The sequence below is a fragment of the Ornithinibacillus halotolerans genome (genome assembly GCF_014637405.1).
Classification (GTDB): Bacteria; Bacillota; Bacilli; order Bacillales; family Amphibacillaceae; genus Ornithinibacillus; species Ornithinibacillus halotolerans.
This window is the reverse complement of sequence record NZ_BMEY01000014.1, coordinates 57,672-99,339: the sequence shown is the minus strand read 5'-3', so window position 1 is coordinate 99,339 and position 41,668 is coordinate 57,672. Positions and strand designations below refer to the sequence as shown.

Below are 41,668 nucleotides of genomic sequence, written 5' to 3'. Positions count from 1 at the left end.
GGATAAGTGCTGAAAGCATCTAAGCATGAAGCCCCCCTCAAGATGAGACTTCCCATCACTTCGAGTGAGTAAGATCCCTTAGAGACTATGAGGTTGATAGGTCCGAGGTGGAAGCGTGGTGACACGTCGAGCTGACGGATACTAATAGATCGAGGACTTAACTAACTTATTTGATTGTCGATTGTTTACTCTTATTTAGTTTTTAGGGTATAAACTCTAAAAGCGTTCAAGGATGTTCTATTAAAAGCGTCCACGTCCTGTGGACAACACAGAACTACATACATCCTGTATGCATGTCTGGTGATGAAGGCGAGAAGGTCACACCTGTTTCCATACCGAACACAGAAGTTAAGCTTCTCAGCGCCGATGGTAGTTAGGGCATTGCCCTTGTGAGAGTAGGACGTTGCCAGGCAATAAAATAAAGCCAAGAGACGATAAAATCGTTTCTTGGCTTTATTTTTTTGGTACAATACATTTAATTCTTTTGAAAGATATAAATTGTATTGAAGTTGATAAGGAATTTACACTTTTATCTTCCTGTAAAATTTAACTTCATTAAAAAAGGTGCATCCTGAGAAGGATGCACCTTTTTTTATGCCATTCCAAATGGTCCTAATTTTCCAGAGTTTGCTCCAGTATTTTTCATCCCGGTAACAAAAGGTACCATTTTGGCAATTGTTTGGCTAAGACTTTGGTTGTTCTTTCTCATCGTATAGTAGGTAGCAGCACCTACCCCAACGGATGCAAGAATTGGCAGCCATTTGCCTCTAGTTTGCATTAAAAACCAACCCTTCCCTTAAAGCCTTTTTAATTGTCCAGAGACAATCATTAATAGATTCCCACTAATCTTGAATTTAATTAGCGGTATCATATACCAGTTGACGATTCATATGCTGCATTCATACCTGCAAGCCTACCGGTTACTAATGCAGATGTGATATTATATCCTCCTGTATATCCGTGAATATCAAGTATTTCACCACAGAAAAATAATCTATCCATTAACTTAGATTGCATGGTATTTGGGACAATTTCTTTAATGGAAACTCCACCACCAGTGACAAATGCCTTTTCTAGCGGGAGTGATCCATTTACCTTAAATGTGAAATGTTTTATATCATGAACAAAAGCTCGTAAAGTCTCTTTACTAATATTTGCTCCTTTTAGCTCTTCACTGATGTTATTTTTTTCAAATAGGTAGTGCAGCAATCTTTCAGGTACTATACCTTTAACAATGTTTTTCACTATTTTTTTCGGGTTATCTTCCATTAAGGCTACTAATTCTTGATAAAGTTGTTCCTCGTGTTTATCAGGTAGAACATCAAGGTGCATCGTAACTATGTTGTTACCCTTCAATATTTCTTTAACTACAAATTGTGAACAACGTAAAACTGCTGGTCCAGATACCCCAAAATGAGTGAATATCATGTCCATTTTATGTGTAACAATTGGTTTATTTTTTTTATTTAGTACTGTTAGTGCAATATCTCTTAAAGAAAGTCCTTGTAATGTTTTTTGCTTAATGAACCCTTCATTGGAAGTAAGTGCAACTTCAGTTGGGTATAGTTCTGTAATAGTATGTCCAGCTTTTTTTGCCCATGCATATCCATCACCAGTTGAACCTGTGTATGGAACAGCTTTACCACCGACAGCAATAACAACTGATTTTGTATCAATTTGATTGCCATTTTCTAAGATAATAGTGTGTTTATCTTCTGCATAGTGTACTGCTTCAACGGGGGTGTTTAACTGAACTTTAACATTTAATTCATCCATTTTACTAAGTAATGCATTTACTACTGTCTTAGCAGAGTTTGATACGGGAAACATTCGACCATGGTCTTCTTCTTTTAGTTCTACTCCCATATTTTCAAAGAAGTCGATGATATCATAGTTATTGAAAACAGAAAATGCACTATATAAAAAACGGCCATTTCCAGGTATATGTTTAATTACTTCATCTTGTGGGAGACGGTTTGTCACATTACAACGTCCACCACCAGATATCGCTAGTTTTTTCCCTAATTTATTTCCTTTTTCAATTAACATGGTTTTAGCGCCATGCTCAGCAGCGGCAATAGATGCCATTAAACCAGACGGGCCACCACCAATTACAATTACATCATAGCTCAATACATATTCATTCCTTTCCAAACTATTTTACCACTTTTATAGGTCTATACACCATAATAAGTTATGATTACAAATGCATATAAGGTTATCTTTAGATTTCGTATTGTGATAAAATAGGCTGTATGGAGTAATTTAAGTAATTGCGGGTGAAGAGATGTCAAAGTCAACTATAGTACGGGGTGCGTTTTTATTAACAGCAGCCTCGTTTTTATCTAAGTTTTTAGGAATGATATATGTTATTCCTTTTAATGCTATGGTCGGGGAAGAAGGAATAGCTCTATATACATATGCCTATTTACCGTACAGTATATTAATTACAATTGCCACTGTTGGTATTCCGTTAGCAGTATCCAAGTTTGTTTCTAAGTATAATTCTTTAGGTGATTATTATACTGGAATGCGCATGTTTAAAACAGGAATATCTATGATGGCACTAACAGGAATTATAGCATTCTTAGCTTTATTTTTTAGTGCAGAAGTAATAGCAAAACAGATCATTGCGACTGATGACTTACATAACAGTGTTGAAGATGTGAAAATGGTTATTCGAATGGTTAGTTTTGCTTTAATAATAACTCCATCAATGAGTATTTTTAGAGGGTTCTTTCAAGGTAATCAATCAATGGGGCCAACAGCAGTTTCACAAGTTATTGAACAAATTGCACGTATCATATTCCTGCTCGTAGCAGCTTTTGTAATCATTTATGTGTTTAATGGTAGTACCAAGACGGCAGTCGGATTTGCAACATTTGCTGCTTTTATCGGTGCTGTTGCTTCATTAATCGTACTTTTTATGTATTGGAAAAAACGAAAACCATATATCGATAAACATATTGCCCAGCAGAAAACAGTTCATGATATCCCGAAAAAAGAGTTAATGTCAGAATTATTTCGTTATGCAGGTCCATTTGTAATAGTATCTATTGCAATTCCTGTCTTCCAATTAGTTGATACATTTAGCTTCAACAGAGCGATGACAGCTATTGGTTTAGGAGTAGAAACGGAAGCATTGTTTGCTGCTATCTATTCGCTTGGACATAAATTAGTTATTATCCCAGTTACTATAGCGACCGGTCTTTCATTAGCTGTAATGCCGGTATTAACATCTTCCTTTACACAAGGAAATCGGTCACAGCTAATCAATCAAATAAACCAAGCATTACAGATCATACTAGTTCTAGTGATACCTGCTTCATTTGGTTTATCCATGCTATCAAATGAGGCTTATGGAACGTTATACGGTGGAGTAAAAAATGATTTCTTACTTGATGCAGGTCCCTTACTTGGCTGGTATGCACCAGTAGGTATATTATTTGCACTACTCAGTGTAACTGCAGCGATTCTACAGGGAATTAATCAACAAAATCATGCCGTACTAAACCTATGTGCGGGAATAATATTTAAAGTATTGTTTAATATCCAGTTTATTCATATGTTTGAAGCAAAGGGTTCTATTTTTGCAACTGCAATCGGTTTAGGCATTGCTGTCGTATTGAATTTACTTCGTATTAAGGTGACGATAGATTATCCGTTTAAACAACTGATTAAACGTACTTTATTAGTGTTGATTTTTGTAGGGTTAATGGGAATTGTCATTTTCATCATAAAATTAATCGTTGGCTCTATATTCTCTTATGAAGAAAGCCGATTAGGTCTATCCTTTATGCTTGCACTTGGAGTTATGGTTGGTGGTTATGTTTATCTATGGTTTGCATATAAATCGACTCTTCTTGAACGGATCTTTGGGGAACGAGTAAGGAAATTAGGAAAGATATTTCGGTAATTAGAGGTGTTAACGTGAGATTAGATAAGTTACTAGCAAATATGGGATTTGGTTCTCGTAAAGAAGTGAAAACTTTAGTAAAACAAAAACAGGTTACTGTCAATGGGAAAGTTGTAAAGGACAGTGGGATGAAAATAGACCCTTCTAAAGATGAGGTTAGAGTAAAAGAACAATTAGTAGAATATAAACCATTTATTTACCTTATGATGAATAAGCCACCAGGGTATATTTCAGCTACTGAGGATAGATATGATAAAACGGTTATAGATTTATTATCACCAGAATATCAACATTATGAGCCATTTCCTGTTGGTCGATTAGACAAAGATACTGAGGGACTATTACTACTAACTAACGATGGCCAACTAGCTCATCAACTCCTCTCACCAAAAAAGGACGTTGGGAAAACATATTATGCGAGAATTTTGGGGAACGTAACGGAAAGAGATATAGAACAATTTGCAAGTGGTGTAGTACTGGAAGATGGTTACAAGTCGAAATCTGCAAAGTTATCGATTCTTTCCAGTGGTGAAATATCCGAAATTGAAGTTATTGTTACAGAAGGTAAATATCATCAAGTGAAAAGAATGTTTGAAGCTGTAGATAAAAAAGTAATCTATTTGAAACGTCTATCGATGGGAGAACTACATTTAGATGAAGCTTTAAAGCTAGGGGAGTATCGAGAATTAAGTGTGAATGAATTAAACTATTGTCAATCCTTAAAGTGAGGGTGTTACATGGCACATTATTTCATTGCGATACCAATAACAAAAGAATTAGCGGAGGAAATTTCTATATGGCAAATAGATCTAAAAGAAAAATTAGCATATAAAAACTGGCCATATCAAGATGACTTGCATATAACGTTAAAATTCTTAGGTGAGGTAGAAGATAAGAAATTGGAAAGATTACGAAATGAGTTGAAATCAGTACAATATCATGATTTTTCCATCACTATTGGTTCGATTGGGACTTTTGGAAAAGATGATCGCCCACGTGTTTTATGGGCAGGTGTAGAGAATACAGATGAGGTGAACGGACTTCACAATAAAATAGAAGAAGTGTCCGCCTCCGTTGGTTTTCCGAAAGAAAATCGCCCATATCGACCTCATATAACGTTAGCAAAGAAATGGAATGGAACAACGGTACATACAATGCATTTAGATGAAATTAAAGAGCTCTATAAGGATAAAACCTATACGTTACATGTCGATGAATTTGTACTGTATCAAATATTTCCTTCCCAAATACCAAAGTATAAACGAATTGATACTTTCCAGTTAATCCATTGAATTAATTATTTTCTATGTTAATTCATTTAAAGGGGGTAATCAGTTGGCACAATTAATTAAACTACAGAATTATATTACCCGTTATGAATGGGATATTTTTCGTTATCCTACTCAATATATTCGATTAAAGCAGGATAATTGGAAAAAGCTGCATTATCTGTGGAGTAATCAAGATTCTTTAAGTTTTCCATTTGAAGAACAGGCAGATGTTCCTCCAAGAAGAAAACGAAAATTTTTCTTCAGAAATAAATCGAACGAAGAAACATTGGAGGAAATAGAAAAGACAGAAGTTCTTCCGGACACGGAAGAGGAATTAAAACATTATTTTCTAAATCATCTTATTCCTTTTCAGTTTAAATGGGCAACATCGACAATAATGAATGTATCATTTGTTGATCGACAATATTATTCAGATGAGAAATTAGAATTCTTCTTAAAACGATTTCCAGATACGTATTTATTAATGTATTTTCCAATCTTTGAAATTCGAAAAGCTCCTGTTGAAGGTGAAATAATTCTCATCAATCCATTAGGAATAGAAATTATTCATATGGTAGAAGAAAATCCAAAGGTGATAATACAAGCAACAGATGATCGAAGCTGGATATTTGATGATGGAGTTCACCAGAAAAAACATTTGAGTCCAGTAATTGCTTTAAAAAGAACAGAGAAGATAGTGAAAAGTATATTAGAAAAACATTTCATCAGCTTCCCAATTCATAAAGTTATTCTTTCACGAACGAATCATATTAACTATGTCTCTGAACCTTACAAAACTAGTATTATTGGAAAACTAGAATATGAGAATTGGTTCGATAAGAAAAGGACATTATCTTCCCCTTTAAAAAGTATACAACTTAAAGCGGCAGAAGCATTGTTAAAACATTGCCAATCCTCCTATGTCAAGCGTCCTGAATGGGAAGAGGAAAATGAACAGTATGATTTTTTTACAAATGAAGGGGAATAAAACGTTATGTATATCTTTATTGTAAATCCAGTGGCTGGAAATGGGCGTGGCTGGAAAGTGTTTCAAAAGCTAGTGAAAAGTGACTTATATAACGATATAAATAGTCAATACTATGTAACAGAATATGAAGGACATGCTGAAGAAATTAGTAGACGAATCTGTAAAGAAAACAAGAAGATTAAGACAGTAATAATAATTGGTGGAGACGGTACAGTTAATGAAGTAGTAAATGGTTTAGGATCTAGTGGTATTCCAATAAGTTTCATCCCTGGAGGATCAGGAAATGACTTCGCTAGAGGATGTAACATAGATGGTTCTCCATTAGCTATATTAGAAAAGATTATTGCTGGAAAAGAAGGTAAACTATATTGGACGGGAAACCTTACATCAGATTCTATTACTAAAACTTTTGCTAATAGTATTGGGATAGGGTTTGATGCACAGATTGCCCAACGTGCAAATCAATCAAGCTACAAAAACTTTTTTAATAGGCTTCACCTTGGGACTTTAAGTTATGTATTAGCACTAATTCATGTTTTATTTAAATTCAAGCCTTTTAATGCTTCTATTGAAGTAAATGGTACGATAAGAACAATCCATAATTGTTGGATGGTTACAATAGCAAATCACCAATATTATGGTGGCGGAATGAAAATAATCCCTACGGCAAAGATTCAACCAGAGGTTTTACCTGTCCTTATAATTCATGACATATCGAAATGGAAAGTCTTAGGATTATTTATTACCGTATTTTTTGGGAAGCATATTGGTTTTAAAGAAGTAGAATTGTTTGAGACAGATAAGATAAAGTTACGCTTAGAAGCACCAATGGCAATTCAAATAGATGGTCAGAATAGTAGTAGTCAGTATTGTGAAATTGTTAAAAATAAGCAACCTATCCAAATAATGGGAGCCGATTTTTAAAAAATATTGAATAAGATATCTTGAAAATAATACAATAATTCGATAATCTATTATCATGTTTGTTTTTTTGATGGGAAATAATTAGTTGATTTGGGGAATGTATGATGGAATGGTTTAGGAAAGTATTAGATGAAGAATGGGAAATTATGCCTGCAGGTGGATTAACCGGTGAGGCTTATTTTGCCAAAAAAGATTCCAAACAGTTATTTCTTAAACGAAATTCATCCCCATTCCTAGCAGTACTTTCCGCAGAAGGGATTGTCCCAAAATTAGTGTGGACAAAACGACTTTATAATGGAGATGTTGTAACTGCTCAAAAATGGTTAGAAGGTCGAGAATTAAGACCAGAAGAAATGCAAAAGCAATGTGTAGCTGATTTACTCCATAAGATTCATCATTCTACGGAATTATTGCATATGCTACTTCGAATGGGAAAAAAACCAATCACAGCAGATGATAGTATTTTTACTGTTGAAAAGAGATTACATGCGAACCAACTAATGGGTACTTCTATAGAAATTAAAGATGGATTAAATTATTTAAATACTTATCTACCAATTGCAAGACAACATAAGCAAACTGTCTGCCATGGTGATATGAATCATCATAATCTGCTTCTTGCAGATAATAATCAACTATATTTAATTGATTGGGATAATGCAATGATAGCCGATCCCATATTAGACTATGGACGAGTACTCAACTCCTATATTCCGAAAGAAAATTGGAAAAACTGGTTAAAAAACTATGGAATTGAGCTTGATAACCAGTTTTTAATAAGAATGTATTGGTATTTAATTGTTGATACACTAACATATTTATCATTTCATAATGAAAGAAATGAATCTGATAAATACGAAGAACGTCTTATTGCGTTAAAGGAACTTAATTATCAAATGAAATTATTGTAAGTTTGTTTGTTCAATAGCACTTATCCAATGGTTTATATTTTCTTTATTAGTTGTAATATGTTCTTCATGATTTTGCACACTTTCTCCTTGTCTGCCGTAATTATAAATTTCTGGTAGAAGGTTAAGTAGTTGCTCGTCAGATATTGTATTATTAGCCATCATAGATTTAACTAATCTTTTTATTTGCTGATATTCGGATACTTGTGCACAACATTCTGATTGTTGTTCATCTAAAAGGTCCATAAGTAATTCAAGTTGATGATTAACTGTCAATGACATATGAATTCACCTCAGTAATTAGTATTAGATAATTGAACTAAAATATGTAAAAGCAGAATAGAGAGGTGTATGACACTTGCGTCAAAGAAATAAACCTTGGGCAGATGACTTCCTAAGAGAGAATACAGATTTAATTATTCCAAATGCTAATGAGTATAAAAATAAATGGAAAGATTTATTTGGGAATGATTCCCCGATTCATGTAGAAATAGGTACAGGGAAAGGTCAATTTATTGTTGGAATGGCAAGACAATATCCACATATTAATTTTATTGGTATCGAACTTTCCAAAAGTGTTATTGTAACTGCTGCACAAAAGGTACAAGAATCAGGTCTAAGTAATATTCGATTAATTCAAGAAAATGCAGAAAATCTATTAGAATTATTTATGGAAAATGAAGTGGATACTATCTACCTAAACTTTTCAGATCCATGGCCAAAAAATCGCCATGAGAAAAGAAGATTAACATTCCGTACATTTCTAGAAAGATATGAAGAAGTTTTACATCCAAGTGGTGAATTAATATTTAAGACAGATAATCGTGGGCTGTTTGAATACTCACTTGTGAGTTTTTCAGAATATGGATTATTACTAAAAGAAGTAAGTCTGGATTTACACCGTGACGATGATCCTGAAAATATAATGACTGAGTATGAAGAAAAATTTTCAGCGAAGGGTCAGCCTATCTACCGATGCAAAGCTGTATTTAACTAAGGAGGGTTAACCCTTCTTTTTTTATGTACTTTTGAAAACGTTTGCGGTGAATGTATTCCTTCGCTAAACTATAGGTGAGTGGAAAGGGGTTTTAAAATATGGAGAGACTTGAGATAGGACGGGCTACCTTAACTTGGCTAAATGGGGGAGTTAACCATTTAGATGGTGGGGCAATGTTTGGAGTAGTGCCTAAAGCATTATGGTCGAAAAAATACCCAGCAAATGAAAAAAATCAAATTGAATTACGTACAGATCCATTATTACTTGAAATTGACGGGAAGACAATATTAATAGACACCGGAATTGGGAATAGTAAATTAACTGATAAACAAATAAGAAATTTTGGAGTAACAGAAGAGTCCGAGGTAGATATTTCTTTACAACAATTAAATCTTACACCGGATGACATTGATATTGTATTAATGACGCACCTACATTTTGACCATGCTTGTGGCTTAACCAAAAAATCTAATTCAAATGAGGATTACATATCAACGTTTAAGAATGCAATTATTTATACTACGGATGTGGAATGGAATGAAATGCGATCACCTAATATTCGTTCTGTTAACACTTATTGGGAGAAGAACTGGAAACCAATTGAGCATCAAGTCCAAACATTCCGCGATGAACTTGAGGTAGTCGAAGGTTTAAAAATGTATCATACAGGGGGACATAGTGATGGCCATGCTATAATTGTCTTTGAAGATGACGATGCATGTTTTATCCATATGGCTGACATTATGCCAACAAATGCCCATCAAAATAAATTATGGGCTATGGCTTATGATGATTATCCAGTAACTTCCGTTCATGAAAAGGAAAAATGGATGGAATATGGTTATAAACGTAAGGCTTGGTACACTTTCTATCATGATGCTTATTATCGAGCGATTCAATATAATGAATCAGGTGAGCGTATTAATAGCATAGAAAGAGAAAGATAAATTATACTTGTATAAAGCAGAGAAAAAAGCTCTGCTTTATTTTATAGCAATGGGAAATTAGTTACTTGCTCTAATTAGTAAAGGAGGAAGTTAGTAAAGTGGAAAAAGACAAACGAGTAATAAATATAGATCTAAATCCTAAAGAATCAAATAATAAAAATGTTCCCAAGAAGTTTGAGACAATTGAAATAGGTGATTCATCAGGTTTTTTTTGTGATGTAAATACAGGGGTTTGTGGACCAATTAAAAAAAAGGAAGAGGGAAACTAATGAAAATTACAATTTGGTCGGACTTTGTATGTCCGTTCTGTTATATCGGAGAATCTCATTTAAGTCAAGCATTGGAGAGTTTTGAACATGCTGATGAAGTAAAAATTGAATATAAGAGCTTTTTACTTATGCCAGATGCGGAATATGTTCCAGGGAAAAGCTATGCAGAAACGTTTTCGGACATGAAGGGAATTCCAATAGAACAGGCGAAGCTTATGCTTAACCAAGTTGTGGATATGGGAAAAAACTCTGGTCTTGACATAAATTATGATATTGCAAAACTCTCTAGTACAACAGATGCCCATCGAGTTTTCCAATATGCTAAAAAGCTAGGAAAAGGAAATGAATTCTTCAGTCGTTTTTATACTGCACATTTTACTGAAGGTGAAATATTAAGTGAAAAAGAAACAATAATACGTCTAGCTGAGGATGTTGGACTCGATGTTGATGAAGTACAACGAGTTTTGGATAGTAGTGAGTATAACGAATCTGTTACTCAAGAGTTACAGGAAGCACGTGCAGTTGGTGTACAAGGTGTTCCTTTCTTTGTATTTATAGATAAGTATGCTGTTTCAGGTGCACAGCCTGTTGAAACATTTATTCAAGTTTTAAATAAAGTATGGGAAGAACAAAAAAGCTAACTCGTGTGAGTTAGCTTTTTTTACTTCACAAAATAGTTAAACCGACTCAATTACGTCAATCACAGCACCAGTTTCTACATCTGCATAAAATTCATATTGTTTGTTTTGACCATCAAAACTTCTTGTTACACCACCGCGATAAGCATTGTATGTAAGCCCATTTTTTTCAATTGTTTCTGGTTTCATATATATCCATGAACCACTTATTGGGCCATGTTTTTTAAATGTTTCTTTTGCATTTTTTAATGCTTTTTCAGGTGTGATCTTTTTATGTTGTTCTAATTGTTGTTTTGCTATGTAACCTGCTGCGAACCCTACACCAGCTGCAACTACTGCTTTTCTCCAACTCATTTAATCACCTCATGCATCAATTCTATACTTTTTCTTAGTATACCGTAAATGAATTAAAATAGAAAATATAATTAAGATATGAATGAATTGTGGAAACAATTGAATGCTTGATTTATACTTAAGAAGTATTTACATATTCGATGGAGGGTTATATATGAATCAGGAAACTTTAGAACTATTTAAAACCTTGACTGAGTTACAAGGTGCTCCTGGGAATGAACACCCAGTTCGTGCATTTATGAGAAGCGAACTAGAAAAATATGCTGATGAAGTTATTCAAGATAATCTAGGCGGTGTCTTTGGGGTTAAAAAAGGATCTGGCCCTCGAGTACTCGTTGCTGGTCATATGGATGAAGTTGGCTTTATGGTAACTCAAATTACGAAAACAGGATTAATTCGCTTCCAAACTCTTGGCGGTTGGTGGAATCAAGTTTTACTTGCACAGCGTGTACAAATTATGACAGATAATGGGCCAGTTATAGGTGTAATTAGTTCTATTCCTCCGCATAACTTAACGGAAGAGCAACGTAAAAAACCAATGGAAATTAAAAATATGTTAATTGATATTGGTGCAGATGATAAAGAAGATGCGGAAAGAATTGGTATTAAGCCTGGTCAAACAATTGTACCTGTTTGTGAATTTACACCGATGGCGAATAGCAAAAAAATTCTAGCTAAAGCTTGGGATAACCGATATGGATGTGGGTTATCTATTGAATTACTTAAAGAATTACAAAATGAAACATTACCGAATCAATTATTCTCTGGTGCAACTGTTCAAGAAGAAGTTGGTTTACGTGGTGCAAAAGTTGCTGCGAATATGATTAATCCAGATATCTTCTATGCGCTTGATGCTTCTCCTGCAAATGATATGACTGGTAGTGAAAATGAGTTCGGTCACTTAGGAAAAGGTGCTTTATTACGTATTTTTGACCGTTCAATGATTACTCACCGTGGGATGAGAGAATTTGTATTAGATACAGCAGAATCTAATAATATTCCTTATCAATATTTTATCTCTCAAGGTGGAACGGATGCAGGAAGTGTTCATTTATCAGGAAATGGAGTGCCTTCAGCAGTAATTGGTATTTGCTCACGTTATATCCATACATCATCTTCTATTATTCATGTAGATGATTATGCAGCAGCAAAAGAACTTTTAGTAAAACTAGTTAAATCAACTGATCAAAATACAGTAGATATGATTCGGAAACAGTAGTAAAAACAGCTGCTCAGCTTGAGCAGTTGTTTTTTTAATCATCATATAAGGAGTGCAGGAGATGAAGATATCTGTAGGTTCAACTAATCCCACAAAAGTAAATGCTGTCCAAGTAATTTTTGCAAATGCTACTGTATTTGGACATGATGTTGATTCACACGTTTCTTCGCAACCATTTTCGGATGAAGAGACTATGGTAGGAGCAATTAACCGAGCGAACCAATGTGCAAATTCTAAGTCTAATGTTTTTGGTATTGGCTTAGAGGGTGGTGTTATGTACATAAAAGAGCAATTATATTTATGTAACTGGGGCGCTTTAGTAACTCCAGATGGAAAGACGTACGTAGCAAGTGGGGCAAGAGTTCTACTGCCTAAGGAAATTGAAGAAGAGTTAAAACATGGTGTTGAATTAGGGGACATTATGGATCAGTATGCACAAAAAACAGGAGTTTCAAAAAAAGAAGGAGCAATAGGCATATTTACAAATAATCGATTATCTCGACAAGATATGTTTGAACAAGTAGTTACATTGCTTAAAGGGCAGTGGGAGCATTGGGAAAAATAAAACATATATAAAAAAGGCTGTACTCCATAACATTTCGGAGTTAGCCTTTTAATGTTATTCGTAAATATAAGCTAGAACCTCAACTGCTTGATCAACCGTTTCCACTGTAACATTCGCTTTATTTGATAGTTCCTTTAGAGGATGAATTAAGTTTTCTGGTCGAACAATTATGGTTGGTTTGTTTAAAGCAATTGCAGTACTTGCATCCATAGCTGTATTCCATTGTTTGTATTTGTCACCAAATAATGCAATAACTACGTCTGCTTTTTGCATTAACACTTGTGTTCGGAAATTATTAATACTGGAAGCTGCATCATCACGGTAATATTTACCAGGTTGTGTTCCTAATACATCTTCTCCAATATCATCAGAACGATCATGATTTGTCTGTGGACCAACAAATTTTAAAGGTAAATTTTTATCCCTAGCCTTTTTAACTACCTCTTCTCGCCAATTATCATGAATCTGACCTGCTAAGTAAACAACTAGCTCCATTTCGTATTCCTCCTATAACATATGGTACTATAATAGTATCTAATAAATTGTCGAATGAAAAGTGTTTCGAGTCGAGGCTTGAAATATCTTGAATTAATAGTAAGATAAAAAGAGTAAATTATCAAAAATAGGTCTAAAGTTGGAGGAAAAAGGAAAATGCCAAAAATTACATATATAGTAAGTGGCTTGTTACTGTTATTTATAGTGATTATTTCGTTCACCACATATCAAAGTGAAGATTCAATTATTCAACAAGTAGAAAAAGTTGCTGAAGATACTTTCTTTACTGATGAAATACCAGTTGAAAATTATAACGGAGAGCATTTTCAATTTTACCTCCCTGCACAAATGGATGTAACTGAGGTGGATGATTTTAATGCAGTTCTAACAAAAGGGGAACAGACGGTAATTGTCTTTTATAATAAACTTGAAAATGATACAAGTAAGTTAAATTATGAAGCTGCTAAAACAGATGATGCTGCGCTACTAACGACTTTTTCAGATGAACGGAAATTTGGGTATATTCGTTTACTTCAAGAACAAGAGGATACTGATTATGAAATACAAATTGGAGTTGGCGGAGTAAAATTAACGACATTTTCAAGTAAGCATAATGTAGTCGCAGATACAGAAAACTTGATGATGTTAGCATTATCTATTGTTGATTAAACTAATTGTCTTAAAGTGTATATTAGTTGAATCAAGACACAATCCTAGCTATCATAGAGAAATGAATTAAATGTAGCCGAAAAAAGTAGGGGGCTTTATAAATGAAAATGACCAGTCTTAAAATGAAAAGATTATTAGAGGAAAGGCTGTCAGATTCTAATTTAAATATTCAATATAACCGTGACAATGATACGTTACGTGTGGAATTAAAATCAACGAAACAAGGTGTCAATATTAAACTGCCTAGTGTTATTGTGAAATATAATACGAACGGTGAACAAGCAATTGATGAGCTTGTTAGTCATATATCTGAATCACTTCGTATTATGGGTGAAACCCAAAAGCTTACCGGTAAAGAGAAATATATCTTTCCAGTAATTCGATCCACATCTTTTCCGACGAAAGCAAATTCTGGTACAGAACTTGTTTATAAAGAACATACAGCAGAGACTAGAATCTTTTATGCATTAGACTTAGGAAAGTCTTATCGATTAGTGGATCAAAAAATGTTAGAAGAGGCAAATTTTAGCCAATCTCAAATTGAAGAAATTGCAACCTTTAATCTTAGATCATTAGAGAATGATTATAAAGTAGATACAGTGGCCGATAATGATTTTTATTTCTTTGCCAAGCAAGATGGATACGATGCAAGTCGTATACTAAATGATTCTATTTTAGATGATTTGAAGAAAAAGAGTAAAGGTGATATAGCAGTAGCGGTTCCTCATCAAGATGTACTTATAGTAGCAGATATCCAAAATAAAACTGGTTATGATATTCTTGCGCAAATGACTATGAAGTTCTTTACGGAAGGTAGAATTCCAATTACCTCATTACCGTTCATCTATGAGGATGATAAATTAACACCAATATTTATTCTAGCTAAAAATAAACCAGAAAAATAAGAAAGAAAAGGTGATTGAAATGGACGTATTTTATAATCCAAATGGAATCGGTGATGTATTAATTATACCGATTAAATCTACAGATAATCGTTATGATATTCGTTATGAAACAATTGGACCAGTAACTAGAATTGTTGCTAATGAAGAAATATTAGGATATAACATATCAGATGCATCCAAACATCTAGAGTTAAATGATACAGGCAAAATACAACTAACAGAAACTTTACTGAGTGCTATTAAAGACTTATTTCAGCAACATGATATTAGCGACTCCCTTGATTTTGATCTTAGTCCAAAGTTTGTAGTTGGATATGTGTTAGAAAAAAGCCAACATGAAAATGCAGATAAATTAAGTGTTTGTAAAGTGGATGTTGGAAACGAAGTCTTACAAATAGTTTGTGGAGCACCAAATGTGGATCAAGGACAAAAAGTTGTTGTAGCAAAAGTAGGAGCTACAATGCCAAGTGGCTTAAGAATACAACCGACACAACTTAGAGGAGTCCCATCCAATGGTATGATTTGTTCACAAAAAGAACTAGGTATGCCTAACGCTCCAGAAGAAAAGGGAATTTATGTATTAGATGATTCTTATACAGTTGGACAAGTTTTTCCTGTATAATAGAAAGCAACCTATCTGTTTTAGGTTGCTTTTTCCTTGTTTAAAACAACTAATGTAAAATGTTTAGAAAGAGTGAATATTATGTGGGATAAATGGAAGAAAAAAATAGAAAATTTTATTTGGAAGGAGATAGATGAAGATAACGACAACGATGATTTTGAGCAAAGGCAAGAATTTCCTTCAGATATTAAAACTAGAATAGTCTATCAATATCCGAAAGATAGTACATACCATATTCCACAAATTAATAGTCATAATTGGAAATCATCCAATAGAAATTTTGATATTGAAACTCCTGCCTATTTACGTAAAAACGCTAAGCAAGTACAAAGCCCGATAGAAACAACAAAGGCAACAAAGCAACCAATAGGAACACCTGATAAGAAAAAGCCTTTTGTTACATCTGAAGTTCCATCACCTATCTATGGATATCGGAATAGAATCGAGAAGAAAAAAGTGGACACGGTACCTGCTTATATGCGAAAAAAAGAAAGAATTGTCACAGAGAAAAGAAATGATCACTCAACTGTTGAGCTGATTGAACAAGATATGATTCAATCAGATTCTAGTGAACAGTATGATGATGCTCCAATTATAAATGATACGAAAGATACTCTAGTAACTATTGAGACGAAAGAAATTGATTATAATAGTAAAGTTAGTGAAACTGACAATATAGAAGAAAATATAGAATTAAAGGATGATACGGATACGACAGTACTTCTAGAAAAAGATGTGTCACTTAAAGAAGATGTTATATCCTCAACAAAAACAAAATCTGTTACCAATAATACAGTCCCTTATAATGTTATTATGACACCGGCAGATAAACGTAAACAGTTTATAAGGCAAGAACAACAAAGATTGAAAGAGTCGTCAATAAGGCAAGAACAACCAGTACATAATGTGGATAGAAAACAAGAAATAATTCCATTTCATCTATTAAATGATCCAGTTAGAAAAAGTAATTTAAATGCGGAATGGTTACGAGAACAACAACGGTTACTAGAGCAGACATTGAAGCACTTTCAAGTTAGAGCACGTGTAGTAAATGCTACCCAAGGCCCAGCTGTAACGAGGTTTGAAGTGCATCCTGAACTTGGGGTGAAAGTTAGTAAAGTAAAGAACTTAAGTGATGATTTAAAGTTAAATATGTCAGCAAGGGATATTCGAATTGAGGCACCAATTCCAGGGAAAAACACCATCGGAATTGAAGTTCCAAATCCATCATCACAAATGGTTGGATTACAAGAAATACTAAATTCTAGTACATTTAAGGAAAGTACCTCTCCTTTAACGATTGCTTTAGGATTAAATATTGAAGGTGTTCCAGTTGCAACGAATATTCAAAAGATGCCTCATGGATTAATTGCAGGAGCAACTGGATCAGGGAAAAGCGTTTGTATTAATGCGATTCTCTTAAGTTTAATTTATAATGCACATCATGATGATGTGAAATTTTTGTTAATTGACCCCAAAATGGTAGAGTTAGCACCTTATAATGGTATCCCACATCTTGTGTCACCAGTAATTACAGATGTAAAAGCAGCTACACAAGCGCTGAAATGGGCTGTGAATGAGATGGAAGATCGTTACGAACGCTTTGTACAAGAAGGAGTTCGTGATATAGAAAGATATAATCAAAAAATAGTAAAACAAAATCGGGCTCATGAAAAAATGCCATTTATTGTTATTGTTATAGATGAATTAGCAGACTTAATGATGGTATCCCCCCAAGATGTGGAAGACGCAATTAGTAGAATTGCACAAAAGGCACGAGCTTGTGGAATTCACTTGTTATTAGCGACACAGCGCCCTTCTGTAGATGTCCTAACAGGCTTAATAAAAGCTAATATACCGACTAGAATTGCCTTTAGTGTTTCTTCTCAAATTGACTCAAGAACAATTATTGATACTGCAGGAGCGGAGAAGTTACTTGGTAAAGGGGATATGTTGTTTATTGAAAATGGTGCCGGTCAAAGTGTCCGGCTACAAGGACCTTTTGTTTCCGATGAAGAAATTGAACGAGTGACTAATTATGTTCGTTCTATTGCTGAACCAGACTATTTATTTGAACAAGAATCATTACTAAATCAATATGTTCAAGAAGAGGAAGAGGATGAACTATTACAAGAGGCCATTCAATTTATCTTTGACCATAATAGTGCAAGTACTTCCTTACTGCAAAGACAATTTAAAATTGGCTATAATCGAGCAGCAAGATTAATGGATACTCTAGAGAATAAAGGGATCATCTCTGGTCAAAATGGTAGTAAACCTCGAGAAATTCTAATTACAAAAACGGAATTAGATGAATTACTATCAGTTAAATAATCTTCTTACATGCTTGTTAAAAAATGAAGCTACATATATGATAGAAAAGGGATAATGAAACAAGGAGAAACAATTATGAAAGAAATAGATGAAAAATTAAGTGGGAAGATAGATCGATTAACAAACAAAACATTTAAGTTTGATCAACGAATAAAAGATGGTTGGTTTTCAGCAGTTTATTTTTTGAAAACAAAGGAAATAGTTGAAAAGAAAATACCAGATAATCATGTGACAATGCAGTTTTTTCAGAAGAAAGATGCGGTTCTTTGTGGTACAGATGAAGCCATTTCTCTTGTTCATACATTCGCTGATGATCCTGAGACATTAGAAATACATTCTCTAAAAGATGGTGACAAGATAAGCCCATTTGAAACAGTGCTGACTATCTCTGGTAAATATCAGCAGTTTGGCTTCTTAGAAGGAATTATTGATGGTATTTTAGCGAGAAGAACATCTGTCGCTACGAATGTATATAATGTTGTAAAAGCGGCTAGAACTTCAGGAGTTCAAAAGCCAGTTATCTTTATGGGGGATCGTGATGACCATTACACAACTCAAGCGGGTGATGGTTATGCAGCATTTATCGGTGGAGCAACGGCACAAGCTACTCATGCAATGAATGAGTGGTGGGGAAAAGAAGGTATGGGAACGATGCCTCATGCAATGATTCAGATGTTTAGAGGAGATATTGTTGCAGCTACAAAGGCTTATCATGAAGTGTACCCAAACGATGAATTAGTAGCATTAGTCGATTATAATAATGATGTAATAACTGATGCTTTAAAAGTGGCACGAGTATTTGGCAAAAAGCTAAAAGGGGTGCGACTGGATACTTCCAATACTTTAGTGGATAAGTATTTCTTAAGAAATTACGACGTTATGGGGACATTTGATCCTCGTGGGGTTAACCCAGAGTTAATTTTTGCATTACGTAAAGCATTAGATGAAGAAGGATTTACTCATGTTGAAATTATTGCAACAGGAGGATTTACTGAAGAAAAAATACGTAAATTTGAATCATTAGGTGTACCTGTTAATACGTATGGAGTTGGACGCAGTTTATTAAACATGGAGATTGGTTTTACTGGTGATAATGTATTATTAAATGGAACACTAGAAGCAAAAGATGGAAGAAAATATCGTCCGAATCCAAGGTTACAAAAGGTTGATTATGTACATTCACTGCAACATATATAATAGATACAACCAAAAGACTATTTTATAACGTAAATAGTTTTGATATAATAACTTAATGTTAATAAAAAAATGTTAATAAAAAGTTGATAATATAATAAATTATACTGAAGTTTGAAAAAGACTATGTACGTATTTTTCTTACACATATAGTTGGAGGTTCTTTTTTATGACTACTTACCATTTTATTGGTATTAAAGGGACAGGAATGAGTGCCCTTGCTCAAATTCTTCATGACTCTGGAGAGAAAGTACAAGGATCTGATGTTGAAAAAAGATTTTTTACTCAAGAGGCTCTTGAATCTAAACAGATACCAATACTTCCATTTTCTAAAGAAAATATAACAGAGGGCTTAACAGTTATTGCTGGTAATGCTTTTTCAGATGATCATATTGAAATTCAAGAAGCAAAGCGTCTTGGCCTAGTTTTCTATCGATATCACGAGTTTTTAGGTGAATGGTTAAAACAATATACAAGTATAGCTGTAACTGGAGCTCATGGGAAAACATCAACTACCGGTTTGCTTGCCCATGTATTACATTCAGCATTTCCAATTTCATATTTAATTGGAGATGGTACAGGCAAAGGTCATGTTGATAGCGAGTATTTTGTTTTTGAGGCATGTGAATACCGAAGACATTTCCTAAGTTATGAACCGGACTATGCAATTATGACGAATATAGATTTCGATCATCCAGATTACTTCTCAAGTATTAATGATGTGTTTGATGCATTTCAATCAATGGCAGATAAAGTGAAAAAAGGGATTATCGCTTGTGGTGATGATGAGAAATTACAACAAATACAAGCAAAAGTTCCTGTTGTATATTATGGATTTTTACCATCAAATGATTTCCAAGCCCAAAATGTTAAAGAAACAGCAAATGGTACTGAATTTGATGTGTTTGTAAGAAACACATATTACGATACATTTACGATACCAATGTATGGAAATCATCATGTTTTAAATGCATTATCAGTTATTGCTATTTGTCAGTATGAAGGTATTGAAGTCGATGTAATTAAAAATTTATTTACATTTAAGGGAGTAAAGCGTCGATTTACAGAAAAACAGGTTAAAAACCAAATTATAATTGACGATTATGCTCACCATCCAAGAGAGATTACAGCTACAATTGAGTCGGCACGAAAGAAATATCCAGATCGAGAAATTGTCGCTATTTTTCAGCCTCATACTTTTACGAGAACTAAAACATTTCTACAAGAGTTCGCTGATAGTTTGAATGAAGCAGATTATGTTCATCTTTGTGAAATATTTGCTTCTGCAAGAGAAGAAAGTGGCCAATTAACAATCCATGATTTAGAAAAATTAGTGACTAATAGTTCTATCCTAGAATTAGCAACAGTTGATGAGCTAAAAAAATATGATAATGCTGTGCTAATTTTTATGGGTGCAGGAGATATTCAGAAATTCCAAAAAGCATACGAAGAAGTAATTGCTACGGAAAATGTATAATAAGTAAAAAGGGGCTAACATTTAAGGGGAATACCTTTAAGTTAGCCTCTTCTTATTAGAAATTAGAATACATATAGGTGTATGAAAATAAAGGATAAATTGGTATTAAATTCTATATATCATTGTAAATCTATGTTAGAAAAGTCTATAATAGAGATATACTAAAGAGGGAATAGTAAAAAACATGTTTGGTACATTATATTAAGGGTACATATATATGTACAAGCAGTAACTGAAAACCGGACTTTTTTGAAAGGGATGATGTTTAATGGAAATATTGTTATATATTTCTGCATTAATTGCTGCTGTTGCTTTTGCTGTGTTAGTAATTTACTTGGCGAAAACACTTAAAGCATCTACTCGAACACTTGACAATGTTGCAAATACATTAGAAGGGTTAGAGAAGCAAATGCAAGGAATCACGAAAGAAACTACAGAACTACTTCAAAAGACGAATACATTAGCTGAAGACGTAACTCATAAAACAGCTAAGTTAGATGGATTGTTTGACGGTGTAAAGGGGATTGGAGAAACGGTTCAAGATTTTAATCAAACATTAAAGCAATTTTCATCTAGTATCTCTAGAGCAGCTGCAGAGAACCAGGATAAAGCTTCACAGGCTGTGACATGGGGAGCTGCACTATTTGATTTAATAAAAAAGAGAAAATAAGTGGGAGGAATTATCATGGCAGATAATACTGGTAGAGATTTTTTAGTAGGAACAATTATTGGTGCTGCTGTTGGAGCAAGTCTTGCATTATTATTTGCTCCCAAATCTGGTAGAGAATTAAGAGAAGATATTAATACTGGAACAGTACAAGTGCGTGAGCGTGCATCTGAATGGAAAGATATAGCCCAGTCTAAAGGCTTAGAATGGAAAGACATTGCCCAAGCAAAAGGACAAGAATGGAAAGAAATGGCAACCGAAAAAGGGTCTGAATTAAAACAAAAAACCCAAGAAATTACTTCTAATGTCCAAACAAAAATTCAAGAGATGAAAAATAAAGATGAGCAAACAGAAAGCGTTGAAAAGTCTGCTGTTGAAACTACAGACTCAGCTACTTCAGAAAAAAATGTAAACCCAGAAGTAACTAATTAAAGAAAAAAGTCTTATAGGGAATGAGTGTCCCTATAAGACTTTTTTAATGCCATACAATCGATAGTTTGTCACCTTCAGAAATTCTCTCATAAAACGTTGTCGGTTGCTCATTTTTCATTAAAGTAAATTTACCATTTTTACCTGTTAAATCAATATCTACATAACGGAAAACATCCTGGAAAATAAAATCATTCTGTTGTATTTCTTCAATAGCTAGATGATCTTCTGGATAGATGATATCTTCTTCGTATAACTCTTCGTGATCTCGTTTTACAATAAGTTTTGGTTGTCGAATGGTAATGAACTTATTATCAAAGAAAACAGTCATCGTATGATAATATTCTTTTTGAATCGCTTCTAATACCATTTTTACCGTTACTTCCTTTTTGGGGATTATAGTAAGCGTATCATTATTTTTAAGCTTATAATCTAATGAAACGGGTTGGTCATTAACGTAGATTTTCGTTTTTCCTACACCTAGATTTATAAGGTTTTCGTTAATATAAATTTCAAAGTCTTTTTCTTCTGGTAATTCATCAGTACTAACTAAAGTAAAAAAGTCTTTAACGGTTGTTGGCACAACTACTTCTATTGAATCTCTATCCTGGATATAATAGTTTTTTTGCTTTTTCATGTTATTAACATAATAAGTAGGTTTTAATGTGTAAGGAATGTGGTTAAAGTAAATTATTACTTCTGGTATGGGACCAACTAACTCCTCTAGTGTAATGATCGGTGGTTGGCCATCTTGTCCTTTGGTAATTTCTATTTCATCTCCACTTTTAACGAACGTATCAATCGAAGCTTTTTCCTGATTTATATAAATGCCGGGTGCTTCTCCAGGACCTCCTGGAAGTGTAATCTCGTTTTCATTTAATGTCACCATGGCTGCTATCCCTGGTTTCCCATACAATTTGTTTATTTCTACCCCTGCTTGAACGAGACAGTCACCAATGGTTAGTTTATTAATTTCAAACATCCGAACGACTGATTGATTTACTTTTAGAGAAATATAGTTAATCGGGCTTTTCTTTGCGATAATTCCAATTCCAATCGGTGTAATAAAATCCGGTCCTTGAGGAATTGGAGTAGTATGATTTATGGATTGGATAGCATCGACTTTTCGTATTGCTACTCGATTTTTAGGTAATGCTAACTTCTCTGCTAATACAGATGTAATCTCTGGAGTTTGACTCCCACCTCCAATTAACATGACAGCTTTTGGAGGCCTACCATTAAGGTCAATTATTTCCTTGGCAATAGAAGTTGCTAATTTTTCCACGCTAGTTGAAGTATTCTTTACTAATTCTGAATAGGTAATGGTAGATTCATTCCCTAAAATATCTACAACGTTAGCTTGCCCTACATTGACAATTTGTTGTTTGAGCTCTTCTGCAACAGGAAAATCAAGTAGAAAAGCATCGGAAATAGCTTCAGTAATTTCATCTCCAGCTATTGGTACCATACCATATGCAACAACTGTACCCGAATTAGTAATGGCAATATCACTCGTACCGGCACCGATATCAACTAAAGCAACATTTAATCTCCGCATAGATTCAGGAATTAATACGTGTATGGCTGCTATTGGTTCTAAAGTTAAGGAATCCATTGTTAGTTGAGCTTTTGCTAATGCTGATAGAAGTGAATCGATAACAACTTTTGGTAAAAAAGTTGCAATTATCTCTACTTTTGCTAGACTCCCACTCTGTTCAAGCAACGAACCGATATTTTCGTCATCTATTTTATAGTGTAATACAGAATATCCAACACAATAGAAATTGGAAAAATTCCCTTCCGATTCATGATCTGAAAGATTATTTTTGGCCTCTAGTACAGCACTTAGTTCTAGATGTTTAATAGTTTCTTTATTTGTTATTGGGTTTTGAATTATATTCATTGTTGCGCTAGCAGTGACAGTTTTTAATGATCTACCAGCTGCTGCTACACAAACTTTTTCTAGTGGACCATTTTTCAGTTCAAGTGCTTCTTTAACTTCTGTAATTGATTTCGCTACTTCTTCAATGTGATGGATTTGACCGTCTATCATAACTCTTTCTGGATGTTTTTTTACTATGTAATCTACTACCGTATGCTTATCATTCTCCGACTGTAGAATTATTCCAGTAACAGAATGAGTTCCGATATCTAGTGCAAATACTTGTTTGTCATCCATATGTTTTATCCCCCTGTAGAACATGACAATAATAATCATTCAATCAGTAATTTATTATTTAGTACAGCGTTAAAATTCTTACAGCTAGTAAAGTTGTATTTATATTAAATTTTCCTACTGTTATTATAGTCTTAAAGATGACAAAGGGAAAATTATTAGCTATAATGATGTAACATTATGTAGAAAAATGCTACATAATCTTTTCCTTTTTGGAGGGATCTTATGAGTGTGAATGAATTAGAACAGTTAAGAATGAAACTTGATAATGTTAACTTACAAATACTAGAGCTTGTGAATTTGCGAGCAGCAATTGTCCAACAAATCGGACAATTGAAGAATAAACAAGGTATGAAAAAGTTTGATCCTGTTAGAGAAAGAGAAATGCTCAACCACTTAATCCAACATAATAATGGTCCATTTGAAAATTCTACAATCGAGCATATATTTAAAGAAATCTTTAAAGCCGGTTTAGAATTAATCGAGGATGACGACAAGAAAGAATTACTAGTATCGCGGAAAAGAAAACCTGAGAATACTGTAATTAACATTAAAGGTGAAAGCGTTGGGAACGGCAGTACACACTTCGTCATGGGACCTTGTGCAGTCGAAAGTTATGAACAGGTGCGTGAAGTAGCAAAAGCTGTAAAAAATCAAGGAATCAAGTTATTCCGTGGCGGTGCATTTAAGCCTAGAACTTCTCCTTATGATTTTCAAGGGTTAGGTATAGAAGGACTACAAATTTTAAGAACAGTTGCAGACGAGTTTGATCTTGCTGTTGTTAGTGAAATTGTTAATCCAGCTCATATTGAAATAGCATTAGAATATGTTGATGTTATCCAAATAGGAGCTAGAAATATGCAAAACTTTGAATTACTTAAAGCTGCAGGTGATGTTCAAAAACCAGTATTATTAAAACGAGGATTATCTGCCACTATTTCTGAGTTTATTAATGCGGCTGAATATATTATTTCACGTGGAAATGGAAATATTATACTATGTGAACGAGGGATTCGAACATACGAACGAGCAACTAGAAATACATTAGATATATCAGCTGTTCCAATTCTTAAACAAGAAACACATTTACCTGTTATGGTTGATGTGACCCACTCAACAGGGAGAAGAGATCTATTAATACCAACGGCAAAAGCAGCGCTGGCAATCGGTGCGGATGGTGTTATGGCAGAAGTTCATCCAGATCCTGCTGTAGCTTTATCAGACTCAGCACAACAAATGGATATTCCGATGTTTGAACACTTTATGCAAGAACTTGAAAAGTATACTTCTTCTATTCGTTAGAAGTTTGACAAAAGTCAAGCTTCTATTTTTGATAAATGAATAGAAAAATGAGTGTTTATATAGATTTTTAAAAATACCAAGTATACAAACTGGAAATACTATTTTCATGAAATATTTTGTGTTTTTTTTCATGGTGGAGTATCATTATTACTATAAATAATTGAGTGGAACGGAACTAGGAGGTAACATAGATGACAATAACAATTTATGATGTAGCAAGAGAGGCAAATGTATCAATGGCAACGGTATCCCGTGTTGTCAATGGGAACCCAAACGTAAAGCCAACAACGAGAAAAAAAGTATTAGCAACAATTGAGCGGTTAGGATATCGACCAAATGCGGTTGCGCGTGGATTAGCTAGTAAAAAAACGACAACGGTTGGTGCAATTATTCCGGATATTTCAAGTATCTTTTTCTCTGAATTAGCTCGAGGTATTGAGGATATTGCTACAATGTATAAGTATAATATTATTTTAAGCAATTCCGATCAGAAAAAAGATAAAGAGTTACAATTAATTAATACGATGTTAGAAAAACAAGTGGACGGTATTATTTTTATGGGAGCGAATATTTCAGAAGAACACGTTAAAGAGTTTTCATCTGCATCAGTTCCAGTTGTCCTAGCAGCAACATACGACGGAACCGACTCAATCCCTTCTGTAAATATAGACTATGAATTAGCGGCGTATGAAGCTGCTAAACATTTAATTGAAAAAGGAAATAAAAAACTTGCATTTGTTGCAGGTAGAAAAGAACATACAATAACTCAGTTAAAATATAAAGGTTATATTCGTGCTTTACAGGAAGCTTCTATTGATGTGAGAGAAGATTATATCATCCATGGAGATTATACGTATAATTCAGGCATAAAAGCAGTTCAAGAGATGATGGAAATGAATGATAAGCCGACTGCAGTATTTTCTGCCTCTGATGAGATTGCTCTAGGGATTATTCATGGCGTACAAGATCTAGGACATAGAGTACCAGAGGACATAGAAGTTCTTGGGTTTGATAATACAAGATTAGCAACTATGGTACGTCCAACATTATCCACTGTAGTTCAACCGATGTATGATATCGGAGCTGTGGCGATGCGTCTGCTAACGAAATACATGAATAAAGAAGAAGTGGAAGAAAGTAAAGTTATTTTACCTCATCGTCTTGTTGAAAGAAACTCAACAAAGTAAATATTATGTCGATATAAGTAATATAGAACTAACTGAAACAGGATTTGGGGAGAGGGAATATGAGAAAACGTGATTTATTAACTCCTATCGGCATAACAATAGGCTTCATCATGATTATATTGGCTATCCTTTCAAATAGTGGAATGGAAGGATTTAAATCTTTTCTTGATGTAGCATCACTGTTAGTTGTCATTGGTGGTGTTATTGGTTCATTACTTATTAACTTTAATATGGAACAAATTAAGTCAACTTTTAAAGTAATAAAGGAAGCTTTTAATCAAAATGATCGCAGACTTCCAGAGTTGATTGAACTGTTTATTCGTTTGTCTGAGCGAGCAAGAAGAGAAGGTATTTTGGCGTTAGAAAATGAAATTGAAGATGTTAAGGAACCATTTATTAAGAAAGGTATCCTATTAGCTGTTGATGGTGTTGAACCGGAAGTTATTAATGATATTATGAATGCTGAGATTACTGCAATGGAAGAAAGGCATTATCGAGGTAGAATGATTGTTGAGAAGTGTGCAGAGTATGCACCTGCTTGGGGAATGATTGGAACATTAATTGGTCTAGTATTAATGTTGAATAATTTATCAGATCCAGCAACATTAGGACCATCCATGGCTGTGGCGTTACTTACAACTTTATATGGAACAGTTCTTGCGAATCTAGTCTTCACCCCAATGGCTAGTAAACTTGAAAATAAGACTGAAGAAGAAGTATTTATAAAGCAAATTATTATTGAAGGTGTAATAGGTGTCCAGTCTGGACAAAACCCACGAATTCTCGAAGAAAAATTAGGTGCTTTCCTCTCCAATGATACGAAATCTAAGGATGATAAAGAAGAAGAGGATGTTTCTGTCGCAGAGGAGGGCCTAAATGAAGCGTAGAGAAGGAAGAAAAAAGGTTGATCAGGGTGCACCAAAATGGATGGTAACTTTCTCCGATATGGTCACATTAATTCTAGTTTTTTTCATATTACTATTCTCTATGTCTCAAATCGATATTAATAAATTTGAAGCAATTGCGGAATCATTCCAAAATAGAATGATATTTGATTTCTTTCCATCTGCTGTCCCATTAGATAACCCTTCTGATAGTAGGAGTCTTGAGGGAGGAGAGAAGACTTCTAATGATATAGAGCTTCCAGTAGAAAAAGAAGAAGATGATGAGACTGATACAGCTAGCGACCAACAAGAGCAACAAAATGATACATTAGATAATTTAATGGCTGAAGTTGAGAACTACTTAGATGCCAATGAATTAAATAAAGTTGTATCAGCTAGTAGGTCGGAAAGAGGTGTTGTATTAGTTTTACAAGATAGTATACTATTTAATCCAGGAGAAGCAGAAATCCTATCGTCAGCCCTACCATTTTTAACAAAGGTAGGAAATTTACTCTCTCAAATTGATAATCATGTAAAAGTGGAAGGACACACGGATGATGTGCCGATGTCTAGTTATAGATATCCATCGAATTGGGAATTATCTGGTGCCAGGGCAAGTAGTGTTGTCAGGTACTTAATAGAAGAGAATAACATAGGGGAAGAACGCTTTTCAATTGCTGGTTATAGTGATACAAGACCAATCGTCAAAAATAATAATGCAACTAATCGAAGCAAGAACAGAAGAGTAGAAATTGTTATATTAGATACAAATAAGGAATGAATAAAAAGGAGTTGATTTCTCAACTCCTTTTTACTTTTGTATATTTTAATAGATTTTCTAGTGCGTATTTATTTTTTTCTTCTATTTCTTTTTTACGAGGGATTGTAGGAATCTCTTCTAACTTATCATGCCATGTAACTGGAAGAGGGGAAGTAGCTTTGCTCTCCCACTTATTGAGCCAAGTAGTTGGTAAAGACCCTTTCATCGGTTGTTCATCTTTCATCACATTCCATACTTGTGCCCAAGCTCGTGGCACTACTCGCCAAATATCATACCCTCCGCCACCAAGTGCTATCCATTTATTATTGCAATATTTTTTACTAATTTCTAATGCAACTTTAGGTATTTTTTCATAGATTTTCATGGAGCCACATAAATGCGTTAATGGATCATAGAAATGTGCATCTGCACCATTCTGTGTAATAATTATATCTGGTTTAAAATAATCAGCTATTTCTCGTAAAGCGGTTTCATAAATATCAATAAAAGATTCATCTTGTGTGAAGGCATCAATAGGTAAATTGAAACTATATCCGTGTCCTTCCTTAATGCCTCGTTCATTTGTATTTCCTGTACCTGGAAAAAGATATCTACCAGTTTCGTGAATGGAGAAGGTACATACATTTGGATCACTGTAAAAAGCTTCTTGAACACCGTCACCATGATGTGCGTCTGTATCAATATATAATACTTTTAAATTATATTTCTCTCTAATATATTTGATAGCAATTGCAGCATCGTTATATATACAAAAACCAGATGCTCGATTTTTAAATCCATGATGTAATCCACCAGCAAAGTTAACTGCGTGATCGGCATTGTTTTGTAAAACAGCATCAACAGCAGATAACGTAGCACCTACTATTTTTGCTGCTGCCTCGTGCATATTTGAAAAAACTGGTGTATCTTCCGTACCGATACCATACGATAATAAATGTTCCCGATTGAGCGTTTCAGCAGATTTAACCGTATGAATATAGATTGGGTCATGAACTAAGGCTATTTCTTCGTCAGTTGCTATTCTGGGTGAAATGATTTGCTCTTGTGATAGTTGACCAGAATCTTCTAGTAGTTCCTTTGTCAATAATACACGTAATTGATTAAATGGATGATTATTATGAAAATGGTAATTCAATAGCGACGTATCATACACGAATTTAATGCTTTTATTCATACTCTAGGCTCCGGTATATTATTTGGCCACATTAATTCATATCCTGCTTCTCTTAAGTCACGTATAATTGGTAGCGGATTCATTGTTTGAGCACGGAAAACTAATATCTTATATTGTGGATCATTTCTGTAGGGATAAACTAATACAGAAGAAATATTAACTTTACGTTTTCCAAATACAGATGCAACTTCTGGTAAAATTCCTGGTTTATGTGGAACTTTCACTTCAATATGTGAACCTTGTACATGTGTACCAGTTAGTTGAATTAACGTATATAGTAAATCTTTCTCAGTAATTACACCTACTAATTTTTCATTACTTATTACTGGCAGACAAGCAATTTCTTGATCATAAAATATTCTAGCAACTTCCTCTACAAAATCTAAAGGATGGGCAGTTAATACTGGGGAACTCATGATAGTAGCAATTTCTCTGTCTAATATGTTAGTTGTTTTCTCATTTGATAATTTGGATGGCAGAGCATCACGAACATCCCGATCGGACACAATTCCAACAACAAAAAAATCATCATCTACAATTGGTATATGTCTAATTTTATTTTCAACTAACACTTGGTGTGCTTTACTAATCGTATCATTTGGTTGTAAAGTTATTACATTTCTATTCATAATTTCTTCAACATGCATTACAGTCCCTCCCTAAAACTACGATTTTGATATCTTCGTAAGAACCTTAATTTTTCAAATCGCTTAATTGAATTATCATCAACATTGGAGCCAATTCGAACCATTAAGCAATTTGCTGGGTGTGAATTTATTTCAGGATCATCTGTTGGTGCAGGTAATAATCCACCGGTAGCCATCATCTTTTCCATTGCTTTTCGGTATTCCCAAATATTTAATCCAGTCCCTTTTAAGTCCCAGTGCCAATAATATTCGGTGGAAATAATAATATAGTTTTCCATGAAAGGGTCCATCATGGAAAGTCTGATTAGATTAGAGGCAATTTGACGACTACGATAATCAGGAGCAACTTCTATTGCACCAAGCTCAATTAAGTTCTGCATTTGGAATGTAGACCATCTTTCTAGTGGGTCAGGATGTAAATACGTCACATAACCAATAATGGTTTCCCTTTCTCTAGCAATAATTATACGACCCTCTGGTAAATCAGCAATTTCCAGAAGTGCTTGGAATTGTTTTGTAGCAGGTCGAAATGCGTTTAATCCTTCATGGAAGGAGTATCCTTTTAGTGTGGAAGAGGGAATAGGACCTTCAATTATAATCGGATTATGATCTACTTGATGTTGTTGTCTATTGTATGTTTTGATATGCTCCATTTTATTTAGTCACCACTCAAATTTTCAGTTAACTCCATTATACAAGATAATCGTATTAATTTTTAGTCTTTTCTAGATAAAAAAAGAAGAAGGAAGACTTCCTTCTTCTTTACATATCAATTATTACTAGAACCATTGTCGTTATTATTGCCATTTCCGCCATTATTGCCACCATTATTACCGTTGTTATTTCCATTACCATTATTGTTGTTATCACCTGAATCGGTATCGTCTTCTCCGGAATCAGGTTCTTCTGGTTCGTTAGGTCGGTTAGGCTTTTCAGGTTCTTTTTTATCAACTGGTTTATCAGGTTTTTCTTCTTTAAAATCACCAATGATAATTTCCTTGGAAGCATTAGATTCTAAACCGAAGTAATCTACTGCTTTAACCTGGTATACACCTTTATTAGCAGATAAAGTGAACGAATTTTCTATTGTGTTTCCTATTAGTTTAAATGCTGCGCCAGGTTCATTTGCTCGATAGATTCGGTAGCCGACAACATCTTTACTTGCTGAAGCATTCCACGATAGATTATTTCCACTATTTTTTAATGAAGTCGGTGCTTCAGGTGCTTTACCATCATCTGTTACTTGAGAAGTACTTTGGTCACTGATATGTGGAATCGTAATTTTTTCCCAAGCTTCTCTTCGATGGCTAGGATATAGTTGTGTTAAATCTTCTAACTTGTCATAGTTATTACGTATTAACCATTCGGGATTAAATGATAAGCCGTCATCTTGTACGAATTCTTTAGGTGTATTCGGCCCAGCAAGAACTGCTTTACCATCAACAAGTACATAAGCTCCTCGAATGAGACTATCATCAACTTCAGTTGGCACGAAATTAATATTATATATATCGCTTGAGACGAGTCCTGCTTGCTGACATAATTCAGAAGGAAGCATGCCAGATGTAGCACAGATACTACGTGTTACAATTCCTTCAGGCGCATTAAATCTCTCTTGCGGTGCCATTAGGTCAGGCCTAATTTCTGTAGCAGCGTTCATCAATTCAGCCCATAATTTTAAGTTTCGATTTCCTTCATATAATGCACATGAACTACATTTAAGTGATTGAGGGATACGATAACCTAACCATGTACCCATCGTTACATTTGGATTATAACCAACAAAGTGAACATCTTGTGTATACTGTGATGTACCAGTTTTACCTGCCCAATCTACATTTGGATGGGTTAACTGTGAGCGTAAGAATGCTGCTGTACCACTTGTTACGACATCCCTTAGCATGTCAGTTGTTAGATAGCTCGTTTGAGGGGAGAACACATTAACAGGTTCACTCTTATGTTCATAAATAACCTCGCCATCTTGTGTCGTGATTTTTTCAATCATGTATGCATCTACAAATTGTCCACCATTAGCAAAAGTTACAAATGCATTTGTGTTTTCTTCTATAGATATTCCTGTGTGTGTACCTCCTAGTGCAAGTGAATGGTTACCTGACTCAGCATCACTTACTGTAGTAATCCCCATCTTTTTGAGATATTGATCAACAGGATTATCATTCATTATCCGTGTATATACATCTACAGCAGGAATGTTATAAGAAACGGTTAAATGGTCACGTACAGACATAATTCCATGATATCTATTATCAAAGTTTATTGGAGCGTAATTACTACCATCCCCAGCTCTCCATGTTCGCTTCACATCTGCAATAGGTGTACCAGGTTGTACGACACCTTTTTCCATTGCTGGTGCGTATGCTAATAACGGTTTCATAGTACTACCATTTGGTCTATTCGTATCTGTTGCATAATTGATTTGGTTGTCTGGTGTATGTCCACGACCACCAAGAAAACTAATGACCCTTCCAGTTTGATTCTCCACTAGAAATGCAGCAGCTTCTACTCGCATCTGTGTAACTTCTTCACCAGTAGCTGGATCAATGATACTACCTTTCCAATCAGGTCCATATTGTTCGTAATTTTTCGCTACCTCTTGAAAGGCATCATAAACCTCTTTATCGATAGTAGAGTGAATATTATAGCCATTTCTACGTAAGTCTCGCTCTGCAAGAATATAATACTGTCCAAATAATTTGTCATCTGCTTGTAAGTCTTCTTTCGAATACCCATCTTTTTCTGCTAACATATACATAATAATATCTCGAGCACGTTTTTCTAGTTCATAAGTTAAGTATGGATATTTGTCAATTGGACTTTCAGATTCCGGGATAAAATCTGCAACAATATCATAATTTAAAGCTTTTTGGTAGTCACTTTCAGAAATGTATTCTAGCTCAAACATCCTGCTTAGTACTACTTTCATTCGAGTTATACCAGGTTCTAAACCTTCTTTACTTTTTAGACCACCGCCACTTTTGTAAGGCGTGTAATAAGAAGGACTTTGTGGTAGTCCGGCAAGAAAAGCAGCTTGTGGAAGATTAACTTCGTCAGCATCTATTCCAAATATTTCCCTGGCTGCTGTTTGAACTCCTGCTATATTTCTTCCATTTGCTCCCCGTCCGTATGGAATAATATTTAAATAAGCTTCTAGTATTTGTTCTTTACTAAAAAACTGCTCTAAACGCATCGCAAGAAGCATCTCTTTTGCTTTACGTTCAAAAGAAACTTCATTTGTTAGAATCTGATTTTTTATTAATTGTTGAGTTAATGTACTACCACCAGACTTCATATCTGAATTAGTAAATTCCTGAACTAATGCACGGACAATTGCTTTTGGCACGATTCCATTATGTTCAAAGAAATATTCATCTTCAGTCGCAATTACTGCATCAATGAGAGTTTCAGAGATATCTTCTAGTTTGGTTTCCTCACGATGCAAATCGGATTGAATGTCACCAAAATAAATATCTCCTGCAAAATAAAGTTTGGATGTTTCTTCATAGTTGTATATATCCTTTTCCATACTTTCATATGGTCTAATTGGTTCGTCTTTGACTAAGGAGGCGAAGTATCCAAATCCTACACCAACCCCAAAGAATGCCCCAATTATTCCAATTACAATAAAGAATAAAATAACATTCCAAACGACGTCATATGTAATTCGTGATGCTCGTTGTATTTTATTAGTTTTCCAGATATCTCGTATCTTTTTGACTGAATTTTGGATAAATTGTTTAAAATCCACGATCAAACCCCCTATTATTCCAAGAATAATTATAGCATAGTCAAAACTAAAGATGGTATATGAAATTTTAGTATAGTAATTGCATTTTTATATTATATTTTATATGATAGTACTAATATTATATAATAATTCGCTATGAAAGAAATAGTAGTATAGCAAATCCCTATTAAAGAGAGCTGGTGGTAGGTGTAAACCAGTATATATTTGCATACGAATTACGATTCTGGAGCATTCTTAATAAGCCTTATGGTGAAATTAAGACGGTGAAGTCATCGTTAACAACCCCAAAGTGGCAGAAATCTGCAACAAGGGTGGTACCGCGTGTTATAACTCGTCCCTTTTTTGATATAGGGATGGGTTTTTTTGTTTTTTCATAAATAAATAGGAGTGTGATATTGATGCATATTTTAGATGATTTAGAAAAAAGAGGATTAATAAATCAAGTAACAGATAGAGAAGGATTGGAAAAGCATTTGACTGAAAATGAGGTAACATTATACTGTGGGTTTGATCCGACGGCAGATAGTTTGCATATCGGTCATTTAGTTCCATTGATGATGTTAAAACGATTCCAAAAAGCAGGTCATAAACCGATTGCCTTAGTAGGTGGAGGAACTGGGATGATTGGTGATCCAAGTGGCCGATCTACAGAGCGATCATTAAATACCGAAGAAGTGGTACATGGATTTACAGATAGTCTTAGAGGACAAATTTCTAAGATTCTAGAAGTAGATAAAGATGAAAACCCAGTAGTAATAAGAAATAATTATGACTGGCTAAGCAAAATGACTATCATTGACTTTCTACGTGATACAGGGAAGCATTTTGGTGTGAATTACATGCTGGCAAAAGAGTCCGTATCAGCACGAATCGAACAAGGTATTTCTTTCACTGAATTTAGTTACATGATTTTACAATCATTAGATTTCCAAAAACTTAACGCAGAAGAAAATTGTACCCTTCAAATTGGTGGTAGTGACCAGTGGGGGAATATTACTGCCGGAATGGAACTTATACGTCGTGGGAGAGAAAATGAAGAGGAAGAGGTCAAGGTATTTGGCCTAACGGTTCCTCTAATTACGAAGGCAGATGGTACGAAGTTTGGTAAGTCCGCAGGTAATGCAGTATGGCTTGATGCAGATAAAACAAGTCCATACGAATTCTATCAATTCTGGATTAATACGGATGACCGTGATGTAATGAGATTCTTACGTTACTTCACATTCTTAAGTGATGAAGAGTTATTGGAATTAGAAAAAGAAGTTGAACATCATCCAGAGAAGCGCGCAGCACAAACAAGGCTTGCTGAAGAAGTAACAAGAATGGTTCATAGTCAAGAAGCGGTGGAACAAGCACAAAAAATCTCTGCATCATTATTTAGTGGGGATTTAAAATCATTATCAGCTAGTGAGATTGAACAAGGTTTCAAAGATGTTCCATCATTTCAAGCAGATAAAGAAGAAATTGGTCTAGTTGATTTACTAGTAAATGCAAAAATTTCTTCTTCAAAACGACAAGCAAGAGAAGATATTACTAATGGTGCTGTATATATTAATGGTGAAAGGCAGCAAGACTTAAGTTATGTAGTGTCGGAAGAAGATCGCATAGAAGGGAAATTTACGATTATTAGAAGAGGTAAGAAGAAGTACTTCTTAATTCGATATCAATAATAAAAAGCTGCTTAGTGGGTTGGTTCCGCTGAGCAGCTTTTGTATATAGGAGATAGTTGCACATTATCTTTGACTTCTTATATATGCTTTTTCTTCTTCTGGAGATAGTATACCTGTTGCTCTTCCTATCGTACCACCTTGTAATTGCCATATTGCATTATGGTCATCATCAGCTGTTGAAAAATCTCCTTTTGCCCATTTTTCTAGTATAGTTCGATACGTATGCTCATGATTTAGTTTTACTAGATCAAGTCCTTCTAGTAACCAATTAATTCTTTCCTCATTAATTTGGTAGAATCCCCATTTTTGTTCAGCTTTTACTTTTTGGTGGCTCATGCCATGGATGTACTCTTGATAGTCGGTATCTGTAAGTTTATCTTGTGGTGTATGTTGACCAAATGGGTTTAACCCTTGTTCCTTAAATGCCGCAATTTCTTCATCTGTTTTAGCACCACCAGTAGAATCTCTTATATCTTCAATATTAGATTCAGTCATTCTCTTTTCATTTGTTTTTTCCATATCAGAAAGAATAAGATATCCAAAATAACCTAATGATAAAGTTGCAACTATAATTAAAAAAATAATTAGTTTTTTCATTGTAGTACGCACCTCCTATATAAAATTATAATATAAATTCAAGAAAATTTAAAAAATATGTTCGTATGAAAGTACATTCTAAGGAATTAATAGAAGTATTCGTTTTTTAATGTACGTAAAAAAACCCAAAAGCAATTGTAAACAATAGCTTTTGGGTTTTGTGTAGGTTGAATTAATCTCTTAACGAGAGTAGAACTCAACGATTAACTGTTCTGTGATTTCAGATGGTAATTCAGAACGTTCTGGTAAACGGTTGAATGTACCTTCTAATTTATCAGCATCAAATGTTAAATATTCTGGTACGAAGTTATTCACTTCAATTGCTTCTTTCACGATATCAAGGTTTCTTGATTTTTCGCGAAGACCAATTGTTTGACCAGGTTTAACTAAGAATGATGGAATATCAACGCGTGATCCATCAACTGTTACGTGACCGTGGTTTACAAGCTGACGTGCTTGTCTGCGAGTACGTGCAAGACCTAAACGATAAACTAGGTTATCAAGGCGAGTTTCAAGAAGTACCATGAAGTTTTCACCGTGAACACCTTTCATTTTACCAGCTTTATTAAATAGAGTACGGAATTGACGTTCGTTCAATCCATACATAAAGCGTAGTTTTTGTTTTTCTTGTAATTGTAGACCATACTCAGAAAGCTTTCTGCGTTGGTTTGCTCCATGTTGCCCAGGAGCATAAGGGCGTTTATCTAGCTCTTTGCCAGTTCCAGTTAATGAAATGCCAAGACGACGTGATTTTTTCCATACAGGACCAGTATAACGTGCCATAATTGCATTTCCTCCTTTTATTTTATTTGCATAAAATAAAATCAACCGTGATTCGTTCCAAAGGCCATTTTGTTTTCATGTACCATCGCTCCAGCAGCAGAGAGTTACACGATACACCTCATATGGAGGAACAAAATGAACCAAGTGGTGATTCACTTAGGCTGCCGTATTATTTTACACAAAGAGTAGTATATAATTTTTCGGATAGAAAGTCAACATTTTCATTTTCATATGAAATAATTACGGATAAATTAACAAATTATTACACGAAAGTAAAAATATCAATTATAATAAAGTATATATCTTTTTTCAAATACTTAATAGGTGATTAATATGGACGAAAATAATCTAATAGATAAATTAAAAATCACATACTATGATTTACTAACAACGTCTAAAAGTAAAGAATATTTTTTCGTTAAGTTAGCAGAAGAGACACAAGCACTATTAAATACCCTATTTATAAGTATTTATATATACAACGATCATAAAAATCTCTTTCAATTAGTATGTAAATCAAGTAAATTAGAGGAATTAAGTTTTACCGATGTCATTTGTGATAAGAATAATCATATTCAAAATAGTATATTACAAAAGAAAGTAATTGAATTAGAAAAGGAAGATTTAATTACTAATAAACTACATAATTTTGACATCGTTACAATTCCATTAAGTCCATCAAACGGACCAATGGGTTTAATCGTGTTCGGAATTCAATCACCTAATGATCTTATCTTCAAAACTAATCTAATAAATTCCATTCAAGTTAATTTGAATGAATTAATTCACTTAGTTTATAAACTGGATTCATCGGTCCCACGATTGGATAAATATAAACAATTATACGAAGCATCACAAAAGTTTTCCGTTCTAAATAATACAAGCGAAGTCTTATCAGAAATAAATGAAAGCATAAAAAAAATATATCCTCAATTCGAATATATTCTTTTGTTATCACAAGATTTTGATGAGACGAAAGGATTACCTGTTGAATCAATTGAATTAAATGATGATTCACTTAGTTCTAAGGTTTTTTTAAGTGGTAAATTATTAATCGATAAAACTAACCATACAACATATATTTATGCCCCTTTAAAGGGATGTCAAGGGGTGTATGGGGTAATCAAACTCCTAACTTCCAAACAAATTAAATTCTCTGAAAGTGATAAGTACTTTTTAGAGGAATTTGCTAACATTGCTGGAAGAACATTTGAAAATATTAGTTTATATCAATATTCAACTCATCTTGTAGCTGATTTAAAACTAGTAAATGATTTAACGCACCAATTAAATTCAAGCCATGATTTAGTTGAGATAACTCAATTAGTTAGAGAAAAAATTGTACAAGTTTGTAAGCCGGGAGAAATAGGGTTTGTCTATAAGAAAAAGGAAACAACTCAGCAATTCGAATTACTCGAGGGAAGTACTAAATTCTTTGAAACAATAGAAGGACGTAGTTTTATAAGAGATTTGGCACAAGAAATATCAAGAAAAAAAGAAGCTATCTTTATCGGTGAGTATAATAATGATGAATATTACTCGTATCATTCCGTCATGGCTTTTCCTATGGAGAACTTAGGAGATATTAATGGTGTTGTGTTTGTCCTCCATCCAGAAGCATATGCTTTTTCTTTTGACCAATTTAAATTGCTACAGTCGATCATTCGCCATTCCACATTAGCAATAGTTAATACAATTTTAAAGGATCGTTTAGAAAAAGTAGCATCAACCGATTATTTAACGCAGTTGTATTCAAGAAATTATTTAGATGAAAGAATCGTTGAACATATGAATAAAGGAGAACTAGGAACGTTAATTTTATTCGATATCGATAATTTCAAGAAAGTGAATGATAAATTTGGCCATTATATAGGAGATGAAGTACTCAAGCAAGTTGCCAATATTATTATTTCAACTATTGACGAACGAGATATAGCTGCTAGATGGGGAGGAGAAGAATTAGCTATCTATCTTCCGAATACCGAGTTGAATGCAGGTGTTCAACTTGCAAGGAATATTAATAACCAGGTTGAGAATTTCACTGAGCCACAGGTTACATTATCGGCTGGAGTTTCGTCATGGTCAGCAATGGAAGAAGATACACCAAAGAAATTTTTTGTAAGGGCCGACAAAGCACTTTATGAAGCGAAAAGTTACGGAAAAAATTGCGTGGTAAAGTATAGCATCGAGGACGAAAAGAATGAAGCTGTCCATATAAAAAGTTAGAGGATGTCGATAAAAGAGACATCCTCTAATCAATTACAAATGCTTAATTAACTCATTTACAAGTTTTTCTAAATAAAGTTGATCTGTTTCATCAAATCGATCAAGAATCGGACTGTCGATATCCAATACCCCAAAAACATTGCCATCTTTAATAATCGGAATAACAATTTCAGATTTACTTGCACTATCACATGCAATATGACCAGGGAATTGATCAACGTCTGCAATCCTTTGAGTACTACGTTTTTTTACAGCTGTACCACAGACACCTTTACCATAAGGAATACGAATGCAAGCTGGTAACCCTTGAAAAGGTCCTAAAACAAGTTCATCATCTTTCCATACATAAAATCCAACCCAGTTTATGTCTGATAAAAATTGATTTAATAGTGCTGATGTATTAGATAAATTGGCAACAACATCAGTTTCACCATCTAATAGAGCGTTCAGTTGTTTTAATAAAAGCTCGTAGTCCTTTTCTTTATTACCTGAATAATTAGTTGTTTGAAACATATGAATCCCTCCTATAAATTAAAAAACAAATGTCATAAACCTAACAAACTTGTATCAAACTTACATAAACATCTGAAAGATTAAGAGTTTATATGCAGGAAATAACATTTTTTTGTCGTATTTATATCATAAGACTGTTTGATTATGAAAGGAGTTGATCCGATTGGAAGATACCCCAACAAAACGAAAAGTGATGGACGCTGCATCATTACTTTTTTATCAAAAAGGATTCCATGGTACTTCTGTTCGAGATATTGCTGAAAAAGCTTCTGTAAATCTATCTTCAATTAGTTATTATTTTAAAGGAAAGCAAGGGCTTTTAGAATATGCAGTATCAAACTATTATGAAGAATATTTAGCTGTTATCGAATCAACCCTGGAAGAATCAAATGATATTACGCCTCTTGAAAAAATTAAAAAATTAATACATCAAATTATACATTATAAGCATTCAAATCTTCAATTATCTTGTTTTATACACCGTGAATTGTCAATGGATTCCGTATTTGTAAGGGAAATGGCAGTTACATATCTTGCTAAGGAAAACTTTATTATTGGTAATTTGTTTTCTGAGTTATTTAAAGATAAGCAGAAGAAAAGGAAAACAATGGACAAGCAATTCTTGTTAATGCAATTAAAAGGGATGTTAGTAACTCCTTACATTTTACACAATGAATGGAAAGAGCAAGTAATAGGGGAATACTCGCATGCTCTCTTTGTTAAACAATATGTACGGACAATCCACAATTGGTTGGATTACATTACAGACTAGATGAATTTGACCAACTGTCGAAAATTAAAACGTTTTTTAGAGAAAACTAATATTCAAATTACACGGTAATACAATATCTGACAAAAAACACTATTTTTATTAGATTTTTTTAGCCAAAATCGGTGTATACATGGTATTATGATTATAGTAAACTAGCTTAATATACTTATTTCAAATTGTACTTATAGATGGATTTTTCTGTTGATTTTTTTAGGGGGCTTTTCTATGGAATTTATTATCGGAATTATACTTGGAATTATTGCACTTATTATTATAAGCCTTATCATGAGAAAACAAGTTTACGATGCCGTTGACCGACTTGAAAGTTGGAAGTTAGATATAATGAATCGTAATGTGTCTGCTCAATTAAGAAGAATTAAATCATTAAATTTGTCTGGGGAGACACAAGAAAGATTTGAATCATGGAAAGAACGTTGGGAATTTATCCTTGCTAAAGATCTCCCGGAAATAGAAGAGTATCTATTTGATGCGGAAGGAGCAGCAGATAAGTTTCGTTTTTCAACTGCCAAGCATACACTTCGTAAAATTGACCAAAACCTTCAAACGATAGAAAAAGATATTGAAAAGATTCTCATCGAACTAGATGAATTAGTTGAGTCCGAAGAATCTAGCCGAAAAGAAGTAGAGTATATCGAACCAACCATAAGAACATTGAAGAAAAATATAGCTCAGAATAGATTCCAATTTGGAAAGGCAGAAGTTCGCTTTGAAGTGGAACTGGATGAGTTAGATGAAGGTCTAGAACAATACAATGAATTAGTTGATACTGGTAATTACACGGAAGCAAAAGAACTTGTTGATACATTAAAGGCAAGGTTAGAACAATTAGAAATAGAAATAGAAGAATTTCCTGAAATCTATCGAATTTGTAAACAGGAGCTTCCTTCACAAATCGATGATTTATATGCTGGTATAAAAGAAATGAAAGAATCTGGATTCCGAATTGAACATCTTGGATTCGAAAAAGAATTACAAGGCTATCAACAACGATTGTTGGATTGTGTGAATAGCCTGGAAAAAGGTCAATCATCAGAAGTGAAAGAATTGACAGTGGAGATTGAAGAAAGAATTCAAGAAATGTATCAGCTATTAGAGAAAGAAGCAATAGCAAAAAACTATATGGAAACAAAAGTATCTGGATATGGACAATCTATTCAAGAAATTGCTGCCTCTTTTGATGAAACAAAAAATGAAGTAGAACGATTGAAATATACGTATTACTTTGACGATCAAGATATGGAAAAGTTTCTAGCATTAGAAAAGAATATTACTCAATTACAGAAGGTATATGAAGAAGTACGAGTTGGGTTAGAAGAGAAAGAGACACCTTATTCTGAGTTGAGAGATATTCTAGAATTAGGTTTAAATAAACTTAATGAAA

At 34.0% G+C, this 41,668-nt stretch carries 41 protein-coding genes, 2 rRNA genes and 1 other annotated feature (1 of these 44 running past the window's edge); of the genes, 30 read left to right on the top strand and 13 right to left on the bottom strand.

Annotated features, from left to right (window positions below):
* Nucleotides 1–165, top strand: a 23S ribosomal RNA gene (locus IEV35_RS13690); the annotation flags it as partial.
* A gap of 131 nt (nucleotides 166–296) precedes the next feature.
* A 5S ribosomal RNA gene (gene rrf, locus IEV35_RS13685) occupies nucleotides 297–412 on the top strand.
* Between the two features lie 180 nt (nucleotides 413–592).
* Here rrf and IEV35_RS13680 read toward each other — a convergent pair.
* Both IEV35_RS13680 and IEV35_RS13675 read right to left on the bottom strand, forming a co-directional pair.
* Nucleotides 593–778, bottom strand: coding sequence for a hypothetical protein (locus IEV35_RS13680; RefSeq protein ID WP_188385224.1), 186 nt, complete (start codon nucleotides 776–778; stop codon nucleotides 593–595).
* A gap of 89 nt (nucleotides 779–867) precedes the next feature.
* A complete protein-coding gene (locus IEV35_RS13675) occupies nucleotides 868–2,133 on the bottom strand; it encodes a BaiN/RdsA family NAD(P)/FAD-dependent oxidoreductase (protein WP_188385223.1) in 1,266 nt (421 codons plus the stop codon).
* Between the two features lie 154 nt (nucleotides 2,134–2,287).
* Here IEV35_RS13675 and IEV35_RS13670 point away from each other — a divergent pair, with 154 nt between their 5' ends.
* The 6 genes from IEV35_RS13670 (at nucleotide 2,288) to IEV35_RS13645 (ending at nucleotide 8,010) form a co-directional block, all read left to right on the top strand.
* Nucleotides 2,288–3,916: a putative polysaccharide biosynthesis protein gene (locus IEV35_RS13670; RefSeq protein WP_188385222.1), complete on the top strand. Its 1,629-nt coding sequence runs from the start codon at nucleotides 2,288–2,290 to the stop codon at nucleotides 3,914–3,916.
* 14 nt (nucleotides 3,917–3,930) lie between these two features.
* The gene (locus tag IEV35_RS13665; protein ID WP_188385221.1) at nucleotides 3,931–4,644 is read left to right on the top strand and encodes a pseudouridine synthase; all 714 of its coding nucleotides are present in this window, start codon (nucleotides 3,931–3,933) and stop codon (nucleotides 4,642–4,644) included.
* A gap of 9 nt (nucleotides 4,645–4,653) precedes the next feature.
* Nucleotides 4,654–5,208, top strand: a complete 555-nt coding sequence (gene thpR / locus IEV35_RS13660) for an RNA 2',3'-cyclic phosphodiesterase (RefSeq protein WP_188385220.1) — start codon at nucleotides 4,654–4,656, stop codon at nucleotides 5,206–5,208.
* Nucleotides 5,209–5,251: 43 nt separating this feature from the next.
* Nucleotides 5,252–6,175 (top strand): NERD domain-containing protein, encoded by a 924-nt coding sequence (locus IEV35_RS13655; RefSeq protein ID WP_188385219.1) that lies wholly within the window; start codon nucleotides 5,252–5,254, stop codon nucleotides 6,173–6,175.
* A 6-nt stretch (nucleotides 6,176–6,181) separates the two neighbouring features.
* Nucleotides 6,182–7,099, top strand: a complete 918-nt coding sequence (locus tag IEV35_RS13650; RefSeq protein ID WP_188385218.1) for a diacylglycerol/lipid kinase family protein — start codon at nucleotides 6,182–6,184, stop codon at nucleotides 7,097–7,099.
* A gap of 104 nt (nucleotides 7,100–7,203) precedes the next feature.
* Nucleotides 7,204–8,010: a phosphotransferase family protein gene (locus tag IEV35_RS13645; protein WP_188385217.1), complete on the top strand. Its 807-nt coding sequence runs from the start codon at nucleotides 7,204–7,206 to the stop codon at nucleotides 8,008–8,010.
* On the opposite strand, the gene IEV35_RS13640 is transcribed toward IEV35_RS13645, so the two are convergent.
* Entirely contained in the window at nucleotides 8,002–8,289 is a 288-nt protein-coding gene (locus IEV35_RS13640; RefSeq protein ID WP_188385216.1) for a YtzH-like family protein, read from the bottom strand. The genes IEV35_RS13645 and IEV35_RS13640 overlap by 9 nt on opposite strands.
* Nucleotides 8,290–8,365: 76 nt before the next feature.
* Here IEV35_RS13640 and trmB point away from each other — a divergent pair, with 76 nt between their 5' ends.
* The 4 genes from trmB to IEV35_RS13620 all read left to right on the top strand — a co-directional run bounded on the left by trmB (nucleotide 8,366) and on the right by IEV35_RS13620 (nucleotide 10,861).
* The gene (gene trmB / locus IEV35_RS13635) at nucleotides 8,366–9,004 is read left to right on the top strand and encodes a tRNA (guanosine(46)-N7)-methyltransferase TrmB (RefSeq protein WP_188385215.1); all 639 of its coding nucleotides are present in this window, start codon (nucleotides 8,366–8,368) and stop codon (nucleotides 9,002–9,004) included.
* A 98-nt stretch (nucleotides 9,005–9,102) separates the two neighbouring features.
* Complete coding sequence (locus IEV35_RS13630) at nucleotides 9,103–9,951, top strand: YtnP family quorum-quenching lactonase (protein ID WP_188385214.1); 849 nt, start codon at nucleotides 9,103–9,105, stop codon at nucleotides 9,949–9,951.
* 98 nt (nucleotides 9,952–10,049) lie between these two features.
* Nucleotides 10,050–10,220 carry a hypothetical protein gene (locus IEV35_RS13625; RefSeq protein ID WP_188385213.1) on the top strand — a complete coding sequence of 57 codons (171 nt, stop codon included), beginning with the start codon at nucleotides 10,050–10,052 and terminating at the stop codon, nucleotides 10,218–10,220.
* Nucleotides 10,220–10,861, top strand: a complete 642-nt coding sequence (locus IEV35_RS13620; RefSeq protein WP_188385212.1) for a DsbA family oxidoreductase — start codon at nucleotides 10,220–10,222, stop codon at nucleotides 10,859–10,861. The genes IEV35_RS13625 and IEV35_RS13620 overlap by 1 nt, the downstream gene beginning before the upstream one ends.
* A gap of 36 nt (nucleotides 10,862–10,897) precedes the next feature.
* Here IEV35_RS13620 and IEV35_RS13615 read toward each other — a convergent pair whose 3' ends face one another.
* On the bottom strand, nucleotides 10,898–11,212 hold the full coding sequence (locus IEV35_RS13615; RefSeq protein ID WP_188385211.1) for a PepSY domain-containing protein: 315 nt from the start codon (nucleotides 11,210–11,212) through the stop codon (nucleotides 10,898–10,900).
* Nucleotides 11,213–11,366: 154 nt separating this feature from the next.
* Here IEV35_RS13615 and IEV35_RS13610 point away from each other — a divergent pair, with 154 nt between their 5' ends.
* Both IEV35_RS13610 and IEV35_RS13605 read left to right on the top strand, forming a co-directional pair.
* A complete protein-coding gene (locus IEV35_RS13610; RefSeq protein WP_188385210.1) occupies nucleotides 11,367–12,431 on the top strand; it encodes a M42 family metallopeptidase in 1,065 nt (354 codons plus the stop codon).
* 61 nt (nucleotides 12,432–12,492) lie between these two features.
* Complete coding sequence (locus tag IEV35_RS13605) at nucleotides 12,493–12,996, top strand: DUF84 family protein (RefSeq protein ID WP_188385209.1); 504 nt, start codon at nucleotides 12,493–12,495, stop codon at nucleotides 12,994–12,996.
* Between the two features lie 54 nt (nucleotides 12,997–13,050).
* Here IEV35_RS13605 and IEV35_RS13600 read toward each other — a convergent pair whose 3' ends face one another.
* Nucleotides 13,051–13,491 (bottom strand): YtoQ family protein, encoded by a 441-nt coding sequence (locus IEV35_RS13600; protein WP_188385208.1) that lies wholly within the window; start codon nucleotides 13,489–13,491, stop codon nucleotides 13,051–13,053.
* Between the two features lie 156 nt (nucleotides 13,492–13,647).
* Between IEV35_RS13600 and IEV35_RS13595 the strand changes: the two genes are divergently transcribed.
* From IEV35_RS13595 to IEV35_RS13560, 8 genes are all read left to right on the top strand, one after another.
* Nucleotides 13,648–14,160, top strand: coding sequence for a hypothetical protein (locus IEV35_RS13595; RefSeq protein ID WP_188385207.1), 513 nt, complete (start codon nucleotides 13,648–13,650; stop codon nucleotides 14,158–14,160).
* 101 nt (nucleotides 14,161–14,261) lie between these two features.
* Nucleotides 14,262–15,065: a DUF1444 domain-containing protein gene (locus IEV35_RS13590; RefSeq protein ID WP_188385206.1), complete on the top strand. Its 804-nt coding sequence runs from the start codon at nucleotides 14,262–14,264 to the stop codon at nucleotides 15,063–15,065.
* A 19-nt stretch (nucleotides 15,066–15,084) separates the two neighbouring features.
* Nucleotides 15,085–15,687, top strand: coding sequence for a YtpR family tRNA-binding protein (gene ytpR, locus IEV35_RS13585; RefSeq protein WP_188385205.1), 603 nt, complete (start codon nucleotides 15,085–15,087; stop codon nucleotides 15,685–15,687).
* An 81-nt stretch (nucleotides 15,688–15,768) separates the two neighbouring features.
* A complete protein-coding gene (locus IEV35_RS13580) occupies nucleotides 15,769–18,021 on the top strand; it encodes a DNA translocase FtsK (protein WP_188385204.1) in 2,253 nt (750 codons plus the stop codon).
* A gap of 75 nt (nucleotides 18,022–18,096) precedes the next feature.
* Complete coding sequence (locus IEV35_RS13575) at nucleotides 18,097–19,218, top strand: nicotinate phosphoribosyltransferase (protein WP_188385227.1); 1,122 nt, start codon at nucleotides 18,097–18,099, stop codon at nucleotides 19,216–19,218.
* Nucleotides 19,219–19,384: 166 nt separating this feature from the next.
* Nucleotides 19,385–20,692, top strand: a complete 1,308-nt coding sequence (gene murC, locus IEV35_RS13570; protein ID WP_188385203.1) for a UDP-N-acetylmuramate--L-alanine ligase — start codon at nucleotides 19,385–19,387, stop codon at nucleotides 20,690–20,692.
* A gap of 268 nt (nucleotides 20,693–20,960) precedes the next feature.
* A complete protein-coding gene (locus IEV35_RS13565; protein WP_188385202.1) occupies nucleotides 20,961–21,362 on the top strand; it encodes a DUF948 domain-containing protein in 402 nt (133 codons plus the stop codon).
* 15 nt (nucleotides 21,363–21,377) lie between these two features.
* Entirely contained in the window at nucleotides 21,378–21,791 is a 414-nt protein-coding gene (locus IEV35_RS13560) for a YtxH domain-containing protein (RefSeq protein WP_188385201.1), read from the top strand.
* A gap of 43 nt (nucleotides 21,792–21,834) precedes the next feature.
* Here the strand turns inward: IEV35_RS13560 and IEV35_RS13555 are convergent, their stop codons facing one another.
* On the bottom strand, nucleotides 21,835–23,967 hold the full coding sequence (locus IEV35_RS13555) for a cell division FtsA domain-containing protein (protein ID WP_188385200.1): 2,133 nt from the start codon (nucleotides 23,965–23,967) through the stop codon (nucleotides 21,835–21,837).
* A gap of 222 nt (nucleotides 23,968–24,189) precedes the next feature.
* Here IEV35_RS13555 and IEV35_RS13550 point away from each other — a divergent pair, with 222 nt between their 5' ends.
* From IEV35_RS13550 to motS, 4 genes are all read left to right on the top strand, one after another.
* A complete protein-coding gene (locus tag IEV35_RS13550; protein WP_188385199.1) occupies nucleotides 24,190–25,266 on the top strand; it encodes a bifunctional 3-deoxy-7-phosphoheptulonate synthase/chorismate mutase in 1,077 nt (358 codons plus the stop codon).
* A gap of 191 nt (nucleotides 25,267–25,457) precedes the next feature.
* Nucleotides 25,458–26,453, top strand: coding sequence for a catabolite control protein A (ccpA, locus tag IEV35_RS13545; RefSeq protein ID WP_188385198.1), 996 nt, complete (start codon nucleotides 25,458–25,460; stop codon nucleotides 26,451–26,453).
* Between the two features lie 59 nt (nucleotides 26,454–26,512).
* Nucleotides 26,513–27,340 carry a flagellar motor protein MotP gene (gene motP, locus IEV35_RS13540; RefSeq protein WP_188385197.1) on the top strand — a complete coding sequence of 276 codons (828 nt, stop codon included), beginning with the start codon at nucleotides 26,513–26,515 and terminating at the stop codon, nucleotides 27,338–27,340.
* Nucleotides 27,330–28,118, top strand: a complete 789-nt coding sequence (gene motS / locus IEV35_RS13535) for a flagellar motor protein MotS (RefSeq protein WP_188385196.1) — start codon at nucleotides 27,330–27,332, stop codon at nucleotides 28,116–28,118. Before motP ends, motS begins: the two co-directional genes overlap by 11 nt.
* A 19-nt stretch (nucleotides 28,119–28,137) precedes the next feature.
* Here the strand turns inward: motS and IEV35_RS13530 are convergent, their stop codons facing one another.
* The 4 genes from IEV35_RS13530 to IEV35_RS13515 form a co-directional block, all read right to left on the bottom strand.
* Nucleotides 28,138–29,292: an acetoin utilization protein AcuC gene (locus tag IEV35_RS13530; protein WP_188385195.1), complete on the bottom strand. Its 1,155-nt coding sequence runs from the start codon at nucleotides 29,290–29,292 to the stop codon at nucleotides 28,138–28,140.
* A complete protein-coding gene (locus IEV35_RS13525; protein WP_188385194.1) occupies nucleotides 29,289–29,939 on the bottom strand; it encodes an acetoin utilization AcuB family protein in 651 nt (216 codons plus the stop codon). Before IEV35_RS13525 ends, IEV35_RS13530 begins: the two co-directional genes overlap by 4 nt.
* Nucleotides 29,939–30,592 carry a GNAT family N-acetyltransferase gene (locus IEV35_RS13520; protein ID WP_188385193.1) on the bottom strand — a complete coding sequence of 218 codons (654 nt, stop codon included), beginning with the start codon at nucleotides 30,590–30,592 and terminating at the stop codon, nucleotides 29,939–29,941. The genes IEV35_RS13525 and IEV35_RS13520 overlap by 1 nt, the downstream gene beginning before the upstream one ends.
* 116 nt (nucleotides 30,593–30,708) lie before the next feature.
* On the bottom strand, nucleotides 30,709–33,705 hold the full coding sequence (locus IEV35_RS13515; RefSeq protein WP_188385192.1) for a transglycosylase domain-containing protein: 2,997 nt from the start codon (nucleotides 33,703–33,705) through the stop codon (nucleotides 30,709–30,711).
* 126 nt (nucleotides 33,706–33,831) lie between these two features.
* Nucleotides 33,832–34,047, top strand: a binding site (T-box leader).
* A 56-nt stretch (nucleotides 34,048–34,103) separates the two neighbouring features.
* Here IEV35_RS13515 and tyrS point away from each other — a divergent pair.
* Complete coding sequence (tyrS, locus tag IEV35_RS13510) at nucleotides 34,104–35,375, top strand: tyrosine--tRNA ligase (RefSeq protein WP_188385226.1); 1,272 nt, start codon at nucleotides 34,104–34,106, stop codon at nucleotides 35,373–35,375.
* 63 nt (nucleotides 35,376–35,438) lie between these two features.
* On the opposite strand, the gene IEV35_RS13505 is transcribed toward tyrS, so the two are convergent.
* Both IEV35_RS13505 and rpsD read right to left on the bottom strand, forming a co-directional pair.
* A complete protein-coding gene (locus IEV35_RS13505) occupies nucleotides 35,439–35,972 on the bottom strand; it encodes a DUF6241 domain-containing protein (protein ID WP_188385191.1) in 534 nt (177 codons plus the stop codon).
* Nucleotides 35,973–36,152: 180 nt separating this feature from the next.
* Nucleotides 36,153–36,755: a 30S ribosomal protein S4 gene (gene rpsD, locus IEV35_RS13500; RefSeq protein WP_188385190.1), complete on the bottom strand. Its 603-nt coding sequence runs from the start codon at nucleotides 36,753–36,755 to the stop codon at nucleotides 36,153–36,155.
* A gap of 333 nt (nucleotides 36,756–37,088) precedes the next feature.
* Between rpsD and IEV35_RS13495 the strand changes: the two genes are divergently transcribed.
* On the top strand, nucleotides 37,089–38,981 hold the full coding sequence (locus tag IEV35_RS13495) for a sensor domain-containing diguanylate cyclase (RefSeq protein ID WP_188385189.1): 1,893 nt from the start codon (nucleotides 37,089–37,091) through the stop codon (nucleotides 38,979–38,981).
* Nucleotides 38,982–39,014: 33 nt separating this feature from the next.
* Here the strand turns inward: IEV35_RS13495 and msrC are convergent, their stop codons facing one another.
* A complete protein-coding gene (gene msrC, locus IEV35_RS13490) occupies nucleotides 39,015–39,494 on the bottom strand; it encodes a free L-methionine (R)-S-oxide reductase MsrC (protein WP_188385188.1) in 480 nt (159 codons plus the stop codon).
* A 163-nt stretch (nucleotides 39,495–39,657) separates the two neighbouring features.
* On the opposite strand from msrC, the gene refZ reads away from it, so the two are divergent.
* Both refZ and ezrA read left to right on the top strand, forming a co-directional pair.
* Nucleotides 39,658–40,266: a forespore capture DNA-binding protein RefZ gene (gene refZ, locus IEV35_RS13485; protein WP_188385187.1), complete on the top strand. Its 609-nt coding sequence runs from the start codon at nucleotides 39,658–39,660 to the stop codon at nucleotides 40,264–40,266.
* A 225-nt stretch (nucleotides 40,267–40,491) separates the two neighbouring features.
* On the top strand, nucleotides 40,492–41,668 hold the 5' portion of the coding sequence (ezrA, locus tag IEV35_RS13480) for a septation ring formation regulator EzrA (RefSeq protein ID WP_188385186.1). Its footprint extends 515 nt past the window's final position; 1,177 of the gene's 1,692 nt are visible here — the first part of the coding sequence; its start codon is at nucleotides 40,492–40,494; its stop codon lies beyond the right edge, outside the window.

Bases quoted from the DNA above. Each gene is read 5' to 3' on its own strand.
- IEV35_RS13600 (WP_188385208.1), bottom strand. From the start codon at position 13,491: ATGGAGCTAGTTGTTTACTTAGCAGGTCAGATTCATGATAATTGGCGA.
- tyrS (WP_188385226.1), top strand. From the start codon at position 34,104: ATGCATATTTTAGATGATTTAGAAAAAAGAGGATTAATAAATCAAGTA.
- IEV35_RS13610 (WP_188385210.1), top strand. From the start codon at position 11,367: ATGAATCAGGAAACTTTAGAACTATTTAAAACCTTGACTGAGTTACAA.
- IEV35_RS13595 (WP_188385207.1), top strand. From the start codon at position 13,648: ATGCCAAAAATTACATATATAGTAAGTGGCTTGTTACTGTTATTTATA.
- IEV35_RS13590 (WP_188385206.1), top strand. From the start codon at position 14,262: ATGAAAATGACCAGTCTTAAAATGAAAAGATTATTAGAGGAAAGGCTG.
- motS (WP_188385196.1), top strand. From the start codon at position 27,330: ATGAAGCGTAGAGAAGGAAGAAAAAAGGTTGATCAGGGTGCACCAAAA.
- IEV35_RS13580 (WP_188385204.1), top strand. From the start codon at position 15,769: ATGTGGGATAAATGGAAGAAAAAAATAGAAAATTTTATTTGGAAGGAG.
- thpR (WP_188385220.1), top strand. From the start codon at position 4,654: ATGGCACATTATTTCATTGCGATACCAATAACAAAAGAATTAGCGGAG.
- IEV35_RS13605 (WP_188385209.1), top strand. From the start codon at position 12,493: ATGAAGATATCTGTAGGTTCAACTAATCCCACAAAAGTAAATGCTGTC.
- IEV35_RS13550 (WP_188385199.1), top strand. From the start codon at position 24,190: ATGAGTGTGAATGAATTAGAACAGTTAAGAATGAAACTTGATAATGTT.
- IEV35_RS13530 (WP_188385195.1), bottom strand. From the start codon at position 29,292: ATGAATAAAAGCATTAAATTCGTGTATGATACGTCGCTATTGAATTAC.
- IEV35_RS13680 (WP_188385224.1), bottom strand. From the start codon at position 778: ATGCAAACTAGAGGCAAATGGCTGCCAATTCTTGCATCCGTTGGGGTA.
- msrC (WP_188385188.1), bottom strand. From the start codon at position 39,494: ATGTTTCAAACAACTAATTATTCAGGTAATAAAGAAAAGGACTACGAG.
- murC (WP_188385203.1), top strand. From the start codon at position 19,385: ATGACTACTTACCATTTTATTGGTATTAAAGGGACAGGAATGAGTGCC.
- IEV35_RS13560 (WP_188385201.1), top strand. From the start codon at position 21,378: ATGGCAGATAATACTGGTAGAGATTTTTTAGTAGGAACAATTATTGGT.
- ccpA (WP_188385198.1), top strand. From the start codon at position 25,458: ATGACAATAACAATTTATGATGTAGCAAGAGAGGCAAATGTATCAATG.
- IEV35_RS13650 (WP_188385218.1), top strand. From the start codon at position 6,182: ATGTATATCTTTATTGTAAATCCAGTGGCTGGAAATGGGCGTGGCTGG.
- rpsD (WP_188385190.1), bottom strand. From the start codon at position 36,755: ATGGCACGTTATACTGGTCCTGTATGGAAAAAATCACGTCGTCTTGGC.
- IEV35_RS13525 (WP_188385194.1), bottom strand. From the start codon at position 29,939: ATGCATGTTGAAGAAATTATGAATAGAAATGTAATAACTTTACAACCA.
- IEV35_RS13565 (WP_188385202.1), top strand. From the start codon at position 20,961: ATGGAAATATTGTTATATATTTCTGCATTAATTGCTGCTGTTGCTTTT.
- ytpR (WP_188385205.1), top strand. From the start codon at position 15,085: ATGGACGTATTTTATAATCCAAATGGAATCGGTGATGTATTAATTATA.
- IEV35_RS13645 (WP_188385217.1), top strand. From the start codon at position 7,204: ATGGAATGGTTTAGGAAAGTATTAGATGAAGAATGGGAAATTATGCCT.
- IEV35_RS13555 (WP_188385200.1), bottom strand. From the start codon at position 23,967: ATGGATGACAAACAAGTATTTGCACTAGATATCGGAACTCATTCTGTT.
- IEV35_RS13520 (WP_188385193.1), bottom strand. From the start codon at position 30,592: ATGGAGCATATCAAAACATACAATAGACAACAACATCAAGTAGATCAT.
- IEV35_RS13495 (WP_188385189.1), top strand. From the start codon at position 37,089: ATGGACGAAAATAATCTAATAGATAAATTAAAAATCACATACTATGAT.
- IEV35_RS13630 (WP_188385214.1), top strand. From the start codon at position 9,103: ATGGAGAGACTTGAGATAGGACGGGCTACCTTAACTTGGCTAAATGGG.
- IEV35_RS13640 (WP_188385216.1), bottom strand. From the start codon at position 8,289: ATGTCATTGACAGTTAATCATCAACTTGAATTACTTATGGACCTTTTA.
- IEV35_RS13615 (WP_188385211.1), bottom strand. From the start codon at position 11,212: ATGAGTTGGAGAAAAGCAGTAGTTGCAGCTGGTGTAGGGTTCGCAGCA.
- IEV35_RS13505 (WP_188385191.1), bottom strand. From the start codon at position 35,972: ATGAAAAAACTAATTATTTTTTTAATTATAGTTGCAACTTTATCATTA.
- IEV35_RS13575 (WP_188385227.1), top strand. From the start codon at position 18,097: ATGAAAGAAATAGATGAAAAATTAAGTGGGAAGATAGATCGATTAACA.
- IEV35_RS13670 (WP_188385222.1), top strand. From the start codon at position 2,288: ATGTCAAAGTCAACTATAGTACGGGGTGCGTTTTTATTAACAGCAGCC.
- motP (WP_188385197.1), top strand. From the start codon at position 26,513: ATGAGAAAACGTGATTTATTAACTCCTATCGGCATAACAATAGGCTTC.
- IEV35_RS13620 (WP_188385212.1), top strand. From the start codon at position 10,220: ATGAAAATTACAATTTGGTCGGACTTTGTATGTCCGTTCTGTTATATC.